Origin of the sequence: Vaginisenegalia massiliensis, from assembly GCF_900604935.1 — a bacterium.
Taxonomy (GTDB): domain Bacteria; phylum Bacillota; class Bacilli; order Lactobacillales; family Aerococcaceae; genus Vaginisenegalia; species Vaginisenegalia massiliensis.
Genome location: NZ_UWPC01000010.1, coordinates 1 through 57,671, shown reverse-complemented (window position 1 = coordinate 57,671; position 57,671 = coordinate 1). Strand labels below are relative to the sequence as shown.

Annotated in this window: 51 protein-coding genes (1 of these 51 running past the window's edge); 3 read left to right on the top strand and 48 right to left on the bottom strand. The window is 37.1% G+C overall.

Annotated elements, in window-relative coordinates; translation table 11 throughout:
- The 3 genes from EIH20_RS07205 to EIH20_RS07195 all read right to left on the bottom strand — a co-directional run.
- On the bottom strand, window positions 1-16 hold the 5' portion of the coding sequence (locus tag EIH20_RS07205) for a sodium/glutamate symporter (RefSeq protein ID WP_124059196.1). Its footprint begins 1,214 nt before the window's first position; only the first 16 of its 1,230 coding nucleotides appear in the window; the start codon lies at window positions 14-16; its stop codon lies off the left edge, out of view.
- A 296-nt stretch (window positions 17-312) separates the two neighbouring features.
- Entirely contained in the window at window positions 313-852 is a 540-nt protein-coding gene (locus EIH20_RS07200) for a flavodoxin domain-containing protein (protein ID WP_124059193.1), read from the bottom strand.
- Between the two features lie 73 nt (window positions 853-925).
- Window positions 926-1,378: a GNAT family N-acetyltransferase gene (locus EIH20_RS07195; RefSeq protein WP_164470904.1), complete on the bottom strand. Its 453-nt coding sequence runs from the start codon at window positions 1,376-1,378 to the stop codon at window positions 926-928.
- Window positions 1,379-1,555: 177 nt separating this feature from the next.
- Here EIH20_RS07195 and EIH20_RS07190 point away from each other — a divergent pair, with 177 nt between their 5' ends.
- On the top strand, window positions 1,556-1,888 hold the full coding sequence (locus EIH20_RS07190) for a hypothetical protein (protein ID WP_124059189.1): 333 nt from the start codon (window positions 1,556-1,558) through the stop codon (window positions 1,886-1,888).
- Between the two features lie 95 nt (window positions 1,889-1,983).
- On the opposite strand, the gene EIH20_RS07185 is transcribed toward EIH20_RS07190, so the two are convergent.
- The 3 genes from EIH20_RS07185 to EIH20_RS07175 all read right to left on the bottom strand — a co-directional run bounded on the left by EIH20_RS07185 (window position 1,984) and on the right by EIH20_RS07175 (window position 3,046).
- Window positions 1,984-2,214 carry a DUF2922 domain-containing protein gene (locus tag EIH20_RS07185; RefSeq protein WP_124059187.1) on the bottom strand — a complete coding sequence of 77 codons (231 nt, stop codon included), beginning with the start codon at window positions 2,212-2,214 and terminating at the stop codon, window positions 1,984-1,986.
- Between the two features lie 3 nt (window positions 2,215-2,217).
- On the bottom strand, window positions 2,218-2,430 hold the full coding sequence (locus EIH20_RS07180; RefSeq protein ID WP_124059184.1) for a hypothetical protein: 213 nt from the start codon (window positions 2,428-2,430) through the stop codon (window positions 2,218-2,220).
- A 73-nt stretch (window positions 2,431-2,503) separates the two neighbouring features.
- Entirely contained in the window at window positions 2,504-3,046 is a 543-nt protein-coding gene (locus tag EIH20_RS07175) for a sigma-70 family RNA polymerase sigma factor (RefSeq protein WP_124059182.1), read from the bottom strand.
- A 363-nt stretch (window positions 3,047-3,409) separates the two neighbouring features.
- Between EIH20_RS07175 and EIH20_RS07170 the strand changes: the two genes are divergently transcribed.
- The gene (locus EIH20_RS07170; RefSeq protein ID WP_124059180.1) at window positions 3,410-4,327 is read left to right on the top strand and encodes a hypothetical protein; all 918 of its coding nucleotides are present in this window, start codon (window positions 3,410-3,412) and stop codon (window positions 4,325-4,327) included.
- Between the two features lie 344 nt (window positions 4,328-4,671).
- On the opposite strand, the gene galU is transcribed toward EIH20_RS07170, so the two are convergent.
- From galU to EIH20_RS06965, 41 genes are all read right to left on the bottom strand, one after another.
- Window positions 4,672-5,562 (bottom strand): UTP--glucose-1-phosphate uridylyltransferase GalU, encoded by an 891-nt coding sequence (galU, locus tag EIH20_RS07165; RefSeq protein ID WP_124059178.1) that lies wholly within the window; start codon window positions 5,560-5,562, stop codon window positions 4,672-4,674.
- Window positions 5,563-5,614: 52 nt separating this feature from the next.
- Window positions 5,615-6,838, bottom strand: coding sequence for a nucleotide sugar dehydrogenase (locus EIH20_RS07160; protein WP_124059176.1), 1,224 nt, complete (start codon window positions 6,836-6,838; stop codon window positions 5,615-5,617).
- Window positions 6,839-7,137: 299 nt separating this feature from the next.
- The gene (wecB, locus tag EIH20_RS07155; RefSeq protein ID WP_206424116.1) at window positions 7,138-8,232 is read right to left on the bottom strand and encodes a non-hydrolyzing UDP-N-acetylglucosamine 2-epimerase; all 1,095 of its coding nucleotides are present in this window, start codon (window positions 8,230-8,232) and stop codon (window positions 7,138-7,140) included.
- Between the two features lie 71 nt (window positions 8,233-8,303).
- Complete coding sequence (locus tag EIH20_RS07150) at window positions 8,304-9,584, bottom strand: oligosaccharide flippase family protein (protein WP_124059174.1); 1,281 nt, start codon at window positions 9,582-9,584, stop codon at window positions 8,304-8,306.
- A gap of 1 nt (window position 9,585) precedes the next feature.
- Window positions 9,586-10,002, bottom strand: a complete 417-nt coding sequence (locus tag EIH20_RS07145) for an acyltransferase (RefSeq protein ID WP_241152409.1) — start codon at window positions 10,000-10,002, stop codon at window positions 9,586-9,588.
- 87 nt (window positions 10,003-10,089) lie between these two features.
- Window positions 10,090-11,262, bottom strand: coding sequence for a glycosyltransferase (locus EIH20_RS07140; RefSeq protein WP_124059170.1), 1,173 nt, complete (start codon window positions 11,260-11,262; stop codon window positions 10,090-10,092).
- A 15-nt stretch (window positions 11,263-11,277) separates the two neighbouring features.
- Entirely contained in the window at window positions 11,278-12,531 is a 1,254-nt protein-coding gene (locus EIH20_RS07135; RefSeq protein ID WP_164470903.1) for an O-antigen polymerase, read from the bottom strand.
- Between the two features lie 127 nt (window positions 12,532-12,658).
- On the bottom strand, window positions 12,659-13,816 hold the full coding sequence (locus EIH20_RS07130; RefSeq protein WP_124059166.1) for a glycosyltransferase family protein: 1,158 nt from the start codon (window positions 13,814-13,816) through the stop codon (window positions 12,659-12,661).
- Window positions 13,803-14,897, bottom strand: a complete 1,095-nt coding sequence (locus tag EIH20_RS07125; RefSeq protein ID WP_124059164.1) for a glycosyltransferase family protein — start codon at window positions 14,895-14,897, stop codon at window positions 13,803-13,805. The genes EIH20_RS07130 and EIH20_RS07125 overlap by 14 nt, the downstream gene beginning before the upstream one ends.
- A gap of 9 nt (window positions 14,898-14,906) precedes the next feature.
- On the bottom strand, window positions 14,907-16,139 hold the full coding sequence (locus EIH20_RS07120; protein ID WP_124059162.1) for a glycosyltransferase family 4 protein: 1,233 nt from the start codon (window positions 16,137-16,139) through the stop codon (window positions 14,907-14,909).
- Window positions 16,140-16,153: 14 nt separating this feature from the next.
- On the bottom strand, window positions 16,154-16,762 hold the full coding sequence (locus EIH20_RS07115; protein WP_124059213.1) for an acetyltransferase: 609 nt from the start codon (window positions 16,760-16,762) through the stop codon (window positions 16,154-16,156).
- Window positions 16,752-17,372 (bottom strand): sugar transferase, encoded by a 621-nt coding sequence (locus EIH20_RS07110; RefSeq protein ID WP_124059160.1) that lies wholly within the window; start codon window positions 17,370-17,372, stop codon window positions 16,752-16,754. The genes EIH20_RS07115 and EIH20_RS07110 overlap by 11 nt, the downstream gene beginning before the upstream one ends.
- A gap of 10 nt (window positions 17,373-17,382) precedes the next feature.
- A complete protein-coding gene (locus EIH20_RS07105) occupies window positions 17,383-18,495 on the bottom strand; it encodes a DegT/DnrJ/EryC1/StrS family aminotransferase (RefSeq protein WP_124059158.1) in 1,113 nt (370 codons plus the stop codon).
- A 23-nt stretch (window positions 18,496-18,518) separates the two neighbouring features.
- Window positions 18,519-19,349, bottom strand: coding sequence for an LCP family protein (locus tag EIH20_RS07100; RefSeq protein ID WP_124059155.1), 831 nt, complete (start codon window positions 19,347-19,349; stop codon window positions 18,519-18,521).
- A gap of 14 nt (window positions 19,350-19,363) precedes the next feature.
- On the bottom strand, window positions 19,364-20,131 hold the full coding sequence (locus EIH20_RS07095; protein ID WP_124059153.1) for a tyrosine-protein phosphatase: 768 nt from the start codon (window positions 20,129-20,131) through the stop codon (window positions 19,364-19,366).
- Window positions 20,121-20,861 carry a CpsD/CapB family tyrosine-protein kinase gene (locus tag EIH20_RS07090; RefSeq protein WP_124059151.1) on the bottom strand — a complete coding sequence of 247 codons (741 nt, stop codon included), beginning with the start codon at window positions 20,859-20,861 and terminating at the stop codon, window positions 20,121-20,123. The genes EIH20_RS07095 and EIH20_RS07090 overlap by 11 nt, the downstream gene beginning before the upstream one ends.
- 3 nt (window positions 20,862-20,864) lie before the next feature.
- Window positions 20,865-21,605: a YveK family protein gene (locus EIH20_RS07085; RefSeq protein WP_124059149.1), complete on the bottom strand. Its 741-nt coding sequence runs from the start codon at window positions 21,603-21,605 to the stop codon at window positions 20,865-20,867.
- Between the two features lie 12 nt (window positions 21,606-21,617).
- Complete coding sequence (locus EIH20_RS07080) at window positions 21,618-23,468, bottom strand: polysaccharide biosynthesis protein (protein ID WP_124059147.1); 1,851 nt, start codon at window positions 23,466-23,468, stop codon at window positions 21,618-21,620.
- A gap of 307 nt (window positions 23,469-23,775) precedes the next feature.
- Window positions 23,776-24,903 (bottom strand): UDP-galactopyranose mutase, encoded by a 1,128-nt coding sequence (gene glf, locus EIH20_RS07075; RefSeq protein WP_124059145.1) that lies wholly within the window; start codon window positions 24,901-24,903, stop codon window positions 23,776-23,778.
- Window positions 24,904-26,361 carry a flippase gene (locus tag EIH20_RS07070; RefSeq protein ID WP_124059211.1) on the bottom strand — a complete coding sequence of 486 codons (1,458 nt, stop codon included), beginning with the start codon at window positions 26,359-26,361 and terminating at the stop codon, window positions 24,904-24,906.
- Between the two features lie 48 nt (window positions 26,362-26,409).
- On the bottom strand, window positions 26,410-27,213 hold the full coding sequence (locus tag EIH20_RS07065; protein ID WP_277423390.1) for a DUF4422 domain-containing protein: 804 nt from the start codon (window positions 27,211-27,213) through the stop codon (window positions 26,410-26,412).
- Window positions 27,214-28,614, bottom strand: a complete 1,401-nt coding sequence (locus tag EIH20_RS07060) for a sugar transferase (protein WP_124059143.1) — start codon at window positions 28,612-28,614, stop codon at window positions 27,214-27,216.
- 122 nt (window positions 28,615-28,736) lie between these two features.
- Window positions 28,737-31,208, bottom strand: coding sequence for a YfhO family protein (locus EIH20_RS07055; RefSeq protein WP_124059140.1), 2,472 nt, complete (start codon window positions 31,206-31,208; stop codon window positions 28,737-28,739).
- A 122-nt stretch (window positions 31,209-31,330) separates the two neighbouring features.
- Window positions 31,331-32,401, bottom strand: coding sequence for an acyltransferase (locus tag EIH20_RS07050; protein ID WP_124059138.1), 1,071 nt, complete (start codon window positions 32,399-32,401; stop codon window positions 31,331-31,333).
- Window positions 32,402-32,510: 109 nt separating this feature from the next.
- Window positions 32,511-34,868 (bottom strand): YSIRK-type signal peptide-containing protein, encoded by a 2,358-nt coding sequence (locus EIH20_RS07045; RefSeq protein ID WP_124059136.1) that lies wholly within the window; start codon window positions 34,866-34,868, stop codon window positions 32,511-32,513.
- A 112-nt stretch (window positions 34,869-34,980) separates the two neighbouring features.
- The gene (locus EIH20_RS07040; RefSeq protein ID WP_164470902.1) at window positions 34,981-35,985 is read right to left on the bottom strand and encodes a glycosyltransferase family 2 protein; all 1,005 of its coding nucleotides are present in this window, start codon (window positions 35,983-35,985) and stop codon (window positions 34,981-34,983) included.
- Window positions 35,975-37,117, bottom strand: a complete 1,143-nt coding sequence (locus EIH20_RS07035; protein ID WP_124059132.1) for a glycosyltransferase — start codon at window positions 37,115-37,117, stop codon at window positions 35,975-35,977. Before EIH20_RS07035 ends, EIH20_RS07040 begins: the two co-directional genes overlap by 11 nt.
- A 27-nt stretch (window positions 37,118-37,144) precedes the next feature.
- Window positions 37,145-38,305: a hypothetical protein gene (locus EIH20_RS07030; protein ID WP_124059130.1), complete on the bottom strand. Its 1,161-nt coding sequence runs from the start codon at window positions 38,303-38,305 to the stop codon at window positions 37,145-37,147.
- A 16-nt stretch (window positions 38,306-38,321) separates the two neighbouring features.
- Window positions 38,322-39,311: a glycosyltransferase family 2 protein gene (locus EIH20_RS07025; protein ID WP_164470901.1), complete on the bottom strand. Its 990-nt coding sequence runs from the start codon at window positions 39,309-39,311 to the stop codon at window positions 38,322-38,324.
- Between the two features lie 275 nt (window positions 39,312-39,586).
- A complete protein-coding gene (groL, locus tag EIH20_RS07020; RefSeq protein ID WP_124059127.1) occupies window positions 39,587-41,203 on the bottom strand; it encodes a chaperonin GroEL in 1,617 nt (538 codons plus the stop codon).
- Between the two features lie 42 nt (window positions 41,204-41,245).
- Window positions 41,246-41,506 carry a co-chaperone GroES gene (locus EIH20_RS07015; RefSeq protein ID WP_124059125.1) on the bottom strand — a complete coding sequence of 87 codons (261 nt, stop codon included), beginning with the start codon at window positions 41,504-41,506 and terminating at the stop codon, window positions 41,246-41,248.
- Window positions 41,507-41,800: 294 nt separating this feature from the next.
- The gene (locus tag EIH20_RS07010; RefSeq protein WP_124059123.1) at window positions 41,801-42,562 is read right to left on the bottom strand and encodes a DeoR/GlpR family DNA-binding transcription regulator; all 762 of its coding nucleotides are present in this window, start codon (window positions 42,560-42,562) and stop codon (window positions 41,801-41,803) included.
- A 38-nt stretch (window positions 42,563-42,600) separates the two neighbouring features.
- Window positions 42,601-43,248, bottom strand: coding sequence for a hypothetical protein (locus EIH20_RS07005; protein ID WP_124059121.1), 648 nt, complete (start codon window positions 43,246-43,248; stop codon window positions 42,601-42,603).
- Window positions 43,245-44,588: an MATE family efflux transporter gene (locus EIH20_RS07000; protein WP_124059119.1), complete on the bottom strand. Its 1,344-nt coding sequence runs from the start codon at window positions 44,586-44,588 to the stop codon at window positions 43,245-43,247. The genes EIH20_RS07005 and EIH20_RS07000 overlap by 4 nt, the downstream gene beginning before the upstream one ends.
- Window positions 44,569-45,468, bottom strand: a complete 900-nt coding sequence (locus tag EIH20_RS06995; protein WP_124059117.1) for a metallophosphoesterase family protein — start codon at window positions 45,466-45,468, stop codon at window positions 44,569-44,571. Before EIH20_RS06995 ends, EIH20_RS07000 begins: the two co-directional genes overlap by 20 nt.
- Window positions 45,469-45,519: 51 nt before the next feature.
- On the bottom strand, window positions 45,520-46,422 hold the full coding sequence (locus tag EIH20_RS06990; RefSeq protein WP_124059115.1) for a carbohydrate ABC transporter permease: 903 nt from the start codon (window positions 46,420-46,422) through the stop codon (window positions 45,520-45,522).
- A 60-nt stretch (window positions 46,423-46,482) separates the two neighbouring features.
- Complete coding sequence (locus EIH20_RS06985; RefSeq protein ID WP_241152408.1) at window positions 46,483-48,159, bottom strand: extracellular solute-binding protein; 1,677 nt, start codon at window positions 48,157-48,159, stop codon at window positions 46,483-46,485.
- Between the two features lie 28 nt (window positions 48,160-48,187).
- On the bottom strand, window positions 48,188-49,084 hold the full coding sequence (locus EIH20_RS06980) for an ABC transporter permease (RefSeq protein WP_241152407.1): 897 nt from the start codon (window positions 49,082-49,084) through the stop codon (window positions 48,188-48,190).
- Between the two features lie 82 nt (window positions 49,085-49,166).
- The gene (locus EIH20_RS06975; RefSeq protein ID WP_124059110.1) at window positions 49,167-50,327 is read right to left on the bottom strand and encodes an ABC transporter ATP-binding protein; all 1,161 of its coding nucleotides are present in this window, start codon (window positions 50,325-50,327) and stop codon (window positions 49,167-49,169) included.
- A gap of 299 nt (window positions 50,328-50,626) precedes the next feature.
- Window positions 50,627-51,283, bottom strand: a complete 657-nt coding sequence (locus EIH20_RS06970) for a redox-sensing transcriptional repressor Rex (protein ID WP_124059108.1) — start codon at window positions 51,281-51,283, stop codon at window positions 50,627-50,629.
- 639 nt (window positions 51,284-51,922) lie between these two features.
- Window positions 51,923-54,664 (bottom strand): CAP domain-containing protein, encoded by a 2,742-nt coding sequence (locus EIH20_RS06965; protein ID WP_124059106.1) that lies wholly within the window; start codon window positions 54,662-54,664, stop codon window positions 51,923-51,925.
- A 375-nt stretch (window positions 54,665-55,039) separates the two neighbouring features.
- On the opposite strand from EIH20_RS06965, the gene EIH20_RS06960 reads away from it, so the two are divergent.
- Window positions 55,040-57,016: an ABC-F family ATP-binding cassette domain-containing protein gene (locus tag EIH20_RS06960; protein WP_124059104.1), complete on the top strand. Its 1,977-nt coding sequence runs from the start codon at window positions 55,040-55,042 to the stop codon at window positions 57,014-57,016.
- Window positions 57,017-57,110: 94 nt separating this feature from the next.
- Here EIH20_RS06960 and EIH20_RS06955 read toward each other — a convergent pair whose 3' ends face one another.
- Window positions 57,111-57,485: an iron chaperone gene (locus tag EIH20_RS06955; protein ID WP_241152406.1), complete on the bottom strand. Its 375-nt coding sequence runs from the start codon at window positions 57,483-57,485 to the stop codon at window positions 57,111-57,113.
- Window positions 57,486-57,671: the final 186 nt, after the last annotated feature.

The window sequence follows — 57,671 nt, the reverse complement described above, 5'->3', positions numbered from 1 at the left end:
TCAATTCAACTGTCATACTACCTCCCCCTTCTTTGTTTGACTAAGACTTGCCATAACCTCACCGTCACAACAGGGTTTTCGCTATAGATGTTTGCTCAGCTCTCCTCTCCCATCAAAAATGATAGCGTTTTCATAAATAGAGTACCACCAGTCAAATGCCCTGTCAATTATTTCATTCTCCTTCCCCACTGAATATCCCAGCTTAACTTTGCTAAGAAAAAATACGACCGAACTCTGCAATCTCCATTAAGAGAAGCGGAATTCAGTCGCCAAAATGACTCTATTAATTGTCTGATTTTCCCGATGGAAATACTAATGGTTCATTTGATGAACATAGTCTAACAAGGGGGCAATGGCCTGGCGATCAAGATAGTCTAGTCGCTTGCCATAGGTATCCACTAGACGTTGGTCATCGGGTGATAAAGCCGGCTTTTTCTTCAGACTACCAATCATTACTCGCATAATTAGACGATGCAACCCATTCATTCGTTCATAATCTAGCCCGCCCCGGAAGAAGAAATATTTTATCTTTTCTTGAAGCCCTAACTCTATGCGTTGATTAATTTGTTTCGTTAAGAAAGCAACATTATCTGCTTTGGCTGGGTCAGTAATACTCACACTAAAGAAGGCATAATGTTTGTCTGGATACTGCTTAACCAACTCGATAAACTTGCCTAAATCCTTATATTGACCTGCCATAACCCCACTACCAAAGATAATAGTGTCAGCTGCTTCGATATCAGCCAGTGTCACCGTTTTAAAGGTCTTAAGTGGACAGGTTAATTCTTGGGCAATCCATTCGGCGTATTGTTGAGTATGACCATAGCGCGATTGGTAAATAACTAAATTCATGAATAGGACCCCTTTGATGGCTAGATTTGTTACCTGTATTTTATCACGTCCACGGACAGATGCACGTCCAACTTTAGTCTAAGCTTTTACAAAAAACTTGAGTCGGACGCCCTTTATTATCTAAACACTGATCGATAACCTGATAATCATATTGCTCATAAAGTCCTTGGTGCGAACTAGAAATATAGACTTGATTATAGCTCTTTTGCCGAGCCCAACTCTCAGCATATGCTAAAAGATGCATAAATAATTTTTGCCCGCGATAGTCAGGATGAACATATACATACCCAATCCAGGGTTGACGACTTAAATCAGAGATATTATCTTGCTCAGATAGGGTACAATGGCCTATCAAATATTGATCTTCTACCAATAAGAATAACTGACTCGTTTGACCGAGTCGATGATAAAATTCTCCCTCGCCAATCATTTGACTCAAGTGGCGACTAGGTGGCCATTCAAGATTAGCCAGTTGTTTGAGCCATACTGACGGATTACTCGATTCAAAATAACTGATGATTTCCATGCATCTCACTCCCCTAACTTTATCTAAGCTAATCATATCATGATTAGACTCCTAATATTTACTAGCTTCTTCCCAATCAAAAAGGAAGCCCCTTTCAAACTGCAGACTGTTCGACCTGTTGGCCATCTGCTATACTCTAACTAAATAAAACCATCCTCAAATTAAAGGAGCGTTAACATGGAACAACTTGCTAAAGAACAATACGATGATAGTCTTCACATCTGGTATCAAGCCAATCTTATGACTGACCATCCTTATGGTCAAATCTTTAATTGCCAAAGTGACATACAAAGAAACTTAGTTCAAGTCATAAAAAATGACTTAGAAATGAATCCTGGTCACACTCTTTACTTCTGGTATTTCGGTCCTGACCAAGCCAACATGACCTTGATGGTCCGCAAAGAAAAGCAAGAAGTCATCGTCCAAATCAACCTTAAAGATTTTGATTTTGCCCTGAACGCTCCTAGCATCGACCAATGGAAGCGCGAATTAGCCCAATCCCTTAACTAATCGACAAAAAAGAGGCCCTAAACACTGTGAGTGTTTAGGACCTCTTTCTTCATAAACGTCGAGTGAGAGACCCAATTATTGGGTTAGCTTAGAACTTACTTGCCCGTCACTTCAAAAATTGGACTAGCAATCGTTTCAACGTAGCGGGCACCCACTTTTTCATTGAAGAGTTTGACCTGATCATCGTAAATGGCATCCGCTGCAATTAATTGATCCATCATGGCTTCGACCGTAGCTTGATCTAAATTCTCAATAGGATTAGCAATCGTCATACTATGGGTCTTACCATCGGTTGCTCGAAATGTTAAATTTAAAACTTTGCTCATCTATTATGCTCCTTCCACTTGGCTGTAACGTGTGCGATTCACTAAGATAACGTCTCCGGTAATATCTTTGACAACTTTATCTAGAGCCGCTTTGATTTGACCAATTGTTGCCTCAGATACCCCTTCTTTTAAATGTTTAACCGTTAAACGGCCGACCTTATCCGGACCTTCTTGATAGAAGACCTCCAAACTTGCGCGATCAAATGCTGTTTCCATCTTGTATTCCTCCTTAAAATGATGTCTTGTAAACTAGCTTACACCTATAAAGACGAGCAAATCTTAGAAAGTGTTACCCCCATTGTTCAAGTAGAGGGCGAATCCTTTTAGCTAACTTGGCACGACGTTGATAGAAGGTTTTGCGTGAAATTCCTAATAGCTGCGCTTGACAGGCTATCTTTTCCTCGCCATGAAGCATCAGAAAAGCTAAGAAGGTCCGATCCTCTGCTGCTAATTTACTTAATAGAAAGCGAATTAAATCTTGATCCACCAGGGTATCTTCTAAACGCTGGAGCCCTCCATCATCGCCATATTCGGGTATACTTTCAGCCAATTGCTCAGCTTGTTCATGCGGAATCGAACGTCGTTGTTGGTCACGTAGTTTCCACATAATTTGCCGTCTGGCATAAGCTAAGAATTGATAATAGGGTGGAACCAGAGGATCTGTCTGGCTCGTCCGCGCTGCTTGAACGAGGGCCAGAAGACCAATCTGGAGGTAATCGTCATAATCAAATCGCTTCATATCAATACCTGCTTTGCGTAAACATGACCAGACTAACGGACGGTATTGTTGAATAATAGCCTCTTCCGTGGAGACAAATTGATTATTTTCCATGTAAATTCACTCCGTAGTTTAAATTTACAAGGCCTTGCATCAACTGTTATACTCCGATTTTGCCTATTGAAGCTAGATAACAAAATTATCCCCTTTTCAAATTCTTAAAATAATTTGTAACTAAAATTTATTATTTTAAAGAAAACATTTTATATTTTGCATGATCGTGCTAAACTATATTTGTTCACAAATAATGATTAGAAAGGAGATTGCAGCGATGATTTGGTTAACAGCTTTTCCTAACCAGACTTGGTTACGGCAAAGTCATCCATATTTTCGTCTAATATCTGGACGTTGCCATTTTGTCCTGAAATTGACATATTTTACTCTTTAGTCACTTTATTATGAAAGGAGTTTATTATTATGTCATCTCACCATTCTGATATTGAATATGAACAGTTAAAGCAATTACATCTATATCTTCAAGAAGACCCAAGTGATTGGCTACCTCAACTCATCCATTCGGCCACCGAGGCCCCATTCAATCTGATTTGTAGTCAGGATTTCCTTTTACTACTAAATATTGAATCTTATTCTAATCAATACGCTAGCTTAATGCTCACCCAAGAAGGCCGTCTCTACTTATGCAAAGAAACAACTCACCGCTTAGCTGAAAGTCGCTTCATGGAGCTAGGCTATCGTCACCAATACTGGCAACGATTCTTGCGGCTTTGTACCAATCGTTGCCACGATAGCTTCCCTTTTGTATATTACGGCCATGCTTACATGCGGCTTCCTCATTCAGACTTGGGTCGTCGCGGCCATTGGCTCAATCTAAGAGCCTGTCAAAAATTTACGCCTCATCATGAAGACGGCGTCCCCTTTCCGCCATTGCGCCATGATAAAAATTTAATCCTAGACTTTGTCTATCAAACGTCAGATACCCAACCAACAAGTATAAAGCTTAGTTTGACCCAAAATCAGGCCTATATTATCCAGCAAATTCATTACGCCTATATCTTAATGAAAGCTTGGGGCTACTATGCCATTGCCGAACATGATAAAGCTAAGTTACCGCATTATTATATGCACCGTTCTGACTATCCACCTATTTTCACCAGCGACATCAAACACCTAAAGGACCCTTTTGAAATTCAGATTAAGCATCTAAAAGAATTTCTGACTTTTAATACGATCCTGACTTATTTCCACTATAAAAGTCAGCCGTTAATGGCTCAAACTTCTGCCTATCTTAGTCAGTTTGCCTTAGATCAAGATACACTCCGGGAATCACTTCTTTTCTATCAAGAAAACTATCCTCATTATGACAAAAAGGATTAAAGAAAGACTCCGACCCTCTTTAATCCTCAAACCAATAGAAAAACGCCAAACCGTCGCTAGGATTTGGCGTTTTCTTAATTTCCCCTTCGAGAAGATGATTAAAATACAAAGGGGGACAGCGAAGCCCATGTTCACAATTAGACTCCGCCATCTGGGCATTGATAAGGGGTTTTCCAAGCCCGACCTATCAAGCGGTTACGACAATATCAACGTAACCATCTATAAATAACCGCTATAAACTGAGTTCCATTTTATTATTTCAATTTTTTTATTACATTATTGGGTTCATTCTTATCTCCTAGCAAAAAAAGATATTCCTTAGAGGAATATCTTTTAATTTATAATTATTCGGATAATTCTTTGCTCATTCTAATAAGGTATTGTTTAAAATCTTCAGCTGTTTCCGGATGTTTAAGAGCATATTCAATGCTCATTTGCATGTAACCCATTGGATTACCCACATCATAGCGTTTGCCTTCAATGACTTTACCTAGAACTCGCTTAGACTCATTTAACTGTTCAATTGCATCAGTTAATTGAACTTCATCATCTAAACCAGGTGCTAAATTCTCCAATAAATCAAAGATTTCTGGTGTTAAGACATAACGACCTGCAATGGCTAAATTACTTGGTGCTTTCTCAGGCTGTGGTTTCTCAACAAAATGGTTGATATGTACGACATCTTCCGCCAACTTATGGGATGAGCTTGTTTGTACATCAGCAATCCCATATTTACGAGTTTCTTTTGCTTCAACTTCAACTAAAGCCACATTCGGTGCTCCAGTCTCGTGATAAAGATCCATAATTTGCTTGGTCACAGGCGTTTCGCTGTCCATAATATTATCGCCTAGCATCACGACAAACGGTTCATCTCCGACAAAGGCTTTGGCTTGATATATCGCATCACCCAAACCTAAGGGATATGATTGGCGAACAAAGAAAAGATTAGCTTGGGTAATCGATTGAACCATCTCAAGCATTTTAACTTTACCTTTAGATTCTAGGTTCTCTTCTAATTCAATATTAGAATCAAAATGGTCTTCAATTGGCCGTTTTGATTTACCCGTAATGATCAGAATTTCTTCAATTCCTGAAGCGACTGCTTCCTCAACAATAAATTGAATAACAGGTTTATCTACAATGGGCAACATCTCTTTGGCAATCGCCTTAGTAACCGGTAGAAAGCCAGTCCCGTAACCTGCTGCAGGTATAACTGCTTTACGAATTTTTTTCATAGGACCCTCCTGAAGATTTTAACATTATAGTTATGTATTCTACCTAAGAATACTATAATTTATAAACTTTTTCTGAATTTTCAAATATATTTTGAGTATCAAAAATTACTTTTTCATTCAGCAGTTCCTTGTTTTGCTTAATATGTTCGTGAGCAACCATAATTACCACCAAATCTATGTCCTTTAAAAACTCCTCAAAATTAAAATACTGATTTTCTGCAATTTTTTTACTAATATATGGGTCAAATACTTTTAATTCTGGAGCTAAATGTTCTCTTTGCTTTTCAAGTAACTGTAGTGTAGGAGATTCACGAACATCATCAACATTTGGTTTGTAAGTCAATCCATATAAACCTACTCTAGAAATATCTGATATTTGCTTTTCTTTCATAATATCATGTATTTTTTTTAATACATATGTCGGCATAGAATCATTTATATCCCGAGAGATTTTAATAAGTTTTGTTAGCTCAGGAAAATCCCCCACTAAAAACCATGGATCGACAGAAATACAGTGCCCTCCTACTCCAGGTCCAGGGTTTAAAATATTTACCCGTGGATGTTTATTAGCGATTCGAATAATCTCATAAACATCCATATCATTATATGATGCAATTTTTGCTAACTCATTAGCAAAAGCAATATTAACATCTCTAAACGTATTCTCAATTACTTTTGACATTTCAGCAGATCTAATATCAGTTACGACAATTTCTCCCTTGCAGAAAGTTTCATAAAGTTTTTTGACTTTATTTGCTGCTTCAATATCATCCGCACCAATCGTTCTAGAATTATGTTCCAATTCATAGACCATATTACCAGGTAAAATCCGTTCTGGCGCATGAACCAAATGTAATGTCTTTCCTAAAATTTTTTGTGCGTCATGAATAATAGGTTTTACAAATTTATCATGTGTTCCAGGAGAAACAGTAGATTCTACTACAATTATTGAATTATTCTTAGCATTTTGAACAGTTGTTTTAACTGCTTCAATTACATAACTTGGATCAATCTTTTTTGTCTTTAAATCATATGGGGTAGGCACAGTAATAATATACATATCAGTTTCTTGATAATTGGTTGAAAATTGTATTCCATTATCTACTGCTTTTTTAAATAAAGTGTCCAAATTTTTTTCTTCGAATGTAAGTTTTCCCTGTTGAAGATTTTCTACTGTTTTTTGTAATATATCTGTTCCAACAACTTCATTTCCATTCGCAGCTAGCATTAACGCAGTTGGTAACCCGATGTATCCCAAACCAATAACATTTATCATATTTTTCTCCTTAATTAATCATTATTAATTCATTACAAATATTTTAACATTCAAATTCCATTACTGTCTATGCCAAATAAAATACTAAAAAACTTGAGAATTTACCACATTCATTTGCTGAATAATTTGAATAAAAATTTCTTGATCGACTACAAATTAATTGGTTCGCATCAGTTATTTAATTAAAAACAGCAAAAACACAAAGAAAAGATTCATAAAAAAATAAACATAAAAATTAACTATTCTAGTACATTTTTCCACACATTTAGGGATTGAAAATAATTTCCAATCCCTCATAACTAATTTTTTAATAAAATGTCAGCAATTTGTTTTGAAGCAGTCCCATCTCCATACGGATTAGATGCTCGACTCATTTTTTCATATATTTCGTTGTTATTTAACAACTCATCAAAAGCTTCATAAATTCTATTTTCATCGGTTCCAACTAATTTTAACGTACCAGCAGCAATTCCTTCAGGCCGTTCAGTTGTATCCCTCATAACTAAAACAGGAATTCCTAATCCAGGAGCTTCTTCTTGAATACCCCCACTGTCTGTCAAAATTAAATATGAATTTGCCATAAAATTATGAAAGTCGACCACTTCAAGAGGCTCAATAATTTTGATTCTATCATTATTGCCAAAAACTTCATCCGCTACTTTTCGTACAATTGGATTCATATGAATAGGATAAATCGCTTTTGTATCTGGATTTTCCATAATAATTCTGTTTATTGCTCTGAACATTGCTCTCATTGGTTCGCCAAGATTTTCTCTTCGATGCGCTGTGATGAGTATTAATTTACTATCTGCTGCCCACTCTAAATATTCATGTGAATAGTCTTTTCTAACCGTAGTACTTAAGGCATCTATTGCGGTATTTCCTGTAACAAAAATACTATTAGCGTCTTTTCCTTCATTGAGTAAATTTTGTTTTGAGGTTTCAGTAGGTGCAAAATTATATTTAGCAACTAGGCCAACTGCTTGACGGTTAAACTCCTCCGGGAATGGCGAATAAATATTATAAGTTCTAAGTCCAGCTTCAACATGTCCAACTGGAATCTGTAAATAAAAACAAGCTAAACTAGAAACAAAAGTTGTAGATGTATCTCCATGTACCAATACAATATCTGGCTTTTCCTTAATTAATACTTCCTTCATTTTATCTAAAATATTAATTGTTACATCAAATAGAGTTTGCTGACTCTTCATAATTGCTAAGTTATAGTCAGGAACTACATCAAAAGCATCAAGTACTTGTTGTAACATTTCCTTATGTTGTCCAGTTACACAAACCACTAACTCTACATCTTCACGTGATTTTAATTCTTTTACTAATGGACACATCTTTATCGCTTCTGGCCTTGTTCCAAAGGAAACCATAATTTTTTTCACAAGATCACCTCATCATATGTATTTGTATGCTTAAAACCAATAGACATTGCCAACCAACAATCTATTACAAACTATGTAGCACTCTTATTGTTATTAATCGAATTAATATAAAACGTACATAAAGAGAAGCTAATCAACCCCACTATTACAGACATTAACGCTGTCGAAATAGCAGCCCCATACCAACCCCACATTTTAATAAAAAGAATATTTAAAACAATGTCACCTATTAATCCAACATAAGATAATATTGCATTCCATTTGGACTTTCCAACAGCAGCCAAAATATTTCCATTTGGGATTTTAAGTACAAAATCACAAACAACACCAAAAGTTAAAATTTTTAGCACGTTAGAAGCTTGCGCATAATTATCTCCATACAACATAACAATAATATAGTTTCCAAATATTAAAATAATAATTCCTATTATCAATGATACAACTAATAAAATTAAAGATAATCTTTTTCTATACTTTTTTAAAAAAGAACCATTCAAATAATTCTCTGATATCATAACAAAATCTGTTGTCAAAATAACTGCTGGGATAAACTGTACGGCTAATGGTATTTGGCATGCAACTTTATACATGGCAATTAGACTTGCAGAAATTGACATAAATCCTAATGCCAGAGTATCAACTTGCATCATTAAACTACTCGCCATACTTCCTAAACCAACAAAAACACCATACTTTATCATTTCTCTTATTTCTAAATTCTCTTGATATTCAATTTGCAATTTATGTGGTTTAACCACATAAATTATTGCCATAAAAATAATCAATGGAGCTATGAATCTTGCTATTAAAAAACCCTCTTGATTTAAAAAATATGTTCCTGCAACTCCTAAAATTAAAACCAATAAAGAAAAAACAATGTTACTATATGCAAATTGTTTATTTTTATGCACTATTCTTAGATAAGACTGTGAGAGCTCTTTTAGAAAATATGTTATCAAATACAGTGCATTAAGAACTATTAAATAATTTGTTGTAACAATTTTTACATTTCCAAAAATTACAGCTAAACAGTAAACTGCACTAATAATTAATGAACTAATGAATCCATATTTCAAACATAAAGAAAATATTTTATTCTTTTCATTTTCAGTTTTTGCAATTGCCCCAAATCTTAATAATGAATAATTTAATCCCAGACCAGCAAATGGAATAAAGACAGTAACAAACGACTGCAAAAACATCAGTTCTCCATATTCATTTTGACTCAAGATACGTACAATGATAATTGTCAAAACTAGCCCAGAGATATTGCTGATTATCGATGAAAGTAGAATATGAAATCCTCCCCTTCTTGAATAATCAGAAATAATGTTTTTCAGTTTATTTATCATCTTATGATTTCCCTTTCAATACCGCAGACTGGAATTCTAGTATATCTTTCTCGTTTAGTCTTTCGTTTCTAAACACTTTTTCAAATGAATTTGGTGGCTCAATTAGAACACCTTTATTTTCTAAATCATTAATGTACTCAGCAACTGTCTTCAATATTTTCGCAGGATTGCCTGCAACAACAACATCATCAGGTACATCTTTCGTAACTACTGCACCTGCTCCAACTATGACATTATTTCCAATTTTAACACCTGGTAGTACCACCGAATGTGCACCTAGAAATACATTATTTCCAATAATAGTTTTTTCAACTCGATATTTTCCTGAATGAAAAAAAGTACTTGCATCATGTGCTAAAACTATTGAATAGGGTGCAGATATAAAATTGTCTCCTATTTCTACACATTGTGGTACCAATGTATCGATTAATGAATTATGATGTTTTACATTTCCAATTTTATATTTTGGAATTACTTCTTTTTTAGATAACTTTCTTATATTTTTTTAATCAATAGTTTCACCATCATTATCATCCTTATTACCAAGATATAAATTGTACCAGTCTTCTAAGTTTTCATCCCAACCAGATAAACTTCGAATATAGCTTTTGTTATTTCTTACCATATTTTTTAGATCATCATATTTTTCAATTGAAGAACAAATTAATTTATCCAGATGAATAGGATTATCCACATTTAGGAAAAAAACATTATTCTTATGAAAAATATCATAGGGTAACCAAGACCCGTTTATCACTATATTTCCTGCATACAATGTTTCTTGCATACTTCCACTTAATTGATCAGTTACTTGAATATTAATCATAATATCAGATATTAATCTTAAAATTGCTAACTCTTCCTCAACCATAAAGGCCTCTAAGACCAAAATATTTCTACCAATATTCCGTATTATTTCCTTTATCTTCTCTTTATGGACATTATCTCCATATGCCAGAGGAAATAAAAATACACACTTTTCAGCATAATCTTGTGGCAACTTATTAATTGCGTTTAAGATAAGTTCATGTTGCTGTCCTGGACTTGAGTTATATCCACAGGTAATAACTTTTAATTTTTCGGGAATGTGATATTTTTTCTTAAAGAAAGATATTTTGCTTTGCATTTCTGAGCTATTTTCAATTTTATCAATATAGTCAAGGGTTTCTAATCCAAATCTTGTAATTTTCAATCTATTTAAACTTATATTAAAATTTTTGATGAAATCATCTAACGTTTTCTCATTAGTAAATGTAATTTTATCAGCTAAATTAAATGCATTAGAATTCATATTAAGTTGTTTTTTTGAAACCCTATAATAATCACTGCCCCAAATAGTAATGATTAAGTTATCCGTTTTTCTTCTTAAAATCGAAATAATGTATCGATATATAGGATTATAATAGTGAATATGAATGGAATCATATTTAGGTAAATTCTTAATAACATTTTTTAGGGTCAGCAAATACGCCATTTGTTCAAACTTTCTTTTAAAAAAATTTCTATCCTGACCCATTGATGGAATTAAATACAAGTTTCGAAAATATTTAGTGTTTCTATAATAACTCTTTTCGAAGCTCAGAATATCAATATCTATATCTTTTTTTTCATGTATTCTTTTATACAATTGATAGATTAGGGGATGATTAACATCCCCTATTATTAATACTGATTTCATATTATCCTACTTTCTTCATTCTATTGAATGATTAGATCTATTCACTTTATTACTGTATAGATCTATTTGTACAAGCATTATTAACATGATAAATATAAACAAATTTCCCCGAACAATATCTGTTAAATCATTATTCGAGATAAAGGAAAAGAATAAAATTTGAAGTCTTGCAAAAATAACCGTTAAATTCAAATCAAAACTTCTAACCAATTTATCTACTCGTAAAGCAAATAAGGCATACACTAAAGTATTTATGATAAGTCCTAGCATTTCATGTTGTCTTAAACCAGTTGTAATAAAATCTGTTGGAACGCCCCCCATCAGCAAGGGATTAATACTCTGAAAGTAATTTGAGGTTTCAAAATTTAATGTCTGATAATCTGGTAAAGTAATCCCCAACATATTAAACGCTCGAGTTGGAATGATATCTAAAATCCAAATAATATAGTCTTTCCCATTTCTTAGCCCAAAAATACTGTTCATTTTTTCAATATTAATTATATTTGCAGACGGAAAAGAAAAGTCATTAATAGCACTGTTAATATTATCCCAAATTGAAGAATTAATATGTGCAGTATTTATTCCTCCGTGGGAAATTTGATATAAAATAACGTCAAAAACTTGAGCAGTTGAAATCGCAACAATAACGACAACGCACGAAATAAAAATTAAATTGATATTCCTTTTTTTGGCATAACTCAGAATAAATGGGAATAAAAAGAAAATTATTGTTGAGCGTCCAGAATTAAAAATCAAATATATACTAGCTAAACCAAACGAAATAATAAAAAGAATACGACTTAAATTAGACTTGGTCAAATCATAGTGAGATTTAAAACAATATGCTGCTCCCATTACCAAAAAAGATAGCATTCTAAAAATAGCTGTCAGTGGGCCATAATATTGAGAGGAATCTGTTCCTGCATATCTTAGCGCATCAGCAGCCTCAAGCGCTTCCCTTATTCCACCCATACTATAGAAGAACAAAATAACTGATCCTCCACCAACAATAAAGAAAAAACATCCATAATTATAGATAATCTTCTCAATATTTTCTGAGAATTTTTTCTTTACAATCATTTCGCCAAACTGTTTCCGAAGAACTCTATTAAAAAAATAAACAGAAATCATTATTAAATACGATAAAAAAACAACATAGAAGAAATTTCCATACTCTGCTTGTGACGCATAGATAAATTGAGTAGTAAACCTCATATTTTTAAATACATCATTGTTGTTAAACAGAAATAATACAACTGGAATGAACACATAATAGAACACAAAAGTTGTCGACAAAACGAAGAACGCCGAAATTTTCTCATTTTTCCATATTACACTTTGAATAATAATACCTACTATTAAAAATAATAAGAAGTAAAAATCATACCCCACATAATCACCCAAATTTTTCAATTTTATTTAACAAATCTTTTACTACTCGATCGCTCTTAAACTCATATAAAGGAGAATTTTGCTTAGGTAAATAATTTTCAAAAAAACTTAGTATGCTTTCCTGATTATTTTCTAAAAAAATATATTTATCATATTGATTAAAATAAGAATATACATCTTTTGCATTTTTCTCATATAAAACCAAAACTTGCTTATTTGTTGAGGCATAATGAAAAATTTTGCCTGGAATTTGATTTGACTCTCCTTTATTTCCTATACAAACTAGCAAGTCCATTTTATCCTCTTCTTTTACCGCTTCATTACGCTCTGCCATTTTTTTTATGAGAATATTTTGTCTAGATTTTAAATCATGATTACTTGGCCCCATTATTGTAAATTGTATATTAGGCAATTTTTTTGCTGCAGAATAAAAGGGTAGAATATTCCTATCTTTACTAAAATATGATCCAAAATATCCAACATTAATAATGTTATTATTCGTTTCTTTTTCTCTCAAATCAAGAAATGGTGTTGGAATAAATAGCATTTTACTTGCATATTTACTAAATAATTTTTTTTGTTCTTCAACAGTGGCCGGTGATGTATATAAAATGATATTTGCTAGATTTAATAGTCTATCTTCTTCTTTGAAGATTTTTCTCTTAACCAACCCTTTTTTCCCATTAATATCTGCAAAAAAAGGGTCCCCCCAATATTGAATCCATTTTCGGGCTTTTAAACGGTTGTTAGCTAATAATTGTTCAACAATCTTATGTGCAACTTTAGAATCAGATGAGCTGATAATATAATCAAAATTTGTCTCTTCCAAAACTAATTTATCTAAATCATTCAAAAGCATTCGTTGATTATCATATATTTGTCCTTTTGAATATAAGTTAGACAAAAAAATTCTAAGTTTCAGCATCAAATGATTTTTCGGTCGAAATTTTTTTGAGATGTTGTATACAAGATTACTGTTATCAGAAAAATAAAACTCCGTTACACCTTGAATAGAATTTTTTTTATCTGGTGTTCTTGTTAACGAATAAACTTCGACTCCATTCTTCACTAAACCATCGAGCAAAGCAGTATTTCTTACAGAAGCAGATGAACTACTATCCAATGGATATGTTGAAACAAATAATAGTTTAATCTTTTCCATTTAAATCCTCATTTCTAATAAATTGCGCCAACACATCATAAAATATGTCATCTTCTTCTACTATACTATTAAGCAATTTTTCTCTATTCTTATTAAATTCATCTTCATCTATTTGATCATAATACTTAAATAACGTTTCAGCAAAACATTCATCATCTTCATTAAATTTTATTCCCATTTTAAACTCTGAAACTATTTCAGATTTATATGAGTTAGATTCAACTATTTGAGGTAATCCAAAGATAATTCCGTCGTAAAACTTATTTGAAATTGCATATTTTGTTTCTAAGATTTTCTTTGTACTGTAGCTATTATTTAGTATTTGAGCATTCGCCAACAGCTTAAATTTATCCGAATTATTATACGCACCTGTGAATTCAATGTTTTTTATCCCGTTTTGCTTACAATATTCTTTATATATATCTAACTCAATCCCTGATCCATGATAAATCATATGAAAGTTAGAATTATTTTTTAGCTTATCTATAAGTAATTTTTGATGTGCAAAATATCGAATTCCACCAATGAATACCACATTTACCGGTGTTTCTATGTTTTTTTCAAAAGGTTTTTGGTAGCTTAGCTCACTTCTATTAAAATTATGTACGGGTAAATACTTTTTACTTGATGGTAAAAATTCAATAAAACCTCTAGAAGATATAAATGTAGAAAAAGAATCTTCTACTAACTTCTTTTCAAAAAATCTAAAAATCGCTAAATGTTCATAGCTAAAATCTCTAATATCCAAGATGTATTTATTTGAAAATCTTTTAATTGCAACATCAAAGAGGAGCATTCCCGAAAGTGTTGACAAAAAAATTATCTGTGAATATTTAGAACTGTCCAAATTCTTTTTTAGCCACCATCTGAACCTAATAAAATCACTGATTTTTCTAAATGGACTCTTTTTCTTTTTCGAATAGTGAGTGAATGCTTTATAATTACTTGGATACCCATCTTCTATTTCTTCTCGATTCCAAAACAGAATTTCATATTCTAATCCATTCTTATCAAGAAAATCAACATATTTTCTAAGATATGGGCAATATTTAAGTTCAGAAACAAATACTAATGCAATCATCGCATTTATTTACTCCTTTATCATGTTAGTGACTAAGTCTAGTAAATTTTTGAATATTTTAGCTCTGTCACCATATTTATGAACATATTCATTACCATTCTCACCTAGTTGCTCGAATTTAATAGAATCATTTAAAATATCTGCTAGCCTTGTTGCTGCCTCTACAGAACCATCAAAATTTATATAACTACCTGCGTTAGCTTCTTCAACAATTTGTCTCGCTTCCCCATCGATTCCACAAATTATAGGCTTTGAAAGTGCCATATATTGAAATAATTTATTTGGTCTTACCAACTTAAAGCTTTCAATATTCTTTAAATTGGTTAAACAAATATCTGCATGTAATAAATAATCAGCAACTAATTCGCTAGGAATAGCATCTTCAAAAAAAACATTTGATAAATGTTTTTGCAACGTTTGATTTATCAATTGTTTTTTTTGATCCCCGTCACCAATAAACACAAAAGCAAATTCATCATAATTATCCTGTAATTTATTAAATCTTTCTATCGTATTAATAACTGAGCCTAAATCATTCGCCCTTCCATGTGCACCAATGTACATTATTTTTAATTTATCTTCCCATGGGTTCCCTTTAATTAGCTCAATCTTTTTTTCCTTATTTTCATACTTGTTTAAGTTTACACCTAACGGAACAAGTGTAACTTTATCCTTTTGTGAGACCTTACTTTTAACAAAGTTCACCATTCCATCGGAAACAGCAATGATTTGATCAGCCAACTTATATAATTCATTCATTGAATAATCCATATATTTAATGGCAAATTTATTTTTCAAACCCATATCAATTAGAAACATTGGCCAAAGATCTTCAATGTCGGCTAACAATTTAATATGTTTCAATTTAATTGCCCACGTATTAAATATCCCAACTGGAGGTGAACTCAACAATACTAACTCCACATCTTTTGAAAATAGAATCTTAATTGCAGTGATTATGTCAAACACAGTTATATTAATCTGTCTGGCTAATGCACTTTTTCTATACGGAGTACTTTTAATTCGAACAGTATGAAAATTTTCTGTTTTTTCTTTGCTTTGCAATTTAAATCCTTTTAGATTATCATGATTTTTTCCTGTGTGATGATTAAATCCACAAATCCAAAATTCAATATCATAATCACTATATTCCGAAAAATATTTTGAGATTTCATAATGCTTTGTTGCACCCGGAAATTCTGGTGTTATACCATAATGATTTATAATAATTATTTTCGACACAATTATTCTCCTAACTATTTTATCTTTTTACACGGGTGTCCCACATAAGTACCTTGATCTTTAATATTTTTTAGAATAACTGAACCTGCCCCAATAATTACTTTTTCTGAAATTTCAATATTATTAATTACAGTAGTGCCTGTTCCCAACCAAGATAGACAGCCAATTTGCACACTCCCAGAAACATTTGTCCCTGGTGATATATGAACAAAATCTTTAATGTTACAATCATGATCTATCGTACATCCAGTATTAATTATACAGCCTCTACCAATTTTAGAGCACGCGTTTATAACTACTCCGCCCATTACAACACTTCCCGCGCCGATAGAAACCGAATCGCTTACTATTGATTGCGGGTGAACTAGCTTAATTAAACTGGCTCCTGACTCCTCGAGGATTGTAATGAATTTTTTGCGAATCTCATTACTTCCTATTGCAACAAAAAAATCTGATTCAAGAAAATATTTGTAATTCGAAATAGGTCCTTGGATATGAAAATAGTTATTTTCTAAACAATCATCCAAGAATATAATATTTCTCCAACAATTCAATAATTTTGCAATTTCATAACATACTTTAGCATGACCGCCAGCTCCAATAATCACAAGTCTATCCTTCATCATCATTTCCCCTAAATATTTCCATAGTTGAAGAAGTATCTGAATTTATGCCATCTTTCTGAAAAACCTTTAGGACTGTTTGAAAAATAATTTTCCAATCAAGAATAAATGAAACATGATCGACATAATGTACATCGAGTTTAAATTTATCTTGCCAAGTAAGACTATTTCGCCCATTTACCTGAGCATAGCCTGTTAAACCGGGTCTAACCTCATGCCGTCGCATCTGTTCTTGACTGTAGAGTGGTAAATATTGAACTAATAAAGGACGCGGACCCACAATCGCCATATCTCCCTTTATAATATTAAATAATTCAGGCAGCTCATCCAAAGAACTAGCCCGTAATTTTTTCCCGAAAAGTGTTAATCTTACCTCGTCAGGGAGCAATTGCCCTTGTGAATCTCGTTGATCAGTCATTGACCGAAATTTATACATTTTGAATATCTTCCCATTCAAGCCTGGACGCTCTTGAGAGAACAAAATTGGACTACCCAGTTGAGTTCTAACTAATAAGGCAACGATAATTAAGAGAGGACTCAATATTATCACCGCAATAAGTGCAAGAAAACAATCCTGACAACGTTTAAGGAAGTGCTGATATAGCTTCATGATGGACTCCTTAATCCCATAATGAACGAATAGTCGCAATAACACGGTCAATATCTTGATCAGTCATCTTGGAATCACTAGGCAAACACAAACCACGATTAAATAAATCTTCAGCCACATGACCACCAATATAATCACAATCAGCAAAGACAGGTTGTAAATGCATTGGTTTCCATACTGGTCGAGATTCAATATTTTCTTTATCTAGTACATCCATTACCATAGTGGGGGTAACTGAACTAGAAGGCCCAATTAACATAGCACTTAACCAGTGATTTGATCGTTCATAATCATGATCAGGTATCATTTCAATATCCTCAATATCGGCTAGGCCTTCCACGTATCGTTGATAGATGTATCGTTTCTTCTCCACTCGTTCTTCTAAAACTTTCAATTGACCTCGGCCAATTCCAGCTGATATATTACTTAAACGGTAATTGTAACCAATTTCTTCATGCTGGTAATGACGTGCTTTCTCACGTGCCTGAGTTGCCCAAAAAGTAGCTTTTTCAATACCCGCCTTATTATTTGAAACTAGCATTCCCCCACCAGAAGTCGTAATAATCTTATTTCCATTGAATGAAAAAATGCCATAATCCCCGAAGGTTCCTGTCCATTTTCCCTTGTAGATAGTTCCTAGACTTTCAGCTGCATCTTCAATTAGCGGAGTATTATGTTCTTGGCAAATAGCTTTAATCTCATCAATTTTGGCTGAAATCCCATATAAATGAACCACAATTACTGCTTTTGGCGTATACTTTTCAAAAGCTTTGCGGAGCATTTCAGGATCCATATTCCATGTTTCTGGCTCTGAGTCGATAAAGACAGGTGTAGCTTTCTCGTAACAAATTGGATTTGCACTAGCTGAGAAAGTTAATGATTGGCAAAAAACAATATCGCCTTGTTGCAAGCCGATATTTTTCAAAGCTAAATGAATAGCCGCTGTCCCCGAAGACAAGGCCGTTGCATAATCAATCCCAACCATTCGAGCCAAGTCTTCTTCAAATTTCGTCACATTGGCACCAAGCGGTGCTATCCAGTTAGTATCAAAAGCTTCTTTAATATACGCTTGTTCATACCCTTCTTGACTCATATGGGGAGATGATAATAAAATTCTTTCCATTTTTTTTATCGCCTTTCTTCTTACTAATTTCGAGTATCCCATAACCATTGTTTACTATCTAACAGAGACTCTTCTTTAATTTGATCATAATAAATCCCATTAATCATCAATCCAGTGCCTTCTAACTGCCTTAATGCTACTTTAACATCACTTGTTTGATTCGTTTGCGATTGCCACAGATTTAACAAGCTTTCCATAGATAAATCCGTTTCAATCGACCGATGGACCAGGACCATATTTTTCATAAAGTTAACTTGAGAATCTATATTTGTCAGCTTCTCAATCAGAGCTTGAATCAACTGCCGCTGACGAGCCATCCGTCCATAATCGCCGCCTGATTGATAGCGTTCTCGCGCATAAGCCAAAGCCATGGACCCATCCAAGTGCACGGCTTGTCCTTGGTAAAATTGATAGTCATTTTGACTAAAACTAGCGAGTGAGACCACATCAAGTCCTCCCACCTGATCGACCAATTCCTCAAAACTTCCCATATCCACCGCTAAGTAATGTTGCACATCAAGATCAAATAGCTGACTTAATACTTGTTTAGTTAAATTGACCCCACCAAAGGCATAAGCATGATTAATCTTATCTAGACCGTGTCCAGGAATCTCAACATAGGCATCTCTTGGTATACTAATTAATTTAACTTGCCGATTGGTTGTATTCACTTGCCCTAACATCAAGACATCTGAACGTCCTCTATCGCTACGTCCAAAGGCACCCGAATCCACACCAATGATAGCAAAAGTCATCACGGAATGCTCTTCAGCTCGAACTTGCTTCAGAGAATATGTACAGTTAACAAACCCCACCACCAACAAGACGTACAACAAGCGACCCGTTCTCTTCATAGTTAGTCCCTGCCTTAAAATAATTTAAACCACGATTTTTTTCCTTTTTCTGGTTTATATCGTTTAACAGCATCACCATTAAAAATATCTCGCGCATTTTGCATAAAATAATCTACCATTTCCTGGTCGTATTCACTTTGCATCTGTTGAAGCGCAGCCTGCCAATTAAAAGGCCGACCTGTAATATGATGAACATCTGAAGCTAAGATGTGAACCAAATTTCGCTCGATCATCTGACAACAGATGTCATGAATCTTCTGGCCAAACATCCCTGCATAAGACGAGGTAGTCAGTTGAGCTAGACAGCCTAACTCAATAAATTCGTATAAACGATTTAAATCTTTGCCAAAAATATGATTTCTTTCAGGATGGGCAATGACGGGCGTAATTCCCTCAGCACATAACCCATCTATTAGAGGCAAAGCAAAGTCTGGAATGGACGCTGTAGGAAATTCAATCAAATAATACTTACCGTCGGCATCAAGTGACAGCAATTTATCATTATATAAATCGTCCATGAATTTCTCATTTATCCGAATTTCCTGCGAAGGATACACTTCAAGTTCAATTCCATTTTCCTGATAAATGCGATTTAAAGCATCCGCCGCATGTAAAACATCCGCCTTGTAATTTAAATATTGTCCATTACGATGATGCGGTGTTAAGACTAGATGCTTAACCCCTTCTTTTACTCCTAAACGAGCTAATTCAAGCGATTGTTCCACCGTTTGAGCTCCGTCGTCAACTCCCGGAAGTAAATGGGAATGTAAATCAATTATCATTTAATTTCTCACCATACCCGTAATATGCATAGTAGCCACTTGAATTCGAAACCGGTTTACCATTCATAACATAACCCAAAATATTAGCGTTCACTGTATCTAGAGCTTTCTTAGCCGCTCTAACTTCTTCTTTCTTAGCAAAATTCTGGCGAACAACCATCAAGACACCATCCACTCGAGTAGCCAAGATCTGTGGGTCGGCAACCGCAGTAATTGGCGGAGCATCATAAATAACCAAATCGAAATAGGTTGAAAGTTCTTGCATAATTTGATTCATTCGTGCCGAAGATAAAAGTTCCGAAGGGTTTGGTGGAATAGGTCCTGACGGTAAGAAGTATAAGTTCAAGTCATAAGAATGTTGCACTACTTCATTGAATTTCATATCACGATTAACAATCAAATTAGATAGACCTTGTTCATTATTCAATTTAAAGGTCTTATGAACCGTCGGCTTCCGTAAGTCTGCATCCACAATTAAGACCTTCTTCTCAGTTTGGCCCATGACATAAGCTAGATTCGAAGAAATAGTTGATTTGCCTTCAGTTGGAATACTTGAAGAAACTAATAAAGATTTTAACTGTTTGTCTAACTGAGCAAATTCGATATTTGTTCGTAAAGCACGAAATTGTTCAGCATTAACTGATTTAGGATCAGTAAAAGTAATCAGGGAAGCCCCATGCAACTGTTCTTTAAGTAATTTCTTTTCTAAATTCTGTCTATTCTTAAACATACTCTACACCTTTCTTCTTGAACGATTATCCGTCTTACGTGTTGAAAGTCGTGAATTATGTAATTCTTTACTGTTCAATTCGTATATTTCACCTAAATTAATTAAACCAAGCTGATTTAAAAATGATTCATCTTTCACAGTTGTATCTAACATTGCATTAATGAATGCATAAGCCAGACTCACTAATAGCCCCGCAAATGCACCTAAAATTAAAAATTTACTCAAACTTGGTCCCACTTTATTTGGCTCAAAAGAAGCAGGTGATAAAACATAAATTTTTGCACCTTCTTTTCCATATACTTCCTTTAAGGTAGCTTCAAAATTCGAAGTCACTTCTGCAACTAATTTTTGTGCTTCTTCAGGTGATTGCATTGTTGCAGAAATATAGAACGATTGTGAATTCGGTGATTGATTAACTTGTAAAACAGATTTCAAAGATTCAACATCATACTTTCCACCCAAATTATTATTAGTTTTGGTCAGAACCTCTTGACCTAGTAATATATCTCTATAAGTATTAATAAGCTGGATATTAGTTTGAATTTCACTATATTGAGCTGACGCTTCAGAGCTTGTGTTTTTCTGATTTACCAACAACTGTGCCGTAGAAGAGTAGGTTGGTTTAATAAGCAACATCATTCCAATAGCCGCAATTATTGCCCCCAAAATTGTTATAATCGTAATAGTAAAAAAATGTTTTTTCATCAATAGATATAAATCTTTCAAACTGAGTTCTTGTTGCATAAAGGCCTCCAATTATTTTGCACTTTGATTAGCAAAGGCAATTATTTTTTCTTTGATTTGACGGTTGTCATAATAACTTAAACTATCGATAAATTCTTTTGTTTGCTCTAAAGGCATTGTTATAACTTTGCCAATAAAAATCTTATCTTGTAATTTCTTTTGAACTAATTCAGATGAGGTCAATAATTCCTCATACAATTTCTCTCCCGGACGAATACCCGACTCTACTATTTGAATTTCGGACTCTGAATGGCCACTTAAAAGAATAAGTTTCTTGGCTAAGTCCACAATTTTGACCGGTTGCCCCATATCAAGGATGAAGACTTCCCCACCATTTGCGAAAGCCCCCGCATGGATAACTAAACGACTAGCCTCAGGAATAGTCATAAAGTAACGCGTCATTCTAAAATCAGTGACTGTAACAGGTCCCCCTTCTTCGATTTGCTTCTTAAAAAGAGGGATGACCGATCCCCGACTTCCAAGCACGTTACCGAATCGTACTGCACAATAAGTTGAAGAACTAATCTGATTAAAGCCAGTAATAATCAATTCTGCTACACGTTTCGTAGCCCCCATGACATTCGGTGGATTAACTGCTTTATCCGTAGAAATCATCACCATCTTAGCTACTTTTGCCTCATCTACAGCTTTGGCTACATTATAAGTTCCTAGAATATTATTCTTATATGCCTCACGGGGGTTCATTTCCATCATAGGAACATGCTTATGAGCCGCAGCGTGGTAGACAATATCCGGATGCTCTGCTTTAAAGACTTCAATAATACGTTGATAGTCTTGTACATCCGCAATAATCGGCACATATTCCGTCATTGAGCCTAGTTTGAGTAATTCATGATAAATTAGGTAGATTGAATTCTCACCATGACCCAATAACAAGACCCGGCGTGGATTGAATCTTGAAATTTGCCGGCAAATTTCCGAACCGATGGACCCACCTGCCCCTGTCACTAGAATCGTTTTGCCCTCTAATTCATTACGTAACTTCTCTTCATTCAGCTTAATCTCTGGTCGCCCTAATAAGTCAGCAATTTCGACTTTTTTATATTTATTATTAGGCATATTAATACCCAGTAGTACATCTTCTACTTTAGGCATCTTATACACTTTTAATTTGCATTGATTACATATAGCTATAATAGCTTCGTATTCGGCCGGTTTCATTGATGGGACGGCCACAATTACTTGTTCGATGCCTAATTCTTCTACCAATTCAGGGATTAAATCTCGATCACCTAATACTTTAATCCCACCAATCGTCAAGCCCTTCTTTTTAGGATCTTGATCGAGTATTCCCATCACTTTCATATTACCTGGATTACGAAGATAGCTATCCATGAAGATGGAGCCTCCATCTCCTGCACCGACCACTAATACGCGAGTCTGATTTGCATAAACTTGTGTGCGAAAACGAGAAGAATAGGTAATCATCCATATTACTCTTAATCCACAGACGAATAAGCCACCTATAATTATTGAAAAAAGAATATAACGATATGAGATGGTAGCAAAAACAAGCGACGTAACTATTCCCGAGACTATTCCGCAAAGCAAAATTATATTGAATAGCTTAATTAAATCTATGATTTTTAAATAGCGATGAATATGTGCATCCAATTGCAATAACTGGGTTAATCCGTTATAGCCTAATACAATAATAGTAGTAAAAACTAAATAATATTTAAAAGGCAACTCTATTATGTTGAAAAAAAATAAATAAGAACAAAAAGAAGCCAAAATTAAACTGAGAGAGTCACTAATTCCCCAGATATGCCTTCTTTGTGTCTTACTTAAACTTTCGGCTAATTCAATTAACCATTTCGAGATTCCAAAACTCGAATTCATTCCACTCTCCACCTAACATTCAAATAATTGCAAAAGTCTTCTATAATATTTCATACTTTCTCACTAATTTTACCTATCCTTATTCTAAATAGCAAGGTTTGGGCCCGGATTTCACTCATTCTGGCTTAATATTTTTTAAATAATTCCCACAATGTTTCAAACACATTTAAATGTTTGCAAATTACTTACGCAAGTAAATTTTTTGTAAGGAACTGGCATAAAGACAAGAAAAACACTAGACAGAAATCCCTACTCAAGAATTTTGTCTAGTGTTGCTCACGCTATTCACTTGTTAAAATAATGACTACTAAATACCACTAGAATGGTTATCCAATTCCTTGCGGACACATTGTAAAGCCGCTGCAATCACTTGGTGCATATCATAGTAACGATAGTGACCTAAACGACCACCAAAAATGACTTGGTTAGTCTGAGCTGCCATCTCAGCGTATTGTTTATATAATTCATTATTACGATCATTGTTAACTGGATAATATGGCTCATCACCCGGTTCCCATTGTTTGGAATATTCCTTGGTAATAATGGTCTTTGCTTGTCGACCAAAGTCAAAATGCTTATGTTCGATAACTCGAGTATAAGGCGTCTCGGCATCCGTATAGTTAACCACCGCATTACCTTGATAATTATCAGTATCCAATACTTCACTTTCAAATCGAAGACTACGATATTCTAACTCACCTAAGCAGTAGTCAAAATATTCATCAATCATACCCGTATAGACGATGCGTGGAAAATCTGCTAAATAGTGTTCTTTATTGGCAAAGAAGTCCACCCCTGTTTCCACATCAATTAACTCGTGATCTAACATCTTCTCTACCATGGCGGTATAGCCGCCAATTGGAATACCTTGATACTTATCATTGAAGTAGTTATTATCATAAGTCAAACGGACTGGCAAACGGCGAATGATAAAAGCGGGTAATTGGTCACAGGCTTGACCCCATTGTTTCTGAGTGTAACCCTTGATTAACTTCTCATAGATATCCGTTCCCACCAAGGAGATGGCTTGTTCTTCTAGATTCTCTGGCTTTTTACCCTTGAGCACTTGTTTTTGCTCTTCAATCTTTGCTTGCGCTTGCTCAGGCGTCACAACCCCCCACAATTTGTTAAAGGTATTCATATTAAAAGGCAAGTTATATATCTCACCTTTATAGTTGGCGATTGGTGAATTAACATAGTGATTAAATTCTGCAAATTGCTGCACATAATCCCAAATCTTTGGATCCGAAGTATGGAAGATATGGGCTCCGTATTTATGGACTTGAATACCTTCAACTTCTTCCGTGTAAATATTACCGGCAATATGTTCCCGTTTCTCAATCACTTTAAGTCGCTTGCCTGCCTTAGCCGCTTCATGAGCAAAGACTGAACCAAATAGGCCTGCTCCCACGATCAAATAATCATACTGTGTCATTTAATCTCTCCTAACTTTAATTTTAACACTATCTAACAACTCCATAACCAAGGGATGCTTAAGTCCCAAAAGAACCAATCCGTACACCAAGAAATAGAGACCCGCCGTCACCACTAAAACCCAAAGAATGGCTAACGTATCACCAAAATGCCATTGACTGCTTAAGTGGTAGGCCCAAGGTCGAACTACAATCATTAAAAAGCTTGGCAATATCAAAGCTAGCCCCAAGCGTAACCAATTCACACGTTTAAACATTGGAATCACTAAATCCCTCAAAAAGTAAATCTGAACGAATAATACCATCGCTTCAGCCAAACAACCCGATAAAGCGGCACCTGCTGCCCCCCAAAGAGGTATAGCTATCACATTCAGAACTAAATCCACTACCGCTCCAACAAGCGTCGAATAGACCACCAACATTTCTCGGTTAGTCGGAACTAGAATCTGAATCCCAGTTAGATTAGATAAACCAATAAAAAGCACGGCTGGCAGAATCAACTGCATTGGCAAAACTGCGGCTAAATAATCCGATCCAGAAAGAAAAAGGATACTCTCCTTCGCAAAGAAAATAAAATACAAGCTAATCGGCAATGCAATCAAAAGAACAAAGTCTAAAGCTTTCTGAGTTAAAGTCTTGAATTCTTCTTGTAAATGATGCTCAAAATAATAGGATAAACGCGGTAAGAGGACCACCCCTAAAGAGGTTACAATGCTGACGAGTATTTGTTTGATCTTAATCGCAGCTGAATAATAACCGACGACACGGTCACCTTGAATAAAACCTAAAAGCGTCGTATCTAAGTTTAAATAAATAGTAGCCGAAACGGTAAGCAGAAAGAAACGCAAAATGGGTTTAATGTGCGGTTTAAAGTCAAGTCGACGTAAAGGAATGACGCGACAATCTATCAGTTTTGGCAAATTTAGAAAATTCAGCACATTTAAGCCAAAAGCCCCAATGACGGTGATGAGGCCATATATCACATAATCTTCAGGTTTGTGGACCCACCAGAACATTAAAATAAGACCCAATAATTTAGCAGCTATCGATCGAATGGTGATATAGGTATATTGCTCCGTCCCCTTATAAAGCCACTCTACCCCAATAAGGTTTAAAACAATATTTAATGACAGCAACCAATAAAGAAGCCTTTGTTGGTGAAATTGAGGAACCCACGCTATGGTCAGCGCCAAACCGACATAAGCGACTACAGCTACCAAGGCATTTAGCCAGAGGATTTCCTGAACCGTCTTTGAAAGTAAGTGACGATCATGACGTACTTTAGCGCAAGCACGGATTCCATAGGTAGGAATTCCCAACATAGCCAGCATAACAAAATAAGTCACATTAGAGGTTGCAAATTGAACCGCTCCAACCCCTTGAGCCCCTAAAACGCGGGATACATAAGGAAAGGTAATTAACGGAAAAATGAAGTTGGATAAGGTTAGGATGAAGTTCATGATAAAGTTTAATTTAACCGATTTTTGCTTCAAACCTGACCCTCCCTTCTAAAAACTTTGCGTATATTTCTTTTTGAAGAATTTGGCCATCAAAAAGCCTTTGATTTTCTTCACATAATCGACTTTACCTAAGTATACAACAGGCAATTCTTTAACTTTTAAATCTTGTTGATCCAACCAAACATTAAAGAGCAGTTCACTGACCCGACCAATATAACGTGCTTCAAAAGCTGTGTAATTTTGGCTATCAACTTTTTGATCAACTGCCGCCAAGATTGGAAATAGCCACTGACAATATGCATCCAGTAAGTCCTTGGGCATGATGAACATATTAAACATATAACCCCAACGGCGAGCCATAACCCGGTCAAATGTTGCCAGATAGGTTGGCTCTAATTCCTGAATAGCTGCTCGCGCTGCTTCTATATGTTCTGAAGTGAAAGTATTGCCATAGTGAGAAGCCAAACTTTCGATATAATAGTGGCGTTTGCGAGGCACGATAATGGTTGCTTCTTGTAAAGCTGACTCTAACTCTGCCCGTGTTAAGACCAAATCATCCACTGATTCTTCCGAATTTGACCGTTTCTTATGACTAGCAAAGTAGCGGCGATAATGAACTAAGCCAACATAATCACAAGTCAAATTTTTCCAAGCCCAATAGAGTCCTGTTAATTCACAATATTTAGGGTTCAAATCAGCAATATGATCCCCTTGGGCATCCGTTTGATAGCCTAAGCTTGGTTTATTTAGACTTCCAACATGAATAGGCAGATACAAATCTGTATCTGCCGGCATAGTGTAACTTTTATGGGTTGCAATCAATATTTTAATCGAATTTTTGCTTAAATCCACTTATTCTGCTCCTTCTCTCAAAGCGACAACTTTGATAGTCTTCAATAAGATTTTGATATCTTGCCAAATGGACCAATTATCAATATAAGAGACGTCCAATCGAACGATTTCCTCAAAGTCAGTGAGGTCACTGCGTCCACTAACTTGCCATAAACCAGTAATTCCAGGTTTGAAACTTAAACGCCGTTTCTGTTCCGGTGTGTAATGATTATATTCATCTTCGGTCGGTGGCCGTGTACCGACTAAACTCATGTCTCCTTTAAGGACATTCCAAAATTGAGGAAGCTCATCTAAACTCGTCCGACGAATAAAATGACCAATTGGCGTAATCCGAGGATCATTCTCAACTTTAAACATAAGGCCTTCCATCTTATTTTGGGCCAACAATTCTTGCTTTCGTTCTTCTGCATCTCTATACATGGAGCGGAATTTATAAAACTTAAAGACCCGACCGTTCTTACCAATCCGATTCTGGCAGAAGAAGACAGGCCCCTTATCTGCCGAATAAATCATAGGACCAATAACTAAAGTAACTAGACCACAAAGAATGAGGCCAAAAATCGCCCCAACAATATCCATCAATCGTTTGAGAATGATTTGATCATAGTCATAAAATTTCGTTGAGAAAGTTACGACCGTATGGCCAGCTAACTGTTGAACCTTCTTATCACCTTCTGAAGGAAAATCAAAGGCATTAATATTTACACTCACATCCGCCCCTAAGCGTTCAAAATCCGCCACATAATGTTTAAGATCGAACTCCCCTTCTGCCGGTAAATTAACAAAAATCTCATCGACTACGGAGTGGGTAGCAAAATCCCACATATTTTCGCATGGTATGAAGGTAAAAGAAGGGAACTGAGCCACCATCGCTTGCATGTCTGTCTTAGCTTGATCTAGAAGAGTGACACCAACAATTTTGCCGCCCCAATAACCAGATCCTTCCTCAAGTTGCCTAATCTTTTCTAAACGATTAGCCACGGTCAACAAATAGACTTTCTTGCTAGCATCGGAATCAGCCGCATAGCTCGACCACCATCGCTGCATCAAGCGATTCAAGACCAAAAGAACCACGAAATTAATCACCAAAAAGAACATCATCCCTCGTCTTGAGATCATGAAATAATCTTTAGATATAAAGGAAACGAAGGACATCCCTAACATCATCACGATAGAATAAAAAATGGTTAAACGTAACTCTTCAATAATGCCTCGGTGAGTATAGTGGCTGTAATAATCAATAACATAGAAAATCACAATATGGATTAAGCCAATAACTAATACACTGACTTTGTTCAATTCAGAATGAGGAATATTCATAACTAGGATAGCGCTGAATAGGACACCAAATAACTCGTACAACATAATGAGCAATTGCTGCACATCCTTCTGTCTTTTCATCCTACTTCCCCCTAGCTAGACCCCACAATGTTTATAAAAACTTAATTATTCTATTCATATATAATGAAGTCAATCGACTGTAATGTCAACTCAATTCACCATATTCATACTTATTTCACATTTCAATTTTTATTTAAGGCTACACAATTTTTAATACTCATTTTCCAGACATAAAAATACCCATAACCACTCATTCCTATAAACGACAAAATAATTCCCGGTACAAATCCTACTATACGATAGTTTAATTCAATCTGGTTATCACCTTCCAATAACGGAATTTGAATAAATGATCCTATCGCTTTTTTAGGAATCACTCGTTTACCATTAATCGTAACCTGCCAACCTTTATCATACGGAATTGTTGTAAACAAAACCTTACCGTGGCCAGCATTTAAATGAAACTGAACTTTACCATCCTGAAATTCTGTAGGATTGATTCCTTTTGTTTTCAAGTTGTTAATAATCCCATCAAAATGGTCTAAATCTAAACTATATAAATGAAGATGATCTTTCTCACTCAAAATATTAACTTGATCAAACAAAACAGAATGTTTATCCTCTCCATTTCCAATTAAGAAAACACGATTATAGTACCATTCAGGATAATTGATTCTATAAATACCATCAATCGTTAATACAGCATTAGCAAAGGTAAAATCTCCCCATCCATAAAGCAAGGATCTTTTAGATTGACGGATAGTCGTTAAGCGATACTGATGATTAACATAGGAATCATTATATCTAACAGGTGTATAAAGCTTAACTTTTCTTTTAAGCAATTGACTAAATAGTTGATTTTGAAATTCAAAAGGATTATTCTCAACAATCCCTTCATCACTAAGAGGATCAACTACCAAACCCAAAGGGAGAGCATAAGGATTTTGATAAACGTTCTTTTGATTGCGTAATTCTATTTCTTTCACTCGTTCATAACAGGGATAATTTTTTTCTGAAAAGAGGTATTTAACACCCAATAAACTTTCCATAGCAATCATAGATTCATTCATGCCCACAATCGTTGTGTTCAACGGTGAATAACCTGCTGAAAAAATAAGTTCGTTCACATTCTTATCCATAGTTGAACTATACGCCGATATAGAAGGATAGCCAAAAGCTAGGCCTTCATTTCCCCTCGTAATTTTACCATATGTCCCCATTCCACGATTCCATGTTTGGTCGACACGATAAAAAGCCGATTGATCATATTTCTGTACATCTTCAACCAGTTGTTCTTGATTAACATCATATTGCTTTCTCAAAGTAATATCATAAAATTGAGGCAAATTATTAGCCAAGTGATGTTTTAAAATCAAGTTGCCATTCAAAACCAATTCTGCAATCAGACATAAAAGTATCAAAGTATTGAACCGTCGTTGCAACTTTAGACGTTGTCCAAATAAAATTAATAAACATATCGCAATACTTAACCCCATCTTTTTGATACCTAATGCCTGATGGAAATTTAATCCAAATAACATTACGATGTACAGCAAGACAACCCACTTTGAGATTTTCGCTTTACATTCAATATTTAATACTGCATAGTAAATCATCAAAAATATGACAATATAACCGAATCGGATTGGGTGCCCTTGGGCTTCTCTAAATCCATTCCATACATGTTCAAGAGGTTTCAAATAAATTGAGGCAAATAAAAACAAAAGCAATTCACCATTACTTATACGTTGCTTTAAATTAATTTGTTGATTTAAGAAATAACTAAAACACCCCAAAATAATAACGATGCCGCAAAACAAAGCGGAATTCGGCTCTGTACGAATAATACCCAATATAAATCCTCGGCAAAATTCAAAAAGGGTGTTATTTGTCCCCCATTGAAAAATGTTTTTCTCAGCTTGCCCTTTGCCTTGATATAAAGCCAGGATTACCGGCAAAAATAAAACCATACTTGATAATAGAGCTAAAATAATAACTCTGCAAAAATTTAAAAACTTCCTACTCACTTGCTTCAAATCTAACTGATTTCCATGTGAAATTAGTTCACTCAAGTAAAATAATGCAAGAAAGAGGAAATTCATGTATGCGGTGTACCAATTAAATAAAATCGATAGTATACAAAATAAAAATAAAACATGACTTTTGCCATCTTTAAGCAACAATTGAACTCCCATTACCAACAATGGAAGAAGATAAACTCCATCTAACCACATCACATTATAAATTTGCATGAAAATGTATTGTGAAAAAGCATAAGCTAAAGCAGCAGCAGACAACCAGTCCAAAGAGAGATCCTTGAATCGCCAATTTAAGTAATATGCCATTGAAAATGTAGCTAACACTATCTTTAATGCTACAAGATAATCAAAAAAAACGGCTAAATGATGCTCTTTAAAGAAAATAACTAATAAATTTAGCGGTGATGATAAGTAATAACTCCAAAAAGCGATCATCGGACCACCCAGAGATTTATTAAACGAGTAGCTTATTGTATCTCCTGTCAGTAATACTCTTCTCCACCAACGAAAAAATTCAATATATTGGATATTTGCATCTGAAAATAATAATGAGTTTGAACCAAAGGGGGCAAGCTTTTGACAACTAGCTAGAAAAATAAGCATGCCAACTGCCATAAAACAAGGCACGAAATAACGATATTTATTTACCGCCCTTAATTTGTCTAAATTTTTCAACTATTTAACCTTCTTATATACAATTTGCAAAAAAACAACCAAACCAACTGAAATATCATCGGTTAACTAAGATAATTTGCCTTATTTAGTTTTTTTAACTTTGTCTCACAAAGAAGCCAAATTTTAATACCTAGAATATCTATCACATAAACTGCCAATATCGACAGCAAAAACACAATTAATGGTGTAATTAAACTCGCCAGTATAAAACGCTTATAGTGGGGAAAAAGTAATTCATTATGAATTAACTTTTTCCATAACCATTCTCGCATAAGAGGATGATCATGAACTAGATAGACCCCAAACATTAATTGATTTAATTTAGGAAATTTAGCAGGCCAATTTGGCAAATAAAGAACTAGTATGAAAGTCGAAACCGAAAAGACCAACATAGTTAAACTATTTAAACCAGTCAAAGAAAAATAAAAATCATTCATACTAGGATCAAATGACCACGGATAATTCTCAATAAAATAATGTTGCTGAAACATTATAAAAACAGAAATCAAACTCAAAACACCGAATATTGGTAAATACTTCTTAAATTTTAATTGATAAATAAAGATTAGATGTCCCAATAAAGCTATGGATAGAAAAGCCAGAGCTTCGTTTGGATAATATGCATTTGGAACTTTTAATCCCACACCAAGAATTCGTGGAATATAATTTATAGCAACAAAAAGCAAAATTAATTTTGCTTGAATGGATCGATCGGTTTGACGTAACCACGGTCTAATTACAGGTATCAAAAATTGCAAAATAACATAATATGTAAAAAACCAATATACTTGAAAAATGGTCGGTAAGAAATAAGACCACATACTAATATAATCCAAATGATAACCCAAAATAAAAAACAAGCCTGCAATCAATAAACTATATTTACGTACATATTGCATTAGATTCCATATTTTCTTAGAAGTCAAATGAGACCTCGACATAAAATAACCAGAAATCAGGATAAAATAGGATACCCCCACTTTGCCAAAAGGACTCAATATATTTAAGCAAATTCGTTCCCAACTTGCACTTGGAATATTAGACCAATCACTATGGACGCCATAATGATGGAAAACAATGAGTAGCATAGCCAACACGCGTAGCCTATCCAAATTATTTTGTCTTTGTTTCACACCCACACCACTTTCAACAGAAAAGTCCAACCAGTCACCGATAACAAATGTGACTCAATTGGACTTATTATTTCATATTTTATTCATCTATTACAAGAAAGACGACATGTTATTTTGGTCGGAATCCAATTGCCTTGTAACCAAATCTAGCATAATTTGGACGTAAATACCAATCTCCAACGTGACGGTTTCGAATCGGTTCCACATTTTCTTGGTGGAAGAAGCCATCTGCATTATAACCTGTTAATAAAATTGAATGATAATCATCACTGATTTTTACTGGCTGACCATTCGGATAGATTGTAATATCAAGATCTGTGCGAGCATAGAATACTTGAACGGCATTTCCGTTCGCTAGCTCTTGCTTAATCCCTTCAAGTGAAATACCCGTCAAGTCTTCAGTATTTGGTGCAAATTTCTTTAATACAGGAACCATAGCTTCAGGGAATGCTTGTGAGTAAGCACCTTGTAAATAACCCCAGTTATGCATTAGAGTTGGGCTACCAATGACACCAGTACGTGGATCGTTGGTTTTTGGCAAAGCATTGAGTAATTGCTGAGGATTTATGTGTCCGCCTGCAAATTCCACACCACTTGCTGCTGCACGAATATAGCATCCAGTATCCCAATCCCAACCGGTATCAGCATAAGAATAAATATAGGTTCCCTTATCGTTGGTCACAACTTTTGGTAAGTGACTACCCGTCGTATCCACTTGGGTAATGACCCCAGCACCATCGGTTAGATAGTAGGCTTTATTCTTATCACTGTAGGACCATTTATTAAGAGCTAAGGCTCCCTTGTAAGGACGCGTTTGGACATAGTAGCGTTTGTTATTGATCGTGACAATCGCATCATATTGTTTAACCTTATCTAAATAATAGCCATTATTATTCAGACTTTGATTAATATGTCCATAGTTATTATACGCATAATACCAAGTTTGGTTAGCTGGACTCCATGCCCACTGATTACGAGCCATAAACCCATTTTGCGCTTTAGGTTGGAAGTAAAAATCAAAGTTATTCACAGAAACTTTTTTATCAAATTGTTGAATCCCATTTACCCAATATCCAACCGGTGTTACTTGTTGGTCAATTACCGCTGTTTCAGGAGCATGATACCAAGCATTGGCACTTGGCGAATAAGCCCATTTATTACGAGCCATAGCCCCACCATAAGCTTTAGGATCAAAATAGAATTTTTGTCCGTTCACATCAACTAAGACATCATACTGACGGATTCCGTCTTTAAGGTAAGCTTGTGGAGTCACTTCACGATCTACTTGTGCGGTTTCCTTAGCGTGATACCAAGAATAGGTACTTGGCGAATAGGCCCATTTATTGCGAGCCATAGCTCCACCATAGAATTGTGGTTCAAAGTAGAATTTATTATTAGCATCAATCGTTACTAGTTGATCGTACTTACGAAGGCCATTTTCCCAATATCCTTTAGGAGTCACTTCTTGATTAATTTGAGCGGTATCTTTGGCGTGATACCAAGAGTAAGTGCTTGGTGAATAAGACCATTTATTACGGGCCATTACGCCACCATAGGCTTTTGGTTCAAAGTAGAATTTGTTATTAGCATCAACCGTCACCAATTGATCATATTTACGAACGCCACGTTCCCAATAACCGTTCGGAGTCACTTCTTGAACAATTTGCGCCGTATCTAACGCCTTGTACCATGAATAAGTACTTGGTGAATAAGACCATTTATTACGAGCCATTACGCCGCCATAGGCTTTTGGCTCAAAGTAGAATTTGTTATTAGCATCAACGGTCACTAGACAGTCAAACTGTTGGATACCTTGGAGTAAATATTTTAAAGGGGTCACTTCTTTAGTGACTTGTCCTGTCTCATCAGCATAATACCACGAATAGGTGCTAGGCGAATAAGCCCACTTATTCTTAGCTAAACCTCCATCATAAGCTTGCGGATCAAAATAATACTTCTTATTACCGTCAACAATCAGTTGATCATACACTCGTTGACCATCTTTATAGTAGACAGTTTGTCCATTTTCAACTACCAAGCCATTCTTAACTTGCGAACCTGACAGCAATGCAGTTTCTTCTCGAACTATTGTCGACGAACTTTGGATCGTTTCTTTTGTCTCTATTGGGGCAACACCTGTGTTAGCTTCAACAACTTCTGTTGTTGATACTGTCTCAGAAGTCGTCTCTACGCTAGTTTGCGTCATTTCGCTATCTAATACAGGGCTGACACTAGTCACAGTCTCTGTTTGTGCTTGACTTGTTACAACTGACTCTTCTAGAACTGCTTGTGTTGAATTAGTTTCTGTTTGGTCAGGTGTAGCGACACTTGATGTCGATTCTTGTGCTTGAACTTCTTGTCCCATACCAAAGAAAGTCAAACCAACAGCCACCGATGCTAATCCAACTTTCAATTTGCGCAATGAATAAACCCGTTTACTCATTTGGCTATAAGGGTGTCTCATCATTTTTTCGCTCCATTCTAAAATTTATAGACTACAACACCATTATTATACTCAAAATAATTAAATATTCCTAGCTATCTTAATTCATTTTTTAAAAACCGCATATTCTTTATTGTTAGCCACGAATAAACTGCAATTTGGACCTAAAAATATTTAAAACTTGCGCGACCAAGAAATAATTCCAGACAAAAGCCCGAATGAAAATCTTGCGGGTAAAAGGAATATCGGCTTGAAGCAAGATTTTTTTATGTATGCGTAAATCGTTTACCATTTGCTTAATAAGTTTTGCGTAAGTTACCCGATTCTCTCGCCAACCATCGGCTACGGCAATACGAGTTAACAAGGTCATATCGATCCGATAACGGTTAAGTTTGGCATAAGCTACATAATCGGAGTTACCCTTTGCTTGAGCTAGCTCCACCACCCGATCCCAAATCGTCAACAGGTCGAAGTCTTTAGCTGAAAAAGCACCGGTGATGCCCGCATCATTACGGAAATAATTATAAATCACTTTATTAGATACTAGAATATTTTGTGCCTTAAGGACCATCTCGAAGGTTGCCAAAACATCTTCAGAAGTTAAGCCCACTGGATAGGTGATATCTTTAACTAGATCGGTTTTATAAAGTTTATTCCATGCGTAATATTCGGTTGTCTGACTCCCAATCTTAAAGTAACGGCGCATATAGTCTTCCTGATTAAACACTTGTTCCTGGATGGGAGCTTGTTCCGTAGCTTGAGACGTAGAACTTTTACGTTGCAAACCGGCTACTACCATATCAACTTGGTAGCGATCCATTGCATCCAATAAATAACTAAACGCATCCAGTTCCAACCAATCATCCGAATCAACAAAGGCTAAATAATCACCTTTGACTAATCGCATTCCCGTGTTTCTTGCGGCTGATAGTCCTTGATTTTCTTGACTGATTAATTCAATCCGCTCATCTTTATCAGCATAAGCTTGCGCAATAGCCAAGGATTGGTCGCTACTTCCATCATTTACTAAAATGATTTGCAAGTCTCGATATGACTGATTCACGACCGAATCTAAGCAACGCGGCAAATATTTTTCCACATTATATATGGGAATCACCACTGATATCGTTCTATTCGCCATGATTCTTCCCACCCTCTTTACAAAATTCCGCTTGCAATTCTTTAGCCGCTGCTTGTACATCAAAGCCCGCTTTTCCAAATTGATTACGGATTTCCGCTGAATCGTTACGTTTTAAATTTAACATCGTTTTAAGTTGATCTGCCCATATAGCCAGATCATCATCCAGACATAACCCCTTAACGTAGGGTTCACGGACAATTTCCACTTCTGGTGGAATTCCGTCTTTCGCATACAGGAAAGGCAAGCCATTGGCCTGTGCTTCCAAAGCCGCTACCGGTAAGCCCTCAAATACTGACGGCATCACAAAACAATCCATAGCCGATAGCCATGCTGCGATATCCGTCTGACTCCCCGCCATTATGACATGATGTTCCAGACCTAAGTTTTGAATTTGCTGAGTTAACGCTTCTTGATCCGGCCCTAATCCAATTAAATAAAGACGGAATTTGACCTGTTCATTCTGTTTCAAATATTGGGCAAGTTGGATTAAAAACGATTGATTTTTCTGGAAATGTAGTCGGCCCACATTCCCTATCAAATAAGTGTCCTCATCGATACCTAAATTCTGGCGTTTCACATGGCGCAACTGAGGATCAAAAGCTACCGGCGCTAAATCAATCGCATTATTGATTACCCGCGCTTGACCCTGAATAGCTGGCGGATAAAAGAAGGTAACAGCCTCCTTCGAACACGCCCAAAAATCAGTCGCATATCGAGCCACTTGCTCTTTATGCCACTGATGAATTCTTCCCCTAACTGGGTCAGCCATATTCTGGGAATTGTGACTATGAATAATGCGCCGTTTAATGCCATAACGCTTTGCTAATTTTAAATAGTCCAAGTTAACAAGGTTAATCGCATTCATCCAGAAGACATCGTATTGACTACCATGCTGAGCGAAAAACTGATTAATCTCTTGGTGATAGCGCCAAGGATTAGGCATGCGCCGACAAGTCTTATATATCTTTGCACCCATAGCTTCTAGTTCAGCCTCAAAGGCAATCGGTTGATGTGTATTCGTTAAAAAATCAAATTGAACCTGACTTTTATCCATATATCGATAGTAGTTCTTGATGAAGGACTCCACGCCCCCATAATTATCTGTCATGCCGTAGACAAGCACTTTAATCATGATACACTCTTCCTAACTTCAACTTATTTATTTTCGGTATGTCTCTGTTATTTCTGACGGCGTTAACCACAAAGCACCTAAAGAAAACACTAGAGGATTATATACAATATCAATTAAATGGTGTTCAATAACCGAGACCAAACTAAGCATTACCACAAGGAGTATCAAATGCCAGTTTCCTTGACGATAGGCTTCTTTAGTCAAGCGAACATAGGCCCAGATTATTAAACTTAGGACTACCACTCCATAAAGCAGACCCACTTGTAAATAAGAAGAGTCAACAAAATAATTGACTGCCGTCTGTAGTCGTTCCATCTTGTTCCAACCATTACCTTGCATGGTAAAATCCTTCCCCAACAGAGTTAGACCAATATCATTTAAAGCCTTTTGGCCTAGATTAATACGACTGGATAAAGCTTTATCCAAAATCTGCCATAATAACCAGTCACTTCTATAGAGGTAGGACATGAAAAAGCTAGCCACAGCCATGATCGGCATGGCCAACCAACTACGTTTGAGCCAAGATTCAGGTATCCGCCGTTCTGTATTTAATAAAATAGCCACCACTAGCGTATAAAGCCACATGGCAATCAACGTTGTTCGAGCGTCGGTAAAATAGAAGACAAACGCTACCGTCAGCACGAAACTCATTAGATAGATAGCGTCGATGCGTCGAACATAGAGATAGGTCACAATCATCTGCAACATAAATATTAAAGCCGCAAAATTCGTCGCATAGATATTACCAAAGGCATAACGTACGCCACGAATTCCCGCATCATAGGCAAAATTATCAATCACGCCAACCAAACTAAAGAGAAAAAACAGCAAGGTCACGCTACCAACAACAAAGAGATATTGCTTAAAGATTACTCTTAAGCTCACACCCCTACTAGCTGCTACCAGCATAGTTAAATCAAATAGTACGGTGTTGCGGACCCACAGCCCTTGTAGAATCACCAACACGAAAACTAAAATCATACGCCACTCTTGTTTTATATCAAGCGGATGCAGAATTAAATATTTATAAAGCAAGGCTCCGATAACGACTAGACGAATAGTCCAATAGACGGGCGAACCCACCGTCAGATAGGCTTGAATAGTTGAAGTCATAATTAACCTTGGCAATAAATAAAGCAGATAGATGAAAAAGAAGAGATAGACTTCTATATTTTCTTTTGCTTTCATTGAATACTCCTAAACTTTAAGCATGTTGGTGCTTTGCCCATGCTGAAATCACTGGATATAATAAATAATGACTGTGACGAATAAGCTGATACTTTTTACCTACAATATGCTGATAAAAATAAGGATGTTTGCTTTGTAACTCAGCTTCATAATCACGATACTCTTGTTGACTTTGTCGACTATCTGGCATAGCTAAGAAGATGCCTTTTTGAATAGCAACCACTTCTTGAATGCGTCTTTGAATGACTTCCTTTGCTACTTGACTCAATTCTGCTTGATGGCGACCATAGAAATCCATTAAAGCCAAGCTAACATCTCGATGCATTTGTCGATTCTTAATGTACGAGTTGATATTGACACTTTGCGTCGAGGTCCCCTTCCGATACTGATAGATTGGCCGATCAAAATACGCTACTGACTCAATGAAAGGAATCGGAAACATAATGTATTCTAAGTCAACATAGAAACGATTTTCATCAATACGAATCTGATGTTCCTTCAATAAACTCGTTCGGTAGCAAATGGCATGCATCTCTGGAATCTGACCAATCCGACGATATAATTCATCCCGAGTGTATTGACCTTGATCATCAACTCCTTGATACTGAATCGGCACTATCGGGCCATCTTCATATACTTCATCATAAGGAGAGATCACCTGATCCACCTCAAGTTTATCGAGAAAAGAAACCAACTCGTTCAAATTGGCTGTCTTCACCCAGTCATCTGCATCAACCACTTTAAAATAGCGCCCAGTTGCTTGCTGAATACCCGCATTAATCGTCGATCCGTGACCGCCGTTTTCCTTATCGATGACCTTAACCACACCAGAATACTGTTGACTCAGTTCTTGAGCGACCGCTAAGGTATTATCTTTCGAACCATCATTGACGATAAGAATTTCTAGCTCCTGAGCTAATTCAATCTCAGCCATAGTAGGGATGGTCTCTTGCAAATAGCTCGCTGCATTGTAGGATGGGATCGTTATGGTTAGTGTCTTAGTCATAATTACTCCTTTGAAATATGTATTGTTATTTTTTGAAAAAGCCTGTCTTTTCGGCTTTATATCCATAAAAAATCAAATTTACTATAGCATACTATCCCATTTTAGGCTAGTTCGGCACCGAGAATGCAAAGTATAGGACGTAAACTTATTTGCTTCATACCCAATCGCTTTAAGATGGGTGCTCATCCCACACAAAAAGGCCTACCCAACCTTTAAATAAGATTGGTAGGCCTTTTAGTCTAATATGATATCTAGTTATTTCAGCGTGTTCAGGATTACATCATTCCTGGCATGCCGCCCATTGGAGGCATTTCAGGACCTTCTTTAGGTAATTCTGCCACAACCGCTTCGGTCGTCAATAGAAGTGCCGCTACAGAAGCAGCATTTTGAAGAGCTGAACGTGTTACTTTAGTTGGATCAACGATTCCCGATTCGATCATATTTTCGAATGTATCGGTTGCTGCGTTATAACCCACACCTTTTTCAGAACGGCGAAGAGTATCGACAATGACAGATCCTTCTTTACCTGCATTTTCAGCAATTTGGCGAACAGGTTCTTCCAAAGCACGAGCAACGATGCGAACACCGGTAGCTTCATCACCTTGAGCTTCAATTGAGCTTACTTTTTCTTGAACATTGATTAAAGCTGTTCCACCGCCAGCAACGATACCTTCTTCTACCGCTGCGCGTGTCGCATTCAAGGCGTCTTCAATGCGTAATTTACGTTCTTTTTGTTCCGTTTCAGTCGCCGCACCAACTTTGATGACTGCTACACCACCAGACAATTTCGCTAAACGTTCTTGTAATTTTTCTTTATCGAAGCTTGAAGTGGTTTCTTCTGCTTGCGCGCGGATAATAGCGATACGGTTGGCAATTTGTTGTTTGTCGCCCGCACCTTCTACGATAGTCGTCGAATCTTTGGTTACATTGACTTTACCTGCACGACCTAAGTGTTCAGGGCTTGCATCTTTCAATTCAAAACCTAATTCTTCAGAGATTACCGTTGCACCAGTTAAGACTGCAATATCTTCTAGCATTGCTTTGCGACGGTCACCAAATCCTGGCGCTTTAACAGCTACCACATTTAACGTACCGCGTAATTTATTTAAGACAAGCGTAGGTAAAGCTTCGCCATCAATATCTTCAGCAATAATTAAGAGTGGGCGACCTGATTGCATCACGTTTTCCAATAATGGTAACACATCTTGAATATTGGTAATCTTGCGATCAGTAATGAACACAAGTGGATTTTCTAAATCTGCAATCATTTTTTCGTTATCCGTTACCATGTATTGAGAAAGGTAACCGCGATCGAATTGCATACCTTCTACTACTGATAATTCTGTTTCAATTGATTTTGATTCTTCAATGGTAATGACACCATCTTTACCAACCCGTTCCATTGCATCGGCAATTAAATCACCAATTTCTTGATCGCCAGAAGATACCGCTGCAACTTGGGCAATTGATTCTTTAGATGAGACTGGCATTGAAATTTCTTTCAAGGCTTCTACAGCCACTTTAGTCGCCATGTCAATACCACGACGGATGCCGACTGGGTTGGCACCAGCTGTAACATTCTTCATCCCTTCACGGGCGATAGCTTGAGTTAATACAGTCGCAGTCGTCGTTCCATCACCAGCGATATCATTGGTTTTAGACGCCACTTCAAGAACTAATTGAGCTCCCATATTTTCGAAACGATCTTCTAATTCGATTTCACGTGCAATGGTCACCCCATCATTGGTGATAAGTGGTGAGCCATAGGTCTTATCAAGGACAACATTACGACCTTTTGGTCCTAAGGTCGTCTTAACCGTATTTGCTAAAATATCCACACCACGAAGTAATGAGGCACGCGCGTCTTCAGAGAATTTCAATTCTTTTGCCATAAATAATTCACTCCTTAAAATTTAGTCATAGTTGCGAGATAATTAGTCAATAATCGCCATGATATCTTCGATATCCGCAATTAAGTATTCTTTTCCGTCGTATTCAACACGTGAACCGGCAAATGAACGGAATACTACAGTATCCCCCACTTTAACATCTTCTTTAACCCCAGAACCAATCGCCATGATTTTTCCAGTTTGTTGTTCTTCTTTAGCTGAAGAAGGTAACACTAAACCTCCAGCTGTAACAGCTTCTTTCACTTCAACTTCGACAACAACACGTTCTCCAATCGGTTTAAGCATTGAATTTTCCTCCTTGAAACTTTCAATTTTAGTTATTTTAGCACTCTATAAGTTAGAGTGCTAATTCCATTTTTAATATTAGTTGATTCAAAGCAAAAATGCAAGTTTTTCTGCTTGTAAATTTAATTTTTTCAATCGCCTTTATGATTCTCTTACTTTCAGTTACCCTAACTAGACTAGCTAATAAAAAAGAAAACCGTCTAGTTAGTTCATCGGACAGTAGCACCATTCTCATCCTTCTGATATAACTAAACGGTTTATTATTCAAATTCGTCTATTAATTTTATTTTTTCATCAGACCCGGTACCAACTATAGCCATAAGTCCGCCATCCATCAGGACAGTCCGCGTCACAAATGACGGCATTTACCTGATTCATGCCCGCCACTTCAAACAGGGTTCGTTGATGAAGTTTACTCTTATCAACTAAGAGAATTGCTTCATCACTACATTCTATCATAGTACTCGACACCAAAGACTCTTCCATATCAAAGTCATATACAGCTTGTTCCAACAAACCTCCACACGAAATAAACGTCTTATCAAAATGAAATTTCTTAAGAAAGTTAATCGTATATGAGCCTTTTATCGAGGCTTGCATAGGGTTAGTCACCCCTGGCAAAACAATCACTTGTCCAGCCATTCGCCCTTCTTCAATCGCATTGTTAAAAGTTTGGGCTGCCGCAAGAGAATTAGTAATCACCGTCACTCCTGTCAAACGATCAACATAATTACCAATATGCATAGTCGTTGTACCGATATCTACCGCCACCGTATCGCCACTTTTAATCATCATAGCCGCTTGTCGAGCAATATCTTTTTTAGCTTGTTGGTTAACTACCATTTTCTTATTAAAGGCCATCTCAACTTCAGAGGGCGAATAAGGAATGGCCGCACCATGAATTCGGGTGATTTCATTGACTTGCTCCAATTCATCCAAATCTCGCCGAATCGTCTCAGGCGTAACCGCTAGCCGATTCGCCAGATCATTAACGGAAATTTTTCCCGTTTCTTTCACCAAATCTTTAATTGTTTCTTGTCTTTGATCCTTGTTCATACTTCTAACCTCTAATCCTATAGTATCTCTATACTAGCCTAGTAACGCCAATCAGCATGTTTAGAAAAGAGACTAACTTGCTCTTTTATCAAATAGGTAAAACCAATATGATAAGTCATCCCTATTATACCAAACCCTAATAAGAAGAGGACGGCCAAATGAATCTTTGCCAAAGCAAATAGCAACCCTATTAAACAGCCTGATAATAAGATTAATTCACGTGCTTTGACTAGCGTATAGGCCAAGGCGTTTTGTCCCCAATCCTTAATTGAATGGTTAGGAAAATGGACAACTAAATAAGCGAAAATTAAACCAGTCATGGCTAAAACAGCGATAGAAATCAAAGAGAGTAACGCACAGCCAAAAGCCCACCACTGTCCACTCGTCATAAAATACATAAAGCTGAAGCCTAAGGCCAACAAAGCAAGCGACCATGCCAAGCTTACTTTATAGAAGCGCCGACCATAAAGCCATGTTTTGTTTTTCAAAAGAGATATTTCCTTCAAGCGGATTACATCTGTGGTATCTTTAACTTGAGCAAAGATATCAAAGACTACCATCCAGCCTGTTAAACTAAAAAACAGCCCACAGCCGATCATAAAATTCAACACGATAGCTAGATGGCTAAGCATAAATAGATACAAGTAACGAACCGCCTTTTGTAAAGTACTTTCTCCACTCGTCATCTTATCATTCCTTTTTCTTTTGTTAGACTTATCCAGCGTCGAATAAACAATGTCAAACGAATCGCTTCATCTGTAATAAAGACTAACCAAATTAGCGTTAAATCAAGTTGAAGAACTTTGCCGACCAAATAACAAACCGGGACGGTAAAGATGTAAGTCATTAATATCCCCATTTTTACTGGGAAGCGGACTTCTCCTAAAACATTCAACGAAGCAATCATAATCTCATTTCCTACACGACACGGATCGTAGAATACATTCAACCATAACAGGTGCGTTCCTAACTGGATAATGGCCGAATTATCCGTAAAAATCGTCATAATATGGGTCCCACAAATCGCTAAAAGGAGATTAATAGCTACGCCAATCCCCATAAATAGACGGGTATTTTCCAAGCTAAAAGCTTGTAATTCAGACCAGCGCTTGGCACGAAAATAATTCCCCACCATCACTTGACCGGCTTGACCAGCTGCAACGGACAGAGTAAATACGAGCGCCGTGATCGTCTGAACATAGATGCGCGCACTGACCTCTACTGTTCCCAAAGAAGCGATAATAGCTGTAATGACGGTTTGTGAGAAATTGTAGGATACATTTTCCATCCCTGACGGAATACCTAAGGCTAATAATTTGCGCCCAACTTGGAGATCTGACCGCTTAAACTGACCTAAACCTTGCCAGATATTTGTCAATTGTTTCCTGAGGACTCGAGCACTGAAGAGGGTTCCCACCAAGCGAGTCAAGACCGTCATCCAAGAAATAACGATCACTCGTTGCGATAGATCCTTAATGGGTAAAAAGACCACTAAAACATTCCCCATAATGACGATAACCGTATTCAGAATCGATAGTTGCATAGACTGTTTGGATAACCCATGCGCCCTTAATATGGCGCCAATTGAAGTGGATAATCCTTGAAATAAAAGGCTGAAACTCACAATTTGCAAATAGCGAATGGCAAATCCCCGAATTTCATTCGGCGTCTGCATCCATTCCATAAAATAACCGCCAAACATAAAGGTGCTCAGACTAATCAGTACAGCCAAAGCCACATTCAACCACATCGTCTGACGGGCAACTGCTTGGAAATAGGAGAGCCGCGAAGATTCTGCATTCTGCAGAAAAAGAATGGTAGAGCCTAAACTGACAATGCCCATGGCCATTGTTCCTACCGAAGTTACTTGATCAGCAATCCCAATTGAAGCCACGATTTGATCGCTATAAAGCGAATAGATATAAACATTGACATTACCAATAATCATCATAAAAACTTGTTCAATTAACAATGGCCACAGCAAGGGGAAGTAAGCTTTCGGCAACTTAGGCTTGATCAAATTCATTCACTTTCACCGTATATGTTTTAACTGACGACTGTTTTTGATTCAATTCGATAATCCGAACCCCTCGCTCTAAGCAACCATATGCTTGATAACCTGAGATATTCCCATAGACCAAATGCAAGCCATGACAAAGGCCGTCGAAGTCATTCTCATGATCGTGACCAACAAACATCCCCCACGTTTCCCCATCTAAGACCATATTGGCAAATAATCCTGTATTAAGGTGCGGAGCTGAAATAGCCTCATTCGTCTCTAGATTAACCCCTGACACGATATGATTGGCCGCTTGCCAATATTCAGGAACAGGAATATGTTGAAAGACTAAGTTGCGTTTCACTTGATCACCTCGACGATAGAGGCGGGATACCTTGTTAAACCACTCAACTTGTTCCGGTTGATTCCAGTCATAGGTCCCAATCGGTAAGGGGGCATCCGCTCCTGAATCCAAGAAGTAAAGGACGTTTTCAACTTGTGTCCCCTCATGATTCATGATTTCAACTACATAAGCTTCTCGATCGTCATGAATCAGCGAGTGTTTTTTGTCAGCTCTACGCGCCACCTGTTGATCAAATATCCGCCGTAAATCCGACCGGCTAACCAATTCTTCACTGTCATGATTACCAAAGGTAATGGCCATCGGCTGCTTAAATTGATCGAATTTGGCTAAGGTTTTAGCAAAAACTTGATCTGCATCTTTGACTCCTTGCGACCAAATGAGGTCGCCTGTGTGTACAATAAGGTCTACATCAAACCGTTTCAAAGCGGCTTCGATTAAAGCAAAGGTCCGGTGGTCATCCTCATGAAAAGGCATGTTCCCAATATGTGTATCCGTAAATTGAATAATTTTAAATGTTCCATCTGCTCGATAACGTAAAGTCACCCTAGCTCTCCTCCTTTACTTGTCCATCTTCTCTCATCCTAACGGCTAGGATTATTCCTTAACCGAACCAATCGTAATCCCTTTGACAAAGTACTTCTGGATAAAAGGATACAGAATGACAATCGGTAAAATAACGACGATAATAGTAGCCATTTGTAAAGACTGTCCCGTTAATTCAACCGCATCAAGTTGTTGATAAGCAGCTGAGCCCGACCCTGCTTTCAAGAGGACATCAGCTAAATTGGCTTGTCGAGTCAACATCTCTTGCAGAATCGTCGCTAAGGGTTTCAACTCAGCTTTACGTACGTAGAAAGATCCCGCGAACCAATCATTCCAATGACCGACAGCAGTGAATAAAGAAACGGTCGCAATCGTCGGTTTAGACATAGGTAAGACAATATTCGTGAAAATCTTGAATTCCCCCATGCCATCAATTCGGGCAGCCTCAATAATTGACATAGGTAACTGTTTAAAGGACGAACGTAAGAGCAAAATATTGGTCACCGAATATAGATTAGGGAGCACATAGACCCAAATAGAATTGGTTAATTTCAGCTCACTTAAGACCAAATAGTAAGGAATCGTCCCCCCAGAAAATAATAAGGTAAAGAAAATAAAGAAGGTTATGGGCCCCGAAAAAGGTAAACCAGGAATACTTAAGGCCCAAGCACACATACACATCAAAAATACGCCGAGGACCGTCCCCAAAATGGTTCTAAACAAGGATATTCCTAAGCCAGTTAATAAGTTATGTTGTTTAAATACTTCGGCAAAATTCCCTAGCGACCAGGCCCGTGGCCAAAACCAGATACCCCCTGTAGCAGCATCTTTACCTGAATTGAACGCCAAAGCCAAAATATGCAAAAACGGCAGGATAATTAACAAACAAATCACGATGAGTACTAGATGAAATGCGATCCTTACCCCTCGATTGGTTTGCATTGTTTCAGACATTTTCTTCCTCCTAAAAGATGAGAGACTAGTCAAGCTAGTCTCTGCCTAAATTCTTCTTAATTAGTAGAAGATTACTTCTCCTTTAGCTTCTTTCTTTTCTAAGAATTTGCAGTAATCTTCAATTTTCGCTGCTTTTAAATCTTTGCGAGCGGCATCTAAAATTTTCTTCGCTTCATCATCTGATTTTGCATAATACGCTTTGACTAGACTTTCATCCCAGGCATCGAGGGCTGCATTTAGCTTGCCGTCTTCGCCTTCAAACTCATACAGATATGCCCGTGGATACAAGCCGTCAATGACTTCTTTTTCTGCATAGCGTTTGTCATAATCCCACATCTCAATAATTTTTTGTGCAGCTGTCGTTTCGCTATTTCTTACTTTGTCTCCCCAAGCTGCTTCGCCAAATTGATCAACGTTATTCATATCAGTAAAGCCTAAGTGCTCACCCCAGAAAGCACGGACACCACGGAAACCTTCTTTAATCGCTTTATCTGGGTTTTCTTCCTGTAATTTAACTAAATCTTTATTTGGAACGGGTTTACCATCTTTATCTAAGGTATAGTGTTTGCCCTCTAAACCATAGAAGTACAACAGTTTCCCTTCTGGTCCTGCTAACCAATCAGCAAACTTCACCACTTCTTCTGGATTCTTAGTTGTCGCTGGCACAGCCCAACCTGCATAACCTGATTTGTATGGTTTAACCATGTTATTCTTACCATCTACACGATTGATTGGCCCTAACGGGACATATTTAAGGTCGCCAATTTCTGGACGGTAATTATGGATGTCTGACACAATCGCAAACGATCCGTTAGTCACACCTTCTTGAGCACGTGTTTCTTCCATAGTATAGTATTCAGGATGCATTAACTTTTTAGCTAATAATTCACGGACAAAAGCTACTCGTTTTTCACCAAATTCTGTCATGGACTCATGTTTTACTTTTTTGCCATCTTTCCAGAATTTCTCACCACCAGCCCCTTGCCAAACTAAATCATTATAGATAAATGGACGATCAGATCCTCCCCAAACAGTTGGGCCCAATGGCACAACCGGGTTACCGTTACCATCTTTAAAACCACCCTTAGCAATTTTTTCTACTAATTCTTTGACTTGTTTTGATGTGTTGATCTCTTGTGGATTAATGCCTAATTTATCAGCAATATCTTTACGAATATAAGGTCCACCGATTTCTTTACTGCCTGCATCAGCTGCTTTCTGATTAATAGCCATATGAACCAGATAAGTAGCTCCATCTTGATCTTTGCGCATCATAATATTGTCCCGGGTATCTTTTGGTAGGTAACCTTTTTCATAATATTTACCGTAAGTTTTTGTCTTCTTAAGATAAGGAGCGATATCATGAAACATACCTTCATTAGACGCTTGTAATAATAAAGGGAATTCTGGTCGACCCGAGTGGTTCAAATAGAAAGCAATAAAATCTGGCATATCACCGGCAGCTAAACCAGCGGCTAATGCTTCGGTTGAATCTTCTGACGTAACAGTCTCTAATTTCAAAGTAATCCCCGTACGCTTCTTGATGTAGGCTGCGATTTCAGGTGACATGGTATCCACACCAGCATCGCCCGCTGATTGGAAGATCAATCCTTTAATCTCACGATCAGCAATATAAGTATCTGGTTTTTGCTCCGCTTGAACTAATGGAAGACCACTCGTCATCATCAGTAGAGCAGCGGTCGCACATTGTAAACCTTTTTTTAAGATTGATTTCATTTCTATTTCTCCTTTTTTGTTTTGAGTTTTACCAAACGGCATTATCTCCATATTTATCAGCAAGTTTGTTAACTGTAACAGTCAAAACCAGACCAACTAATCCTTGCATCAGACCAACGGCCGTGGCTGGCCCGTACTTGGCTTGTTCAAGCCCTGTCTTAACGATATACGTATCAATCGTTTCAGAAACAGCATAATTTCCTGGATTTTGCATCAGATAGACTTGATCAAAACCTGCTGTCAAAATCCCCCCTAAAGATAAGATGAAAAGGATCATGATCGTCCCACGAATACCCGGCAAAGTAATATGACGGGTTTGCTTCCATCGATTAGCTCCATCAATCGCTGCCGCTTCATATAATGAAGGGGAAATCCCCATCATGGCCGCAAAGTAAATAATGGAATCCCAACCGATATTCTTCCACAAATACGAACCAAAAATGGCTGGATAGAAAAACTTGTCTTCCATCATCCAAAAAGTCGTTCCATCCGAAAGATGTAAATTCCTCATCAGGACATTAATGAAACCTGTATCTGGGGCGAATAGTCGACTAATGATGCCGACAACTACGACCCAAGAAATAAAATAAGGTAAGTAGGAAATACTTTGGTACAAACTTCTTAATTTAGGTTTGCGAACCTCGTTGAAAATCAAAGCCAAAGCAATTGGAAATGGTAAGTAAACGAATAGTTTGATCAGCGAAATCATTAAAGTGTTCTTCACATAAGTCAAAGCTTCGCGGTCAGAAAAGAAATCATTAAAATAGTCAAAACCGACCCACATTTTGCCGTACATACCAGACGTGAAGGTGAATTTACGAAAGGCCAAAACAATTCCCGTCATCGGCCAGTAAGAAAAAATTAAAAAGAATACCAGTGCAGGTAATAACATCAAGTAAAAAACACGATAACGTTGCCATTGCAATCTAAAGCTCGGCTTATTTGGTACAAAGTTAGGATCCGAAGTTTTTGATGGCTCATGTTTTGCCCTTGACTTGGTTAATCCCTTAAGACTCCAGCTCGGTTGCCTTTGCAAGCGAATCACCTCCATCAGCTAATCTGGTTAAATCTAGAGGAATCGCTTTTTCCGTATCCTGATCGAAGAAATGAATCTGATTAAAATCAAAACACAGCTTCAATTCTTGGTCATAAACAAAAGGATCTATTGTAAAAACCTTAGCAATCATAGCTTGATCCGCTATATTGAAATGCAATAAGGTTTCCCCACTCAGCATCTCAGCAAGACGATTCTTAGCCTTGAAGTGATAATTTTGATATCCTTGAGGGATTTGATCCTGATAAAGAATATTTTCTGGCCGGATGCCTAAGATAACCCCTTTAAGGAGATAACCCTTTTGTTCTAATTCTTTAAGAATCGCATCTGGCAAGAGGATCAATTGATCGCCTACCTCTAGACCATGTTCTGTTACGACCCCTTCAATAAAATTCATAGCTGGTGATCCCATAAAGCTAGCCACGAATTTATTAGCCGGTTTCAAGTACAATTCCCTTGGTGTCCCTACTTGCTGAATCAGACCTTGATTCATAATAACGATACGATCTGCCATGGTCATAGCTTCAACTTGGTCATGGGTCACATAAACGGTCGTGATACCCAGATTTCGATTAAGCTGAATAATTTCAGCTCGTGTTTGTCCTCTCAGTTTGGCATCCAAATTAGACAAGGGCTCATCCATTAAAAAGACTTTGGCCTGGCGGACGATCGCCCTCCCTAAAGCGACCCGTTGACGCTGCCCCCCTGATAACTCTTTAGGTAAGCGGTCCAGATAGGCTGTCAATCCAATCGTCGCTGCTACTTCTTCAACTCGTTGTTGAATGCTTTCTGACATTAATTTCTTCATCTTTAAACCGAATGCCATGTTCTCTCTAACCGTCATATGTGGATACAAAGCGTAGTTTTGAAAAACCATGGCTATATCACGATCCTTAGGGTGTAGATTATTTTGCAAGGCATCATCGATGTAGATGTTACCTGTCGTAATATCTTCTAGCCCCGCTAGCATACGAAGGGTCGTCGACTTGCCACATCCTGACGGACCTACTAATACCACAAATTCTTTATCTTTGATTTCTAAATTAAAATCCGTCACCGCTCGGGCGCCGTTAGCATATTCTTTATACAAATGTTCAATCCGTATTGTTGACATTCCTAACCTCCCCAACAAAAGTTTGTTTTTTCTTTTGTTATCTGTTTGTTTACGGTAAAAGTATACAAAACAAATATTAATTAAATATAAATTTACTGTATATTTCATGTAAATACACACAAGATGGTCTTCGAACTATGTAAATTTAATGTAAACACTTCGGTATAAAAGCCTATATAAAGCCACTAAATAGAATTTAATTAATTTTTGATACAGTAAAAAAACTCTATTGAAAAATTTGTTTCAAAAAAACAAATTCTTCAATAGAGTTATAGAAAAAAATAACATAAAGATTTTAATTAATACATATTGCGGTAATCATCGCCTTCATCTAAATTAGAATCGATGAAATAAATCAACGTTTGCAATTCATTGGTTAAATCAACATTTTGAATCCGAACCGAACGAGGTACATCGAAACGAAGCGGAGTAAAATTCAATATTCCTTTGATTCCACACTTAACCAAGCGATCAACAACCTCTTGGGCCGTCTCTTGGGGAACAGTTAAGATAACCACTTCAATATCTTGGATTTCGATTTGCTCTTCCAAATCATCCATAGAATACACCGGTACCCCAGATAATATAGTGCCAACAATTTCTGGATTCACATCAAAGGCAGCACCAATACGCACATTATTGTTCTTACGGAAATTGTAATTCAACAAGGCGTTACCAAGATTACCTACTCCGACTAACCCAACCGATGTTAAACGATCTTGATTGAGCGTTTTGCCGAAGAATTCTAGTAGATAATCTACATCATATCCATAGCCTCGTTTACCCAAGGCTCCAAAGTAAGAAAAGTCACGACGAATAGTCGCACTATCGACTTTTACAGCATCGCTTAGCTCTGTAGAAGAAATTCGCTTCTTACCTGCATTTTGTAAGAAACGCAAATAGCGATGATAAATAGGCAAACGGCGTGCCGTCGCTCTAGGAATTTCTTTCATCATGATCCCTCTTTCACAAATTTTCTATATGATGATGTATTAATTAAATAACACTAGCTGAAATTATATCACCCTTTCACAAACATTACTAGAGGTGACACTACAAAAATTCAGATATATCAACCGTTTTCGAAAGGCGAAATATTCAGTATCACAAATGAGAAATCTTTCTCATTTTTGTAAGCGGATAGCAAAACCTGTCTATCACTTGTTCATTTTTTGTTTATTTATGTCTTGTGAACCCTTTCATCCCTTGTAACAACAGACTAGCGCTCCAATCATATTTTTTACAAAAATATAGACAGATAATCTTGTGAACAATTAAGGATTGTTTCTCATCAAACCCAAGAATTTGTCCACCAAAAATATACAAGTTCGAATTGGAACTTAGCTTAATAGAGATACCAAAATAGATATCTTTACCTTTTTTTAATAATTTAGCCATTAGAAATATTTTTTGTCTAAGTTAGACCAGACAAAGTTAAACTTGTAAACAAAAATTCTTAACGAATCCAATCAATTAATCGACTAAGATTATTGTTCTAAAATACTCAGAACTTATCCGATAAAAATATCCCCTACCAAAAATGAAATAATTGGTAGAGGATACTCTTTTTGCAAGGTGGTAATGTTCAATTAATCCTATTCTTCAATACCTTTCTTATTACCAACTATGCTGATGCCTAGACCTAATAAGATTGATACGACAGCGGGTGTAAAAATTGGATGTGTCAAATCCTCTCCAGTCGCTGGCAGACTCGTATCTTTAGAAGCCGGTTTAACTGCTGATTTCTTAGCAATTGGTTTGCCTTCTATACGCTTCACAACTGGTTTCATATTTTTATCCGGTTTTGCAATGGCTAAATAGTCAACCAATTCCCCTTTATCATTGAGCACTTCTTTAGCAATTTTACCTTCTTTTTCAATGGTTAGCTTCTTGTTAGCTAGTTGATCTAAGAAAGCAGCTAATAAACGTTGGTACTTATCCTGTGCTTGTTTTAACACTAATTCCAAATCTTTTAATTTTGCTTCTTCTAAGCCAAGTTCATCCTTAGCCGCTAACCAAGCCTTATAGGCGGCTTCTTGTTCAGCTTTTGCTTTTTCAACTAAAGCAGGCGCGTTTTCTAAGTCCAAAAGGGCTTGTTTTTTAGCAGCTAAATTCGCTTCTGCTTGTTTAACAATTTCTTGGGATTTAGCCAATTCTTCTTGCGCTTTAATTTGTTCAACTTTCACTTGGTCCAATTCAGCTTGAGCAGCTGTTAAATCGGCTTGTGCTTTTGTTAAGTCTTGATTCTTAAACGCTAGTTCAGCTTGCGCCGCTTCAAGCACTTGTAATTTTTCTGCTGCAACTACCTGAATTTCATCAAATGCTATCTGGGCTAAATCATAGCTTTCATTTGCTAATTGTAAATTCGCATATGCTTGACTCACTTTCGCTTGTGCTGTAGGAACAATAAGTGATTGCGAAACAGCCTGATCATATTCGTTTTGTAAGGTGTTTACTTGCGATTGTAATTCTGCTACTTGCTTCGACGTTTCGGCTAACATAGCTTTAACCGTTGCCAAAGTAGACTGTGTAGCGATTAAGAGGGCTTGTTTCGCTTGCAATTCTGCTTTTGCTTGGGCCAAATCGACAACTTTAATATCAGCCATATAAGTAGTGCCATTCAAGTTAGCTGAAACGGTCGTGTTACCCACCTTCAAGCCAGTCAATTTACCTATCGAGTCAATTGAAGCAACACTAGAATCAGTCACTTGCCAATTAATACCAGAAAGGAAAACAAATGGTGTGTTCAAAACAAAACCAGGTTCTTGATAATTAAAGTTGCCCGTCATTTGGACGTTCAACGATGATCCTTTATCCAACACAAGACTAGTTGGACTTATTTTAATGTCGTTTAATTTACTAGGGTCAGCTTCAAGTACTTGATTTTTAAGTCCATAATCACTTACAGGGGCTTCATCTTCAGCATTTGCTGATATCGCAAAAAGTTGTGTAATACAGGTCCAATCCTGACCTCCAATATCAGCAACTGTTTGGAAAGCACCTAAGCCCGTATGGGTATAATCTGGATTAATTATACTAGTATAATGTCCGGTCACCCCTCCGTTGTTACTAATTAAATTTTCTTTTTCTTCATACCATTGACCGATAGCTTCAACAAAAGCAGAACTATCTAGGTTATTATTCCAAGCTAAATTTTCCCCATTGACATCCATATTTGATCCCGCATCAACAGTAAAAATATCTTTGTTTGTCCACCGCTCATGGTTTAAAGTTGAAGAACTTTCCGCAGACCGAGTCATGGCCATCTTCTCTAACTCTTTCGAACATTTTATTGGAACGTAGCGATCAACTAGCCCCAAATCAAACGCTTCTTTTCGGATTTCATTCAGACGGGTTAGAATTGCCGCAACTTCTGGGCTGTAGAATTCTCCCTCGACCGCAACCAACACGTTGCCGGCATCAGGAGTTGTCACTTCTGGATAGCACAAATTACTTAATGCCGGATTAGCTGGTGTCAATTGACCGGTAATGTCCGCTACCGTTTGGTTTGCAGCAGCCACAGCAGCTTCGGCTGCATCAACGGCTGTTTGGCTGTTATTCACCTGATTTGTTTGGTTTGTTTGAGTTGTTTGAGCAGCAGTTAAATCCGCTTGAGCTTGGTTAAGATCCGCAAATAATTTAGCTTGTTGATCTTTTAAGGCTTGGTCGTGTGCTTGAGCAGCCACTAAATCAGCTTGAGCTTCTATATAGGCTGTATCAGCCGCTTGTAAATTCGCTTTAGCCGCTTCTAATTCTTGTTGTAATTGGGCGGAATTAGTGGCATCTAGAGCCGCTTGGGCTGCATCAACTGCCGCTTGAGCAAGGGCAACTTGTTGAGCTTTCTCATCAACTTGGTTCTGAGCTTGATTAACCAGACTTTGATATTGTTGGACTTGTTGTTCTAGAACATTTGCAACAATTAATTTATCATTGCTTACTTCTTGTGCGCTTGTTAACTCTGCTTGAGCTTGATTAACAGCCGTTTCTGCATTCGAAATACCACCTGTTTCAGCAATCTTTAAATTATTATTGGCATTTAAGAGATTGTCATTTGCTTGAGCAAGCTGAGCATCAGCCGTTTTTTCAGCCGCTTGGGCGTCGGAAACAACACTAGTTTGTTGGTCTACTGCAACTTGAGCTGCATCAACTGCCTCTTTAGCTGTCGCTACTTCTTGTGAAGTTACTGGAGCTTGAACAGGGTTAGTGGCTTGAGTTGTCGCCGTTTCGGTTGTAACTGAAGCGGGTGCGTTAGCTGCTTGAACATCTTCAACATTGGCAACTGCTAAAATTCCAGCAGCTAGAGTCATAGAGGTCATTAAAGTCGATTTTTTATTCAAGGTGATTTCCTCCTAATTTTGATAAATTCATTATAATCCTCTTAAATATTTTTTAAAAGTCTTTACTATATTTGTTAACACTTTGATATAATCGAAATATTTATCTTTACAATTAGGAAATTTCTTAACTTTTACGATTAAATTTCCAGCACTACTTTTCCTTGCTTGGTACATTTCTTCATTAAAAGCTAAGTCTTCATTGGAAATATTCAATCGATTCTTTTCTAAATCACTGCTGGCATAAGTTAGACAATTCTACTTTGCAACAAGAAGAAGGACTTAAGTTACACCTTGTTACCCGAAAGGAATAGACACTTTTTAGCCAATGGATATGGTATACTAGGACCGATATTATTTAAAAAAGGAGCTTGCAACATGATTTTATTACAAGCCAACCAAGTGAGTCGTCGCTTTGCTGACCGAACACTATATGCGGACGTCTCATTCTCTATCCAAAACCAAGATCGTATCGCGTTAGTAGGGCGCAACGGCACGGGTAAATCGACCTTAATCAAACAACTGATTGGCCAAGAGCCCCTATCTTCTGGAACCATCACGAAAGCTAAAGGGCTTAAACTAGGCTACTTGGAACAACATGTCGCGATTAATTCTGACCGAACCATCTGGGAAGAAATGTTATCGGTATTCCAAGAAACACTTGCTCTGCGCGATCAAGCTCAACGAGCGGCCGATCAACTCGCAGAATTAGCTGAGCACCCTGAATCCGCTGACTATCAGACCGCCCTAGCTAACTATGATCAACTCTTAGTTAGCCTGGAACAAAAGAATGCTTACGCCATTGAATCTGAAATCCGAACCGTTCTCCATGGTTTCCGCTTCTACGAGGAAGATTATGACCGCCCCGTCCAATCCCTGTCTGGTGGTCAGAAAACACGATTAGCTTTGGCACAAATCTTATTGATGGACTACGACTTGTTGATTCTTGACGAACCCACCAACCACCTAGACATGCAGATGCTAGCCTGGCTTGAAAACTATCTTGCCAGTTATCGCGGAGCCCTCTTAATCGTCTCTCACGATCGCTATTTCCTCGATCGGGTAGCCACCCAAGTCATCGAGCTTCGCCACCAAACCTTGCATCGCTATAAAGGAAATTATTCTTACTATATAGATGAAAAAGCTCTGCGCCTTGAACAAGAACAAAAGCTTTATGACAAACAACAAGAAACCATCGCTAAACTTGAGGATTTCGTCCAAAAAAATATTACCCGCGCCTCAACCACCAAGCGGGCTCAAAGTCGCCGTAAACAATTAGAAAAAATGGTCCGCTTAGACCGACCTAAGCAAGATGTTCGGGCTCCGCGCATCCAATTCAGCGCCGATAAAGAATCAGGCGAGCGTGTCCTGGAAGTTGAAGGCTTAGCTATCGGTTACGCTGACACCCCTGCCCCCTTAGCTGACAACCTAAACTTAGACCTTCGACGTCAAGAAGCCATTGCAATTGTTGGTCCAAATGGGGTTGGTAAAACGACGCTCTTAAAAACACTGCTCCACCAATTGACCCCTTTAGCTGGGCAATATAAGTTTGGTGCCAACGTGACGATTGGCTATTATGATCAAAACGTCAATCACTTAGACCCTAACACGACCGTCTTAGAGACACTATGGCGAGCTCATGACAACACAGATGAACGGGTTATCCGCACCCTCCTAGGTAGTTTTTTATTCTCGGGTGAAACGGTCGAAAAGAAAGTGTCCATGTTGTCCGGTGGCGAAAAAGCCCGGTTAGCCCTAGCCTTATTAGCGGCCAATCATGATAACACCCTCCTCCTTGACGAACCCACTAACCACTTGGATATTGACTCTAAGGAAGTTCTTGAAGATGCCCTCATAGACTATGACGGTACCCTCTTATTTGTCTCTCATGACCGCTACTTTATCAACCGGATTGCCACGCAAATTTGGGAAATGACACCGCAAGGTTCCACTCTTTATCTAGGGGATTACGATTATTATCTGGCTAAAAAAGCAGAACAAAACGAGCAAACTCAAGCAAGTAGCCTAAATTCTGACCAAGCAACAGCATCCCTTGAACAAGGTCAAGCCCAGATCAGTTACCAAGAAAGCAAAGCCTTAAAACGAGACTTGCGAAAATTACAAACAGCCTTAGAGCAAGCGACCCAAGCCAACGAGGACTTAGAAGCAAAAATTGCTCAACTTCATCTAGATATGGCACAAGCATCCCAAGACAATGACCAATCGCATTTAGCGCAATTGCATCAAGCCCTTGTTGAGGCCGAAGCTGCTCAGGAACAAGCCTTAGAAGATTGGGAAGCTAGCGCCTTAGCCTTAGAGGAATTCCTATCGGCCAATCCAAGCTTGCAAGTTTAGCTTCATCCAAGTGCTATCCACATTTATTAACTAACTCGATACAAAAAAATCCCTCAAGCCTTGCCACAATAATGCGGTAGACTTGAGGGCCTTTTTAACGCCAAAATTTGTCATAATCTTTTTTATCTTCAATATTATATTCAATTAGCTTAGCCAAGAGATCATAATCGAGGGCTTGGTCATAACGAATGCGAAAAAGGCCTTTAGTAGAACTATAGCCTGCTTGCGCGATTTGATCCGCAAATTGAGCCATAGTCTTCAATTCCGGTGCCACACTCATATGGTGCTTGGCCAGTGAAAAACCAATTATATAGGTCCCATGATCCGTGAACATTGGTTGATTCCATTTGATTACCCCGGTTAGTTGAGGAAAGTTATTCTTAATCCAGGTTAGTACTGTTGTTAGATATTCTCGTTGGTCGATATCATCAATTTTTGTTAGATATTCTTCAAATTCTGGCAAGGCCATCTTTTTACCTACTTTCGACCGCTAAGAAAAAAAACGACCCATCAGTCTCGCCTAAACTTTGATATGTACCCCCTTTACTGGACACAGTAAAGGGGGTAATTTTGTGCGCTATAGTTATGAATTTAAATTATTATGTGTAGAGATGTATCATGAGGGAAATTATCCCGAAACGCCTACAGGTCTTAC

What these genes read in the sequence shown, in the direction of transcription:
- EIH20_RS07200 (WP_124059193.1), bottom strand. Translation starts at nt 852, where the DNA reads ATGAATTTAGTTATTTACCAATCGCGCTATGGTCATACTCAACAATAC.
- EIH20_RS07195 (WP_164470904.1), bottom strand. Translation starts at nt 1,378, where the DNA reads ATGGAAATCATCAGTTATTTTGAATCGAGTAATCCGTCAGTATGGCTC.
- EIH20_RS07190 (WP_124059189.1), top strand. Translation starts at nt 1,556, where the DNA reads ATGGAACAACTTGCTAAAGAACAATACGATGATAGTCTTCACATCTGG.
- EIH20_RS07185 (WP_124059187.1), bottom strand. Translation starts at nt 2,214, where the DNA reads ATGAGCAAAGTTTTAAATTTAACATTTCGAGCAACCGATGGTAAGACC.
- EIH20_RS07180 (WP_124059184.1), bottom strand. Translation starts at nt 2,430, where the DNA reads ATGGAAACAGCATTTGATCGCGCAAGTTTGGAGGTCTTCTATCAAGAA.
- EIH20_RS07175 (WP_124059182.1), bottom strand. Translation starts at nt 3,046, where the DNA reads ATGGAAAATAATCAATTTGTCTCCACGGAAGAGGCTATTATTCAACAA.
- EIH20_RS07170 (WP_124059180.1), top strand. Translation starts at nt 3,410, where the DNA reads ATGTCATCTCACCATTCTGATATTGAATATGAACAGTTAAAGCAATTA.
- galU (WP_124059178.1), bottom strand. Translation starts at nt 5,562, where the DNA reads ATGAAAAAAATTCGTAAAGCAGTTATACCTGCAGCAGGTTACGGGACT.
- EIH20_RS07160 (WP_124059176.1), bottom strand. Translation starts at nt 6,838, where the DNA reads ATGATAAATGTTATTGGTTTGGGATACATCGGGTTACCAACTGCGTTA.
- EIH20_RS07150 (WP_124059174.1), bottom strand. Translation starts at nt 9,584, where the DNA reads ATGATAAATAAACTGAAAAACATTATTTCTGATTATTCAAGAAGGGGA.
- EIH20_RS07140 (WP_124059170.1), bottom strand. Translation starts at nt 11,262, where the DNA reads ATGAAATCAGTATTAATAATAGGGGATGTTAATCATCCCCTAATCTAT.
- EIH20_RS07130 (WP_124059166.1), bottom strand. Translation starts at nt 13,816, where the DNA reads ATGGAAAAGATTAAACTATTATTTGTTTCAACATATCCATTGGATAGT.
- EIH20_RS07125 (WP_124059164.1), bottom strand. Translation starts at nt 14,897, where the DNA reads ATGATTGCATTAGTATTTGTTTCTGAACTTAAATATTGCCCATATCTT.
- EIH20_RS07115 (WP_124059213.1), bottom strand. Translation starts at nt 16,762, where the DNA reads ATGAAGGATAGACTTGTGATTATTGGAGCTGGCGGTCATGCTAAAGTA.
- EIH20_RS07110 (WP_124059160.1), bottom strand. Translation starts at nt 17,372, where the DNA reads ATGAAGCTATATCAGCACTTCCTTAAACGTTGTCAGGATTGTTTTCTT.
- EIH20_RS07105 (WP_124059158.1), bottom strand. Translation starts at nt 18,495, where the DNA reads ATGGAAAGAATTTTATTATCATCTCCCCATATGAGTCAAGAAGGGTAT.
- EIH20_RS07100 (WP_124059155.1), bottom strand. Translation starts at nt 19,349, where the DNA reads ATGAAGAGAACGGGTCGCTTGTTGTACGTCTTGTTGGTGGTGGGGTTT.
- EIH20_RS07095 (WP_124059153.1), bottom strand. Translation starts at nt 20,131, where the DNA reads ATGATAATTGATTTACATTCCCATTTACTTCCGGGAGTTGACGACGGA.
- EIH20_RS07090 (WP_124059151.1), bottom strand. Translation starts at nt 20,861, where the DNA reads ATGTTTAAGAATAGACAGAATTTAGAAAAGAAATTACTTAAAGAACAG.
- EIH20_RS07085 (WP_124059149.1), bottom strand. Translation starts at nt 21,605, where the DNA reads ATGCAACAAGAACTCAGTTTGAAAGATTTATATCTATTGATGAAAAAA.
- EIH20_RS07080 (WP_124059147.1), bottom strand. Translation starts at nt 23,468, where the DNA reads ATGAATTCGAGTTTTGGAATCTCGAAATGGTTAATTGAATTAGCCGAA.
- glf (WP_124059145.1), bottom strand. Translation starts at nt 24,903, where the DNA reads ATGACACAGTATGATTATTTGATCGTGGGAGCAGGCCTATTTGGTTCA.
- EIH20_RS07070 (WP_124059211.1), bottom strand. Translation starts at nt 26,361, where the DNA reads ATGAACTTCATCCTAACCTTATCCAACTTCATTTTTCCGTTAATTACC.
- EIH20_RS07060 (WP_124059143.1), bottom strand. Translation starts at nt 28,614, where the DNA reads ATGAAAAGACAGAAGGATGTGCAGCAATTGCTCATTATGTTGTACGAG.
- EIH20_RS07055 (WP_124059140.1), bottom strand. Translation starts at nt 31,208, where the DNA reads ATGGCAGTTGGCATGCTTATTTTTCTAGCTAGTTGTCAAAAGCTTGCC.
- EIH20_RS07045 (WP_124059136.1), bottom strand. Translation starts at nt 34,868, where the DNA reads ATGATGAGACACCCTTATAGCCAAATGAGTAAACGGGTTTATTCATTG.
- EIH20_RS07040 (WP_164470902.1), bottom strand. Translation starts at nt 35,985, where the DNA reads ATGGCGAATAGAACGATATCAGTGGTGATTCCCATATATAATGTGGAA.
- EIH20_RS07035 (WP_124059132.1), bottom strand. Translation starts at nt 37,117, where the DNA reads ATGATTAAAGTGCTTGTCTACGGCATGACAGATAATTATGGGGGCGTG.
- EIH20_RS07030 (WP_124059130.1), bottom strand. Translation starts at nt 38,305, where the DNA reads ATGAAAGCAAAAGAAAATATAGAAGTCTATCTCTTCTTTTTCATCTAT.
- EIH20_RS07025 (WP_164470901.1), bottom strand. Translation starts at nt 39,311, where the DNA reads ATGACTAAGACACTAACCATAACGATCCCATCCTACAATGCAGCGAGC.
- groL (WP_124059127.1), bottom strand. Translation starts at nt 41,203, where the DNA reads ATGGCAAAAGAATTGAAATTCTCTGAAGACGCGCGTGCCTCATTACTT.
- EIH20_RS07015 (WP_124059125.1), bottom strand. Translation starts at nt 41,506, where the DNA reads ATGCTTAAACCGATTGGAGAACGTGTTGTTGTCGAAGTTGAAGTGAAA.
- EIH20_RS07010 (WP_124059123.1), bottom strand. Translation starts at nt 42,562, where the DNA reads ATGAACAAGGATCAAAGACAAGAAACAATTAAAGATTTGGTGAAAGAA.
- EIH20_RS07005 (WP_124059121.1), bottom strand. Translation starts at nt 43,248, where the DNA reads ATGACGAGTGGAGAAAGTACTTTACAAAAGGCGGTTCGTTACTTGTAT.
- EIH20_RS07000 (WP_124059119.1), bottom strand. Translation starts at nt 44,588, where the DNA reads ATGAATTTGATCAAGCCTAAGTTGCCGAAAGCTTACTTCCCCTTGCTG.
- EIH20_RS06990 (WP_124059115.1), bottom strand. Translation starts at nt 46,422, where the DNA reads ATGTCTGAAACAATGCAAACCAATCGAGGGGTAAGGATCGCATTTCAT.
- EIH20_RS06985 (WP_241152408.1), bottom strand. Translation starts at nt 48,159, where the DNA reads ATGAAATCAATCTTAAAAAAAGGTTTACAATGTGCGACCGCTGCTCTA.
- EIH20_RS06975 (WP_124059110.1), bottom strand. Translation starts at nt 50,327, where the DNA reads ATGTCAACAATACGGATTGAACATTTGTATAAAGAATATGCTAACGGC.
- EIH20_RS06970 (WP_124059108.1), bottom strand. Translation starts at nt 51,283, where the DNA reads ATGATGAAAGAAATTCCTAGAGCGACGGCACGCCGTTTGCCTATTTAT.
- EIH20_RS06960 (WP_124059104.1), top strand. Translation starts at nt 55,040, where the DNA reads ATGATTTTATTACAAGCCAACCAAGTGAGTCGTCGCTTTGCTGACCGA.
- EIH20_RS06955 (WP_241152406.1), bottom strand. Translation starts at nt 57,485, where the DNA reads ATGGCCTTGCCAGAATTTGAAGAATATCTAACAAAAATTGATGATATC.